The organism is Aggregatibacter aphrophilus ATCC 33389 (assembly GCF_900636915.1).
GTDB lineage: Bacteria > Pseudomonadota > Gammaproteobacteria > Enterobacterales > Pasteurellaceae > Aggregatibacter > Aggregatibacter aphrophilus.
In genome coordinates this window covers 115343-173013 of sequence record NZ_LR134327.1, presented here as the reverse complement: position 1 = coordinate 173013, position 57671 = coordinate 115343, and the positions used below count along the sequence as shown (strand labels likewise).

The window sequence follows — 57671 nt, the reverse complement described above, 5'->3', positions numbered from 1 at the left end:
TTGGCATGCCGACGACCACCAAAATTATCAATAACTTAACCCAACATGCCACCCGTCAACAATTACAAAATGCGGATGCTTTATATCAACAATTAAAACTGGAAATGGGTCAGATCCTAAAACCGGTGGCGCAACCGTTGAGCATCGATAGCAGCAAAAAGCCTTATGTGATTTTAATGGTAGGCGTGAACGGCGTGGGTAAAACCACCACCATTGGCAAGCTGGCGCGTAAATTCCAAATGGAGGGCAAATCTGTCATGTTGGCGGCAGGCGATACCTTCCGTGCGGCGGCAGTGGAGCAGTTGCAGGTCTGGGGCGAACGCAATCATATTCCGGTGGTGGCTCAAAGTAGTGGCTCCGATTCCGCGTCGGTGATTTTTGATGCCATGCAATCGGCAGCGGCTCGCAATATCGACATCCTCATCGCCGACACCGCAGGTCGTCTGCAAAATAAAAATAACTTGATGGATGAACTGAAAAAAATCGTACGCGTGATGAAAAAATATGATGAAAGCGCACCGCATGAAATTATGCTCACTTTAGACGCGGGCACCGGTCAAAATGCCATTAGCCAAGCCAAGTTATTTAATGAAGCCGTTGGGCTCACCGGCATTAGCCTAACCAAATTGGATGGCACCGCCAAAGGTGGTGTGATTTTCGCCATTGCCGACCAGTTTAATTTGCCGATCCGCTACATCGGCGTAGGCGAAAAAATTGAAGATTTACGCGAATTCAACGCAGAAGAATTTATCGAAGCTTTGTTTGCTCATGAAGAAGAATAAAGTGCGGTTAAAAATTAAAATGTTTTTAGAGATTAAATATGATTCGATTTGCAAATGTCAGTAAGGCATATTTAGGTGGAAAGCCTGCCTTACAAGGATTGAGCTTTCATTTACCGGTAGGCAGTATGACCTACCTTGTGGGGCATTCCGGCGCAGGGAAGAGTACCTTGCTGAAATTAATTATGGGTATGGAGCGCGCCAACGGCGGGCATATTTGGTTTAACGGGCATGAAATCACCCGCTTATCACGCCATGAAGTGCCGTTTTTGCGTCGCCAAATCGGTATGGTTCATCAAGATTATCGGTTGTTGTCCGATCGCTCCGTGGTGGATAACGTGGCGTTGCCATTAATTATTGCCGGACAGGCACCAAAAGATGCACAAAGTCGTGCATTAGCGGCATTGGATCGCGTTGGTCTGCGTGACCGCGCAAATCACGCGCCGGCGCATTTGTCGGGTGGTGAGCAACAACGGGTAGATATTGCCCGCGCTATCGTACATAAGCCGCAATTATTATTAGCCGATGAGCCGACAGGCAATTTGGATAGCGCGCTTTCCTTGGAAATTTTTAATCTATTTGAAGAATTTAACCGCTTAGGCATGACGGTGCTGATTGCCACCCATGACATCGGTATTATTCAACAAAAACCTAAGCCTTGCCTTGTGCTTGAGCAAGGTTATTTGTGTTAGGAGGTAACATGAGTTTTCGTCGTTTTAGTTTGCCTTTTGGCGCCCAAACCCTGTATTCCTTACGCGCGGTGTTTGCCGATTTATATCAACGCAAATTTGCCACGCTCATCACAGTGTTGGTAATCGCTGTATCGCTAACGATTCCTACCGTGAGCTATCTCTTGTGGAAAAATATTCATCATGCTACCACGCAATTTTATCCGGAAAGCGAACTGACTGTGTATTTGCATAAAAACCTTTCCGAAGAAGATGCTAACTTGGTGGTGGAAAAAATTCGTCAGCAAGAAGGCGTGGAATCGTTAAATTACATTTCCCGTCAAGAAAGTTTAAATGAATTCCGTCAATGGTCGGGTTTTAATGAAGAACTGAACATGTTGGATGATAATCCGCTTCCGGCTGTGGTGATGATTAAACCGACTAAAGCCTTTAACGAATCGCAAAAACGCAATGAGTTGCGTGCTACATTGGATAAAATCAAAGGCGTGCAGGAAGTGCGTTTGGATAATGATTGGTTAGAAAAATTGACCGCACTGACTTGGTTGGTCGCGCACGTTGCGATTTTCTGTACTATTCTTATGGCGTTAGCGGTGTTTTTGGTCATTGGCAACAGCATTCGCTCTGATGTTTACAGCAATCAGGCCAATATTGAAGTGATGAAACTGCTCGGCGCTACCGATCAATTTATCCTCCGTCCGTTTCTTTATACCGGCATGATTTACGCCCTGTTGGGAGGAATCTTGGCGACGATTTTCAGCAGTCTCGTTATCGGTTATTTCACCGGTGCCGTAAAATATGTGACTGACATCTTCACAGTGAGTTTTAACCTAAATGGTCTCGGTTTCGTAGAATTCCTTTTCTTGTTGATTGTCTGCACCATCATGGGCTACATCGGGGCATGGCTATCGGCAACGCGATATATTCGGTTGTTGGACAAGAAAGGTTAGATGCTAAAAATACAAGCGAAAAAGACCGCACTTTTTGTAAAGTGCGGTCTTTTGTTTATTCATTTTAATCGTTTCAATGCTTCCCGTACGCTCAGTGGTGCCATCTTTTCCCTGTGTTGTTGCACAAAATTTTTCACCCAATCCGGATGGGTTTTGCCATATTCGCGCAATGCCCAACCGATAGCTTTGTTAATGAAAAATTCTGACTGACCAAAATTATTTTGGATGACTTCGCTAAGTAATGCCTTATCTGTTTGTTGCTTCAGTGATAATTGACAATCAATAGCGACTCGCCGCAACCAGATGTTGTCGTGTTGGCTCCAATGAATCAACTGCGGTCGAATTTCAGGAAAGCTTAAAAAGATACCACCGATAACTTTGTCTAACGCATCAATGGTGTCCCACCAGGATTTACGGGTGATTAATAGCTCAATTCGAGATAAATCCTGCGGTGTAAGTTGCTCAACCAACGCATTTAAGTAATCTGTCGCAACATATTGCATTTCACGATACGGACTTTCCCAACAGGATTCTACAAAGTCCCAATCGAGTGTCTTTGGCTTCATCTCTTTAAATAACGGCTTGCAAAGTTTACGGCGCAACGGCGTGGGAATACCAAGAAAATCAAACTGGTTTTTCATATAGACTGCCATTTCTACAGCCTTGTCGGGATTTGCCTCATTTTGTAGTAATGTTAAAACCTGTTGTACCTTTGACATATCAAGCTTCTTGTTTCGTGTCTTGTAAAGTGCGGTCGTTTTTTAACGTGTTTTTAGTCGAATTTTACGCCCAACGCTATTAAATCCTGTTTCAGCTTTTGCGCGTCGGTGAATTGTAAGGCGTGTAAGCCGACGTTACGGGCACCTTCTACATTGTGCAGGCTGTCGTCAATGAATATGGTGCGCTGAGGTGTGAGGTGATAGCGTTCGATAAGTAGGTTGAAAATACGCGGATCAGGTTTGGCTAGGCGTTCATAACCTGACACTAAAATACCTTCAAATTGGGTTAAGAAAGGAAATTGTTCTTCGGCGAAATGGAAGGTTTCGTTAGACCAGTTAGTCAGTGCCAGTAGGCGAATGCCGCTACGCTTGAGTGCTTCCAACAGGGAGACGGTGTCGTCGATAGCGCCATTTAGGGTTTCCGGCCAGCGTTCATGATAGGCACGAATTTCCGCTTCATAGTGTGGATGTTGTTTGATGGCCTCGGCAACGCCTTCCGTCCAAGGTCGCCCTGCATCTTGTTGTTCGTTCCATTCGCTATTGCATACCTCCGTTAAAAATCGTTCCATTTCCACTTCGTCGTTGAAAATTTTGCGGTATAAATGGCGTGGGTTCCAATCTATTAGTACGCCGCCTAAGTCAAAGACGATAGTGTCGATGTGTTGTGTATCGTTCATATTTGTCTCCTTTTGAGTGCTTAGGCTGTATAGCCCAATATAGAACAAGGCACGCATTGGGAAAGGCGCGCCATCAATATTGCAAAAATGTGGTTGTTTTTTTATAACGTTTCTAATTAAACAACATGAATCCCCATGTCACCACCACGATAACCAAGGCAACAAATACTGCGGCAGAACCTTGATCTTTGGCACGACCGGAGAGTTCGTGGCGTTCGGTACCAATGCGATCAACGACGGCTTCGATGGCGCTGTTGAGCAATTCCACAACCAACACTAATAAGACAGAACCAATCATTAGTGCTTTTTCAATGGCATCGTCGCCAAGCCATAGGGCAAGTGGAATCATGAAAATGCAACAGAAAAGCTCATGACGAAAAGCGGTTTCATATTTGACCGCACTTTTTAAGCCTTTCATGGAATATTGGGTCGATTTGATTAAATGGGTTAGGCCCGTAGTTTTATCCATTAGGTTTTCCTTATGATAGTTTTATTGGTTAAAGGCGTTTGGCTTCAATCACGTCATCCAGTTTTTCCAAACGGGAGAGGATTTTACTTAAAATTTCTACATTGTTAAGCTCAATTTGCATATCAATATTGGCTAATTGACGCTTGGTGTCGGTACGTGTGGAAACGCCGAGTACGCTGATTTTATCATTTGCCAGTACAGTGGTGATGTCGCGTAATAATCCGTTGCGATCCGATGCGACAATGCGAATGTTAAGATGAAAACCGCTGGAATAGTTATCGCCCCAGCGGGATTCCACCACGCGTTCCGGGTGGACGGTTTGCAACTCGAGGAATTGCTCGCAATCACAACGGTGAATGGAAATGCCGCGTCCCATCGTGATGTAGCCCACGATGCTATCGCCCGGAATCGGTTGGCAGCAGCGTGCAATGTGGTGCATAAGGTTGCCTACGCCTTCTACGATAACGCAGTCTTTGCGTTCGGTTTTTTGTTGGGCGTTAGCAGCACTTTTGGTGCTGACGTGGCGTAAAATTTCCTCATCCACTTCCTGCGCGGAGATTTTGATGAATTTGCTTTGTAGGAAATTAAGCAAGGGTCCGATACGAATATCACCACCACCGATGCCTGCATATAAATCGTCCAGATTTTTTAGGTTATAACGTGGTAATGCCTGTTGTTCCACTTGTTTTAAGCTGATGCCTAAGCGGTTGAGTTCGCTTTCTAACAATTCTTTACCGGCCGGAATGTTTTTATCGCGATCCTGTTTTTTGAACCAGGCATGAATTTTGGCACGGGCTTTTGCTGTGTGGGTAAAACCGAGGTTTGGATTTAGCCAGTCGCGGCTTGGGTTTGGGTTTTTCTGAGTGATGATGTCCACCTGATCGCCCATTTGCAACTGATAAGTGAACGGCACAATGCGCCCGCCTACTTTTGCGCCGATGCAGCGGTGTCCGATTTCACTGTGAATGGCATAGGCGAAATCCAAAGGCGTGGAGCCTGTCGGCAAATCTACCACTTCGCCTTTTGGCGTAAAGACATACACGCGATCGTCGAACACTTGGCTACGTAATTCCGCCATGACTTCGCCAGAGTCGGTAATATCGTCTTGCCACGCCAACAGTTTGCGTAACCACGCGATTTTTTCTTCGTAACCGGAGCGGCCGGCAGTGGCACCTTCTTTGTATTTCCAATGTGCCGCTACGCCAAGTTCGGCGTCATCGTGCATTTGTTGGGTGCGAATTTGTACTTCAATCGGTTTGCCGCCTTTGCCAAGCACAACGGTGTGAATGGATTGGTAGCCGTTCGGTTTCGGGTTGGCGACGTAATCGTCGAATTCTTTTGGCAGATGTTTGAAATGGGTGTGCACAATGCCCAGTGCGGTGTAACAGTCTTGTAATTTTTGTACGATAATACGTACTGCACGAACATCATATAAGCCACTGAATTCCAAATTCTTTTTCTGCATTTTTCGCCAAATGCTATAAATATGTTTCGGGCGACCGTACACTTCTACCTGTTGGATGTTTTCTTGTAAATAACCGGAAAGTTCGGAGACAAAATCGGCGATATATTGTTCGCGGTCAAGACGACGTTCTTTTAATAACTTGGCGATAGCGCGATATTGTTCAGGGTGTAGATAACGGAAACAGTAATCTTCCAGTTCCCATTTGAGCTGTCCGATGCCTAAACGGTTGGCAAGCGGGGCGTAAATATTGGCACATTCTTTGGCGGCGAGAACGCGTTCTTCTTCCGTGTAATTTTTTTCTGCATCACGCAAGAAGGCAATACGTTCCGCCAATTTGATAATCACACAACGGAAATCATCTACCATAGCGAGCAACATTCGACGCACGTTATCCACTTGTAAGTTACTGGCAGAGTGCGTGATATTAAGCTGGCGGATGTTATCCATTTCAATGACTCCGCGCACCAGCTTACTGATATTGGCGCCAAAATCTTCTTCGATCTGGGCTAAATCTACTAGTTGGTCGCGTACGATAGGGAAGAGCATAGCGGTGAATAAGCTGCCAGCATCCATGTTCAAGCTGTTGAGAATTTCCACCATTTCTACGCCGAAAGTAAGCAAGTGGGCTTCTTCCTGCTGATGTTCGGTGCGCAATGCAATTTTCTGTTGCGAATAACGCCAAGCTGCAATCAAGTTGGCTTTGACATTCTCCGCGACATTCAAGTTAGCGCACCATTTTTCAATCTCAAAATCCTTAGGATTTAATAAATGAGACCCTCTCACAGCGACCATAACGAATCCTTATTTTTTCTGATATAAACTTATCGACTCTAGATGCCCGGTATGTGGAAACATATCGATCATGGCGACTTTGTCCAACTGATAACCTGCATTGAGCAAGATTTCCGTATCTCGCACTAAGGTGGCAGGATTGCATGAAACATAAAGTATTTTTTCTGCTGCTAATTGACATAGCGCTTGCAGCGCAAATGCGGCGCCCGTGCGTGGTGGGTCGAGCAAAATTTTATTGAACGGTTGCTGTGCCCACGGTTGACTGATAAACGGTTGATCCAAATCCGCCTGATAAAATTGGACATTGGCACAGCGGTTTCGTTCGGCGTTAGCGCGTGCTTTTTCCACCATGGCGGAAACGCCCTCGATTCCCACCGCACTTTTCACTTTGCGACTCAGCGACAGAGTAAAATTGCCCATGCCACAGAATAAATCCAACACATGATCTTGTTCATTCAGTGACAACCAATCCAATGCTGTGGTGATCATTTGACGGTTCAGATCGGCGTTGATTTGAATGAAATCCCGAATATCAAATTGCAGTTGCGAACCATCATCCAAGCCGTAATAAGGTCGCGTGCCCCGCCAATGCTCGATGACATCATGTTCCTGCACAAAAAGCATGAGCTGATGTTGTTCGGCGAAATTCAGCAATAAAGTGCGGTCGTTTTTGGCAATGTTTTTTATATGGCGTAACAACATGGCAACGCCGTTGTCCGCCGAGACCAGTTCAATATGCCCCAGCTGCTGTGGCATCGACCACTGAGCAAAAAGTGCGGTCAATTTGGGCAGTAAATTATTTAACGGTTGTGCCAACACCAAACAGCGCTCAATCGGAATGATTTGCTGAGAATTTTTACGGCGCAAACCGATTTGTAACTTGCGGGTCTTGCCGTCAAATCCGATGCTTAAACGCACACGACGCCGATAACCCCATTCATCGCCTTGTAGTAACGGCATAAACTGAATAGGTGTACTTTGTAAACGACTCAGCCGTTGCATCAAGGCCTTTTGTTTGGCGGAACGTTGTAGCTCGATAGGAATATGTTGATTTTGACAGCCGCCGCATTGGCTAAAATAATGACATTGTGGTTGTTGGCGTAACGGGCTTGGATGCAGAATTCGTGTCGCTGTACCTAAGCCGTATTGGCGTTTTTCCTCAAGCACACGGACATCCACCTTTTCTTGCGGCAAGGCATTTTCAATAAACCAGGTTTTGCCGTTAATTTTTGCTACGCCAAGGCCTTGATAGTCTAATTCTAGAATATCGGCGGTAAATGGTTGCGTGACTTTTTTAGGTTTGCCTTGGGTGTAAAGTAATGCCATGTTATTTTGAATATAAACTGTATTGTGTAAATAATTCTCGGCTTTTTAGTGGTTTATCGCCTAAATAAGGTTTTAATGCAATGCGTGTAAAACGCTTGGCCGCCAATAAGATTGTTGGCTCCTCAAAGCGGGTTTGCTCAAAGGCGAGTAGCTCGCGACCATAAAAAGTTAAGTTATCTCTAATTAATGAGGCGATAAAGCCTTTCTCTTCGCGGTAACGATAGGTCATGTCCGCTTCCACCGCTTTACCGGAACCCGCGCAGTGGGTGAAATCAATGCCGTAGCCTAGCGTACGCAACAGTTGAAATTCAAAGGTGCGTAATGCGGGTTCCACATCTTGATTGGCGGCTAAGCGGGTTAAACAATGCAAATATTGCTGAAATAATTGCGGATAGGCGGTTTCAGGCTCCAGTACACGACAGATAAGCTCGTTTAAATAAAAGCCACTGTATAACGCCACATGTTGCAAAGGTAATGCAATGGCAGCCGGTTCTGCTTTGGTCAGGACTTTTAAATCGCCACGTCCGCTCCAACGTAGTAATAAGGGGGTAAAGGGCTGTAACACGCCTTTCAGCATGGAACGCTTTGCCCGTGCGCCTTTCGCCAAAACGCTGAGGCGACCAAAGTCCTCTGTGAATAAATCCACTAATAAGCTGGTTTCGCTGTAAGATTTGCGATGTAGAACGAAACCCCGTTGCCAATTTTCGATGAGCCGATCCTCTATTCCGCGTTAACCAAAAATTACGCTTATTTTAGCAGATTTCCCACCGTACTTTGTGGGATTTTATGGGAGATTTTAGAATAAAAGGGAATGGGGTATAACGGAATTGTCATTTAGGACGACAGACAATAAAAAAGCAGGTTTTTACACCTGCTTTTTTGCTTAACTTATTGATTAAGCTTTAGACATTGCAGCTACTTCTGCAGCGAAGTCGGTTTCCACTTTCTCGATACCTTCGCCCACTTCTAAGCGGATGAAGTTAGAGATTTCAGCACCTTTTTCTTTTAATAGATCGCCAACAGATTTAGATGGATCCATAACGAACGGTTGACCAGTTAAAGAGACTTCGCCGGTGAATTTCTTCATGCGGCCTTCAACCATTTTTTCTGCGATTTCGCGTGGTTTACCGGATTGCATTGCGATATCCACTTGGATGTTGCGCTCATGTTCAACCACTGCGGCAGGAACATCACTTGGGTTAACGTAGTCCGGACGGCTTGCTGCAACGTGCATTGCGATGTGTTTTAACAATTCATCGTCAGCACCTTTACCGGCAACCAATACACCGATTTTCGCGCCGTGTAAGTAAGAACCTACAACATCGCCTTCGATGTAAGCAACACGACGGATTGTCATGTTTTCGCCGATTTTCGCTACTAATGCAGCACGTTTTTCTTCAAATTGCGCTTGAAGTTGTTCAATAGTTGCGCCTTTGTTGGCAGCAGCGTAGTCTGCCACTTCGTTGGCTAAACCTAAGAAGCCGGCGTCTTTTGCTACGAAGTCGGTTTCACAGTTCATTTCAACTAATACGCCGAAACCATTTTGTACACGAGCAAGGATAACACCTTCAGCTGCAACACGGCCTGCTTTTTTCGCCGCTTTTGCTTGACCAGATTTACGCATGTTGTCGATGGCTAATTCGATATCGCCGTTTGCTTCAACTAATGCTTTTTTACATTCCATCATGCCTGCGCCGGTACGTTCGCGCAGTTCTTTTACTAATGATGCTGTGATTTCAGCCATTTTAGAATCCTCTGTCGGTTAAAGTGCGATGGAAAAATAATTTATTTTTGTGATCGCACTTTTAGCTATAAAAATACAGGGAGCTATTTAGCCCCCTGTTCATTAATTAATCGTCTGATTAATAAGGGCTTACGCCTTATCGCAATCGCCTAAATTATTCTGCGGCTTGCGCTAATTCTTCAGCAACCGCTGCTTCGTTACCACGACCTTTTTTGATCGCTGCAACAGCAGAAGAAAGATAAAGTTGAATTGCACGTGCTGCGTCATCGTTACCTGGGATAACGAAATCAATGCCATCCGGGCTAGAGTTAGTATCAACGATAGCAAATACTGGGATACCCAAGTTGTTTGCTTCTTTAACAGCGATGTGTTCGTGGTCTGCACCGATAACGAATAATGCATCCGGAAGACCGCCCATCTCTTTGATACCGCCAAGGCTTAATTCAAGTTTTTCCATCTCACGGCCACGCATTAACGCTTCTTTTTTGGTTAATTTGTCGAAAGTGCCGTCTTGAGATTGGGTTTCTAAATCTTTTAAACGTTTGATGGATTGACGAACTGTTTTCCAGTTAGTCAACATACCACCTAACCAACGGTGATTGACGTAATATTGTTGACATTCTAACGCTGCTGCTTGCACTGCATCGGTCGCCGCACGTTTGGTACCAACGAACAACACTTTACCGTTATTGCTTGCAATGCGGGTTAACTCAGCTAATGCTTCGTTAAACATTGGAACGGTTTTTTCAAGGTTGATGATATGAACGCCGTTGCGTGGTCCGAAAATAAATGGTTTCATTTTTGGGTTCCAGTAACGAGTTTGGTGACCGAAGTGAACGCCGGCTTGTAGCATGTCGCGCATAGAAACTTGTGCCATGATAATTTTCCTTTTTGTTTGGGGTTTAGCCTCCACATATCCAGCCAATCGACCGTTTGGCACCCCGATTTAGCCTGATTGATATGTGTGTGTTTTAGTAAATTGATTAAAAATTAAACGTTATTTTAAACAGCAAAATAACGGCGTGCTTTATACCATAAAGTGCGGTCAGTTTCCAGCGGATTTTATATGAATGGACTACATAATACGAATTATAGATAAAATTTGTTATGTGGTTTCACCTAACCAACGGTGATTGACGTAATATTGTTGACATTCTAACGCTGCTGCTTGCACTGCATCGGTCGCCGCACGTTTGGTACCAACGAACAACACTTTACCGTTATTGCTTGCAATGCGGGTTAACTCAGCTAATGCTTCGTTAAACATTGGAACGGTTTTTTCAAGGTTGATGATATGAACGCCGTTGCGTGGTCCGAAAATAAATGGTTTCATTTTTGGGTTCCAGTAACGAGTTTGGTGACCGAAGTGAACGCCGGCTTGTAGCATGTCGCGCATAGAAACTTGTGCCATGATAATTTTCCTTTTTGTTTGGGGTTTAGCCTCCACATATCCAGCCAATCGACCGTTTGGCACCCCGATTTAGCCTGATTGATATGTGTGTGTTTTAGTAAATTGATTAAAAATTAAACGTTATTTTAAACAGCAAAATAACGGCGTGCTTTATACCATAAAGTGCGGTCAGTTTCCAGCGGATTTTATATGAATGGACTACATAATACGAATTATAGATAAAATTTGTTATGTGGTTTTCGGATATTTGATGCGTTGTTCATTAGAAAGGGTGAGATTATTTTTTAAGAGGTCAGTCCTGTACATATAAACATATGTATATTGATTCAGATCAATTTTTTATTTTTTTGTCCCTATATGATGCGTCTTGCATCATATATAGATGCAATAACTTAACATTTAAGAGGAAAATGGCATGAAAAAATGGATTAGTGCGGTGGCAATGACCACATTACTTACAGCATGTACTCAGTCCAAATCGCCTGATGCAGCATCAACAATGCAATGTAAGGCAGTTACTGAACAAGAAATTGCACAGTTGTTTGATCGTTGGAATGATTCGCTTAAAACAGGCGATGCTAAGAAGGTCGTAGCTAATTATGCGGCGGATTCGGTTTTATTACCGACTGTCTCCAATAAAATTCGTCTGACAGCAGCTGAAAAAGAAGATTATTTTAATCACTTTTTAGCAAATGCTCCTGTAGGAACCATCGATCAAAGCCATATCCAAATTGGCTGTAACACAGCTTCTGACGTTGGTTTATATTCCTTCGTTTACAAGAAGACCGGTAAAAAAGCCAGCGGACGTTATAGTTTTAACTATCAATGGAATGGCAAAGAGTGGTTAATTGCTCACCATCACTCTTCTTTAATGCCGGAAGGTAAGAAAAAGGTAGGTTAAATATCCAATGGATAACCTTATAACTTAAGTTATAAATGACGGTAAGGGTTGAGCGATATGTTGTAAAGTAATGCTCAATCCTTTTAGATTTTCCATTTTAAATTACCTAATACCATATAATTTTTCTCTATTTGCTAGTAATGTTCGCTGTAAAAGACAACCGCACTTTATGTACTAAAGTGCGGTTGTCTTTGGAGACGTTTTTTAGCCCGCCAAATACGCTTTTAAATCTTTCATGACATATTGCGCATCGCTTACGCCCAAATCATACATAGCTTGAATTTTGTGTACATCTTTTTCGATGCGTCGAATTGGTAACGTGATGGATGGTCGGATGACGAAAATCTTGCCCTGTTCGTTAAGACGAATGATGTCTTCCACCGTGCGGTTATAGTCGGCATAGCGGTTGGTCAGGCGTTCGACCAGTTTTGGGTAACGGCGATAAAAAGCGTTGAACAGTAGCGGATTGGTCGGCGTTTTGCGGTAATCCAATGGGCGGGTGAGCACGACGATGATTTTGTCGTAGCCTAACTGTTGACAGAAACGCAACGGAATACTGTCTGCAATGCCGCCGTCTAAATATTTTTTGCCGTTGATTTCCACCATTTTCGACACGAAAGGCATGGCGGAGGTGGCACGCAATGTTTCCATTTGCTCAAAGGCATCGTGGATTTTCACATATTCCGCTTCGCCGCTTTCTACGTTGGTTAACACCGTGTATAAGTCGATGCCGGAGCGGGCAAATGCTTCTTGATCGAATACATCCAATTCAACAGGGAGCTGATAAAAGGCGAACTCTTTGTTAACGATATTGCCCGTGGTGAACAGGCTGTGCCAACCCATGTAGCGTTTGTCATTGAGGTATTTTTTGTTGTAACGCAACACGCGGCCACGTTGTTTGGAAGGCAAATTTACGCCGAATAAGGCTCCGGCAGACACACTAACGATGCCGTCAATGTGAATCTGTTCATCCAAGAAGACATCCAACACGCCGGCGGTGAACATCCCGCGCATGGCGCCGCCTTCTAATACCAATCCGACTTTCATCAGCTTAACTCATAAGGCAAGGGTTGCATATCGAGCAAGGTTTGGCAGTTCGGCAAGCGGAACGCCTGACCTTCTTCCAACGGCGTATTTAACACGGCCTGCAACCACAAAACACCGTGAAAATTGACCGCACTTGTGATGGTTCCTGTGGCTCGCCAGTTGTTGCCGAGTGCCATTTCTAGGGCGGAACCGATTTCCGGCAGACTTTGCGTTCGTGCCACGAAAATAAAGAGGGCACGTTTATTGGCACCACGATATTTGGCGCGTGCCACGGTTTCCTGCCCGATGTAACACCCTTTGTGGAAGGAAATCGCCTGTTCGACACTTTGCAGGTTTAACGCTTGCGGAATAAATTCTAATTGGGTGGCTGCCGCCAAACTGGGCACACCATCTTGAATATCCAATAAATCCCAAACTTGTGCTTCAACGGTGGGTTCGAGGGCTAAGCAGGTCGGGTTGAGTAAAATTACCCGCGGTTGTTGCGCATTCACATCAATGCGAATTTGTGCAGAAAATTGACCGCACTTTTCAATGCCTTTTGTGCCGGCGGCGCCGATAATTTGCCAATCTAACGGGGTGAATGTGACTTTGGAAAACACCGCATATTTCTTCAGTTGATCCAATGCCGACGGCAATAATTCACTTTTCAGCAACATATAAAACGTCTGTTCGTCTTGCCGAATCAGGCGGAATAGCGCGCTCATTTTGCCTTTCGGATCGCAATGGGCGGTGAGGGTGGATTCGCCTGCCGCAAGTTTTGTCACATCGCAGGTGAGTTGCCCCTGCAAATATTTTTCCGCATCCATACCCGCCATTTCAATGAGGGTGTAATGGCTGAGCGGGCAGATGATGTCGTCCTGTTGTGCCGTTAAAAGTGCATATGCCATCGTACTTTCCTTAAAAATATCAATAAATTATTCAAGATTTTGAATTTGCTCACGCATTTGCTCGATTAACACTTTAAGCTCAATGGCGGAATTGGTGACGTCCACATTAATGGATTTGGACGCCAGTGTGTTGGATTCGCGGTTCAGCTCCTGCATCATAAAATCCAGCTTACGTCCCACCGCGCCGCCTTTGCGCAGAATATTTTGGGTTTCTTTCACGTGTAACTGTAACCGATCCAGTTCTTCCGCCACATCAATGCGTTGCGCCAGCATAATCAGTTCTTGCTCCAAACGTTGTGGATCGGGTTGCAGTTGAATTTCCTCGAAGCGTTGCAGCATCCGCTCACGCTGCCATTGTAAAATCTCTGGCATTTTTGACCGCACTTTTTGCTGTTCGACGTTGATGGCGTCAAGGCGCTGTTCCAGTAAAGTATGAATTTTTTCCCCTTCACGCTGACGCATAGCGATGAATTCGCCGACCACTTGTTCAAACGCCGCTAATAAATCCCGGCTGATTAAATCCACGTCCTGTTCCGGCACTTCCACCACGCCCGGATAACGCAACACATCGGTTAAATTAAACTCGCCCTCGCCCGCTTGTTGTTTCAGCCATTGCAAGGATTGCAGCACTTGATTTGCAAATTCTTGATTAATATGTAATTCGGCGGCGGTTTGTTTTTTATTATCGATACGCAATGTGCATTCGATTTTGCCACGGGTGAGCTTTTGGCGTAGGCTTTCGCGCAGGGTGTTTTCTAAGCTGCGGAACTGTTCCGGCAGGCGGAAAAAGGTTTCCAGATAACGTTGATTCACCGAGCGAATTTCCCACACCGCATTGCCCCAATTTTTTTTGATTTCCAAACTGGCGAATGCCGTCATGCTATAAATCATAATAATTCCTTCATTTCTGTGCCGTAAAATTTGCATTCTATTGTACTGCCAAATTTCGTTTCTGTCAGTTTGCGTGCTAAAATAGCACGATTTTTTATTGCTTAATGAGGAATTTTTCATGCGCCCGAATCAACGTGCCAATCATCAACCCCGCCCGATTCAGATCACCCGCCATTATACTAAACACGCGGAAGGTTCCGTGCTGGTGGAGTTCGGCGACACCAAAGTGTTGTGTACCGCCACGGTGGAAGAGGGCGTACCGCGCTTTTTGAAAGGGTTAGGACAAGGTTGGGTTACCGCAGAATACGGCATGTTGCCACGTTCTACCCACAGCCGTATGCAACGTGAAGCGGCAAAAGGCAAGCAAGGCGGCCGTACCTTAGAAATTCAACGTTTAATCGCTCGTTCACTGCGTGCCATGGTAGATTTGGAAGCGCTCGGTGAGCGTTGCATCACATTGGACTGCGATGTCATCCAAGCGGACGGCGGCACTCGCACCGCCTCCATTACCGGCGCTTGCGTGGCGTTATGTGATGCATTGAATGGTTTGGTGGCAAACGGCACATTGAGCAAAAATCCGTTGAAAGGATTGGTCGCGGCAATTTCTGTCGGCATTGTGGATGGTGAAGCAGTATGTGATTTGGAATATGTGGAAGATTCTGCTGCGGAAACAGACATGAACGTGGTGATGATGGAAGATGGTCGCATGATTGAAGTACAAGGTACCGCGGAAGGCGAACCGTTCAGCCATGAGGAATTATTAACCTTATTAGATCTTGCCAAACAAGGTTGCGATATCATTTTCCAAACCCAACGTGCGGCACTGGCTGACTAGGGACACGAAATATGGATGTCTACAAACAACAGTTTATTGAATTCGCCCTTGCCCGTCAGGTATTAAAATTCGGCGAATTCACCTTGAAATCCGGCCGTGTCAGTCCTTATTTTTTTAACGCGGGATTATTCAACACCGGTGCGGACTTGGCCCGTTTAGGCGGATTTTATGCCGCTGCCTTGCAAGCTGCCGGATTGCAATACGATGTGATTTTTGGCCCGGCGTACAAAGGCATTCCTATCGCCACTGCTGTTTCAGTTGCGTTGTTTAATCAATTTAATGTGGATAAACCGGTATGTTTTAACCGTAAAGAAGCCAAAGATCACGGCGAAGGCGGCAATTTAATCGGCAGCCCGTTACGCGGCAAGGTGTTGTTGGTGGACGATGTGATCACCGCCGGTACGGCAATTCGCGAATCCATGCAATTGATTCAGGCAAATGAAGCGCAATTAAGCGCCGTGTTAATTGCTTTAAATCGTCAAGAGCGCGGTAACGGCGAGCTTTCTGCCATTCAAGAAGTAGAACGCGATTACCAATGCAACGTACTGTCCATTATTGATTTTGCCGATTTAATGGCGTTTATTGAAACAAGGGCGGAATACCAACAATATTTGCTGGCCATGCGCGCTTATCGTGAGCAGTACGGTATTTAACTAATCTAAAGTGCGGTTGTTTTTAGCGGCGTTTTTGAAATTTACTCAGAAAATCCACCGCACTTTTTTAACCTTAACGGAGTGACAATGAATTTTATTGGAAAATTTTTAGGTGCCATTATCGGCTTTCGGTTGGGCGGTTTTTTCGGCATGTTGGCAGGGATTTTTCTTGGCCACCTCGCCGATAAAAAATTGTATGAATTGGGCACGGTAAGCTCCACTTTTTTCAAAAATAAAACTACCCGTCAGTTACTCTTTATGCAAACCACCTTTGCGGTGCTTGGGCATTTAAGCAAAGCCAAAGGACGTGTGACGGAAGAAGACATTCAACTGGCGAACCATTTAATGAGTCATATGCAATTGGACGATGCCGGTCGCCGTTTAGCGCAAGACGCATTTAATCGTGGCAAACAGACAGATTTCCCGATTCGTCAGGTGATTCGTGAATTTCGTCTCGGTTGTGGTCAACGTGGCGATTTATTGCGTGCGTTTTTATCGGTTCAACTCCAAGCAGCCTTTTCTGACGGACAATTGCATGATAATGAAAAAAGTGTGCTGTTTGTGGTGGCGGAAGAACTCGGCTTATCCCGCGTCCAATTTGAGCAAATGTTGGCAATGGAAATGGCGGCGCGTCAATTTACCCGCGGCGGTTTTTACCAACAAGGCGGTTATTATCAACAGCAACATTCAGGCTATCAAGGCGGTTATCAACACCAATCCCAACAATCGTCTTCCGGTCCGACATTAGATGATGCTTATAAAGTCCTCGGCGTCACGGCAGCGGACGATCAACCTACGGTAAAACGCGCTTATCGTCGTTTAATGAATGAAAATCATCCGGACAAATTGGTGGCGAAAGGTTTGCCGCCGGAAATGATGGAAATGGCGAAAGAAAAAGCGCAGCAAATTCAAGCGGCGTACGATTTAATTTGCAAAGCCAAAGGCTGGAAATAACCTTTGCGCGTCATTTTAGCCCCAATGCAGGGCGTACTTGATCCGCTGGTGCGGCAATTATTAACGGAAGTGAACGACTATGATTTGTGCATTTCCGAATTTGTGCGCGTAATGGATCAACGTCTGCCACCGAAAGTGTTTTATCGCCTTTGCCCCGAATTACACCACCAAGGCTTTACCCCAAGCGGTACCCCGGTGCGCGTGCAACTGCTCGGACAACATCCTCAATGGTTGGCGGAAAACGCTGAACTCGCCATTCAATTAGGTTCCCACGGCGTTGATTTAAACTGTGGCTGCCCGTCGAAAACCGTGAACGGTAGCAACGGTGGCGCTTCTTTGTTAAAACAACCGGAACTTATCTACCAAGCCACTAAAGCCATCCGTCAAGCCGTACCGCAAGAACAGGCAGTCAGCGTTAAAGTGCGCTTGGGCTGGGATTCCACGGACTTCGCTTATGACATTGCCGATGCGGTGCAACAAGGCGGCGCGACCGAAATTGCTATTCATGGACGCACCAAAACGGATGGCTATCGCGCTGATCGCATCAACTGGCAAAAGATCGGTGAAATCCGCCAAAAACTCAATATTCCTGTCATCGCCAACGGTGAAATTTGGCGCTGGGAAGACGGACAACGATGCCTCGCAATGACCGACTGCGATGATCTGATGGTCGGTCGCGGTGCGCTAAATATACCTAATTTAAGTCGCGTACTAAAACATAACGATGCCCCGTTAAACTGGTCTGAGATCATGCCAATTCTGTGCAAATATGCCGCACTGGAAAATTGCCATGATAGCGGTTTTTACCATGTAGCGCGTATTAAGCAATGGTTGCAGTATTTAAAATGTGAGTATGAAGAGGCAACGAGTTTATTTGAAGTCGTCAAGCGGTGCCATGATGGGGAAGAGTTAAGGGGGTTGTTGGAGGCTTATTTAGGATAGTGTTGCTCCTAAAAAAATAAATTAAAAATTCACTGCACTTTTCAAGTAATGTTCTGATGGGATACTCAAATTGAAATAATCCCTTAGAGAAAACACTTACTCCCCATAAAACAACCCTGTTCCATACAAATAAACGTCAGCCTTATCTCCTACACACAACTCAATTCCATGATGTTCTTCTAATTCAATTTCGAAGCCATTTATTTCAATTCGAATCGCCGTTATTTTGCCTTTGAATTCCACGTGGCGGACGATGGCGTTAAAAAGTGCGGTGGAATTTTGCGGTGTTTTTGACAAGCAGAATTGTTCCGGGCGGAGGAGTAGCGTGCCTGTCTGTTGTCCTTGGCTTTTGTCTATCACGGCGATGTCGCCCAATTGACAGTGCGCTGTTGAAGGTGAATTTAAGGTTGCCGGCAACACAATGCTCTCTCCGATAAAGGTCGCCGTGCAGAGGTGTTGTGGCGACCAATAAAGCGTGCGCGGATCGGCGATTTGTAGGATTTCTCCATTTTGCAGCACCGCGATTTTATCGGCATAACGCAAGGCTTCGTCGCGATCGTGGGTGACGAAAACGGCAGAGGTGCCACTTTGGCGGAGTGCTTGCAACATATCATGGCGAATTTGTTGGCGCAGGTGCTCGTCTAAGGCACTGAACGGTTCGTCCAGTAAGATCAGTTCGGGATTAGGGGCGATAGCGCGCGCTAAAGCGACGCGTTGTTGTTGTCCGCCGGAAAGTTGGTGCGGGAAACGGTCGGCAAGTGCAGTAATACCGGTGAGCGCCATCACTTCTTCGATGCGTTGTCGCTCTTCCGCGGAGCGACCTTTGCCATCGCCCAAGCCGTAAGCAATGTTGCGATATACATTCATATGTGGAAATAACACGCCTTCCTGCACCACATAGCCCAAATGACGTTGTTGCGTCGGCACGTTGCAATTTGCGCCGAAAATCAACCGCTCTTTTAACCAAATTTCGCCATGGTCAGCCTGCTCAAAGCCTGCGATGGTGCGCAATAAGGTGGTTTTGCCACAGCCTGATGCACCTAATAAAAATAAGATCTCGTCGCTGTTTAGCTGCAAGGAAATATCACGCAGAACATGAAGTTGGTTGAAATATTTATTGATGTGATGAAGTCGTAATAAAGGTTGATTTATTTGCATAGGGCTTAACTCTATTATTTAAATGCATATTTTTTCAATAAAAACACCGGAATGCCGGAAAATAGCACTAACATCACGGCATAAGGCGTAGCGGCGGCATATTGGGCATCACTGGTGTATTCCCAAACGGCGATGGATAAGGTTTTGATGTCGTTTGGGGTGAGTAATAAGGTGGCGGTGAGTTCTTTCATCAGGTTTAGAAACACCAACGCAAACGCGGCGGCAATGCCCGGTAACATGGCGGGAATGGTGAGCGTGCGGAAAATATAAAAATGACTGCGCCCAAGGCTTTGCCCCACTTTTTCTACATTGTCGGATATTTGTTCCAAGGAGCTACGCAATGTGGTTTGCGCCATTGGCAAATACAACATGAAATAGGCGACCACCACCATGAGGAACGTTTGGTAGAAAGAATAAGCGTAGTTAATGGTGAAATACACCAACGACAAGGCGATAACCAAACCCGGTACGGCGTGTAATAAATAAGGCAGGCGGTCAATCCACACGGTGAGGCGGTTGCGATAACGCACGGCGCTCCAAACGAGCGGCAGGGCGCAAAGCACGGTGAGCCCCGCGCCTAAACCAGAAACCATCAAAGAATTGCTGAAGGCTTCGAAAAAGGCAGAAAAATCCACCGCACTTTCAATGGACGTGCCTACGATCATCCAGTGAATCAACATGGTGAGCGGTACGCCGATGCTGAGGACAAAAATTGTGAGGAAAAAAATGACAGCCAAGAGTTGCTTACCGGCCATTAAATTTTTCACCGGATAAGGGCGGGTAACGCCTTTGCCACTGTTGTACAGGGTTTGTTGTCCACGAAAGAAAATTTCGCCGAACACGATCAAGGCACAAATCACCATCAACACCGCTGACAGTAACGCTGCCGTATTGTTATTAAAGGCCATTTCATACTCTTGGAAAATGGCGGTGGTGAAGGTTTGATAATTCAAAATCGACACGGCACCGAATTCCACCAACATATGTAACGCGATTAATAAAACACTGCTGCCGATGGCGGGTTTTAACTGTGGAAATATGGCGTGCCAAAAGGTGTAACGGCGGTTTTTGCCAAGGGAAAGACTGACTTCCTCCAATGAGCGATCCAACCGTTTTAAGGTGGCGGCAACAGGCAAATAGGCAAGCGGAAAGGAGCTTAAGGTCATAATGCCAATCGTGCCCCAAAAGCCCTCAACGCTAAAAGTGAGGCTAATCCACGTGAAACAACTGACGAACGCAGGAATACAAAGCGGCAATGTCATCGCTACCTGAAAAAAGGGCTTACCCCAAAAGCGATAGCGTTCTAACAAAAAGGCGCAAACCGTGCCGAGAATGATGGAAAATGTCGTCACACACACCATCAACAATAACGTATTGCTCAACAGCTCCCACATACGCGGCCGCCAAAGCAGTTCAATACTGCGCACCCAACCCACATCAACAGCTCTAACTACCACATAGAGAAAGGGCAAAATCAACGGCAAACTGATAAGAATAATCAAGACAGTTAGCCAAAACGGAGGATTACGGTTCAAGGGGTTGTCCTTTTTAGTATTGGGTTAAAATAACGGCTCTCGCTAGATAGCTGTATGCCAAGTGCTGTCAGTTACCGGTATCGCCTGAAAGCTATTGTTGGCACAAATTAACTATACAAAATTTCTTCATTTTGTGTTCAATGCGTCATTATATCTTCCTTTCCGAAATTAAAATAACTAAAATTCTCATTAAGTGATTTTAGGATGAATTATATAAGTAAATTTAATGGATTGTGTCTTTTTATTACTAACGAAATTTGATTTCCGTTAAGGCATTTTCATAAGGAACAAAACAATGAGTGTTAATGATTTAATTGCAGAAGGTAAGCGTTTATTCAATAACAAGAATATTGATGAAGCAATTACAAAACTCAATCTCGCTTTGAACGAGATTGAAGATAAAAACTCTCAACTTGAGGAACAAAGTGATATTCAATGTTGGCTTGGTCATTGTTATTTAGAGCAGGCTTTATTAAACAATAAAGATGTTGATGAAGCGAAGGAACTTTTTGAACAAGCAGCCATACATTACAAATGGCTATTTAAGCTTGCGCAAAAGTTGACGAGTAAGCAAGCAAGACTTCAAAAACAAGAACATGCTCAATTTGGGCTTGGTCGTTGTTGTCTAGAGTCGGCGATTAAAACCAAAGATACAACTGAAGCAAAGGGGTGGTTTAAAAAAGCGATTGAACATTATCAACAGCAGTTAAAATTTGCTAAACAACTAGCAGATAATAAAACAAATTTTGGAAAACATAACAATGTCCTAGTCTGGCTTAGTTATTGTTATTTTGCGCAAGCAAAGAAAATAAAAGGAGTAGTAGAAGTCAAGAAATTGTTTGAAAAGGCAATTAACTATCTCCAGCAGAATTTAGAACTTGCCAAACAGCAAGAAGACTTGCAAGAACAACAAGATAATCAGATGGCGCTTGGGCGTTGCTATTTTGAGCAGGCGGTTAGAATCAAAGACGTAGTAGAAGTAAAGCATTTATTTGAGCAAGCGGTTGTGCATTATCAGCAACAATTAAATCTTACTCAACAACTGCAAGATGAGCAAGAACAAAACAATTCGCTATTTTGGCTTGGACGTTGTTACTTTGAACAGGCGATTAGGACTAAAAACGTAGTAGAATTAAAGCGTTTATTTGACCAAGCAGTTGCACGTTATCAGCAACAATTCAACCTTGCTCAACAACTGCAAGATGAGCAAGAACAGAACAATGCATTATCTTGGCTTGGTCGTTGTTACTTTGAGCAGGCGATAAAAACCAAAGATGTAGCTGAAGCAAAGAAATTGTTTAAGCAAGCTATTGAATATTATAAACAGCAATTAGAACTTTCTGAGCTATTGAAAAGTGAGAAAGAAACAGAAATAAAAAAATAGCTTGTCGTTATTTAAGAAATATTTGCTTTCTTACACAGAAGTGGGTTCCTTATTTTAATAAGAAAAAGCAAGAGATATACGAAACTTTATTTTCAAATGAAGATAACGATTTTAATAAAATATTAAAGGACTCTATTTCTACTATTTTAGCCGTTTTACATATTCCTCCGATTGAATTGGGTTCAACGCCGCTTGCGCATTACACATCTTCCACAGTGTGTAACAAGCTATTTGGTGTTGTTAATGAGGATGATTCTAGCCCAATGAGAATAGGCAGTTCTTCCTATATGAATGATCCTTCTGAGGGAGAAGGGTTACTGGAACTGTTGAAGTTACAAGATTTGGAATTGGAAAATAAAACGGATTGTTCACCTCACAATGCTTTCTTTGCTTGTTTTTCTAGTCGGGTGAACGATTTGAATCAATTCCGTCTTTATGGCAAAGAAGATGGGGTTGAAGCTTCGGGCTGTTGTCTAGTATTTAATAAAAACGGAGATTGGCTAAAAGTACCTGACATTTCAGCACCTTTCCGTAGTATTACTAAAAATCAGGACGAAAATTCAGCTAAATTTAAGGAGACTGATATTTCCAATGTGGAATATGAAAAACTACCACTTTATCAAGTTGCTTATATTGCATATAAAGATGAATACATTGCGAAAGAAAAATGTGAAATATGGCTTGATGATTTTAAATTTGGCATTTGTTTGAAGCCGATAGGTGAAAATAATGAGTGGCATAATTTTCGTATCGAAAAACTTGAAGAGGCGTTACAACAACTCATAGATTTTTTCAAAGTAAAGGATAATGTTAATGATCAAAACAAAAACGTTTTGGAATATATTCGTTATCTGTTCAAAGACTTTGCTTTCCGTGATGAAGAAGAATTCCGTGTGCTAAAAATGGCAGAAATCGGCTCAGAAGAAATTAAATATTGTGAAAGGACCCAATCTATTTATTTACCTTATGCCGATATCAGCAATGTGGTGGATGAAGTGATTTTGGGCACCAATTATGAGAAAACCAATAGCAGACACAAAGCAGAAGTATTCCTACACGAGATGAGACAAAAATGTCCGGATGTTAAGGTTTCTCGTTCATCATTGCCGATTTATGCCAATCCTCCAATTAAGAAAGACTAGATCCAAAAAGTTTCCATCTTATTGGAAACTTTTTCTTGTTTAGGCATTTTTCCACCATAAAAAAACCACCCGAAAAACGCGTTGAAAAACGACCGCACTTTCAGGTGGCTTTTTATATTTTTAACCGTATCCACGGTATTTCACTTTGAGAGATACCGTGGTGATACGATTATTTCAATCCAGCCTGTTCAATTAATTTGTTAGCTTTTTCTTTATCTTCTGCAGTTGGCGCAGAGACTTCAGGGGCTTCTAATTTCGCGTAAGGTTCCATGTTGAATGGGGAAACCACATCAGGACGCAATGGATATTCTGCGCGGGCAGCAACGAGGGCTTCTTGGCCTTTTTTACTGGCTAAGAAATCCACGAATTTTTTCGCTTCTTCTTTATTTTTAGAGCCTTTCAATACCGCAGCACCGGAGTAGGTCACTAATGCGCCCGGGTCTTGGTTACGAATAAAGTATAAACGGGAGTTTAATTTGTCCTCGCCTTTTTCTTTTGCCAAGGCGTACCAGTAGTAGTTGTTAATTAATGCTGCCGGCACTTCACCATTTTCGACTGCTTGCAATGCCACGGTATTTTTAGCATAAAGTTTGCCATTCTCTTTCAAACCTTTCAGCCAGTCCAATGCTGCTTGCTCACCTTTCAATTTGGTGATTGCAACGACTTGTGATAAGAATGCGCCGGAGGTTGGAACATAACCGATTTTATCTTTCCATTTCGGTGTGGCGTAATCTAATACAGATTTTTCCATGTCTTTTTCGGAGAGTTTATTTTTGTCATAAACCACTACGCGAGAACGACCGCTTAAGGCGATCCAGTCTTTTTTCGGAGCAACAGGCACACCTTTATATTTGGTTTGTTTGATCGTTTCGGCAGAGAGCTGTTCGAGTAAACCTGCGTCAGACAATCCGGCAAATGTGGCGATTTGTTCGGTATAGAACACGTCTGCCGGGGTTTTTTCACCCTCTTCTTTTAACTGCCCCGCTAATTGTTCGCTTTTTGCGCTGTTTAATGTCACATTGATGCCTGTTTCTTTGGTAAAGGCTTCAGTAACAGCTTTGGCGGCTTCTTTGTGCTGACCGTTATACACAGTGATATCGGCAGCTGCAACACCGGAGAAAGCAATGGCTGCGGCGAGCGTGGCAAGTTGGAAATGATGAATCTTCATTAAAAACTCCTTTTACATTTTTTAGATAAATTGTTGGTTCTGCAAGAGGTAAAATTTGCGTGAACACTTTGTATTCTAGGGAGGACAAAAGTGAAATGCAAATAATTCTCTATTATGAATGGTCTGATGAGAATAAAAGTGTAGTCGATTTTAGTGGTAAATTTTAGAAAGCTGAAAGAACGGATCTTTCCACAACGAGGATTGGATAAAAAAACGGGCGGAGATTAATCCGCCCTTACATAGCCTATTTAAGACGGCTTACAGTTTTTCCACTAACTGCACCGCCGCACCAATATAGTCGGCAGGCGTGAGTTGTTGCAAGCGTGCTTTTTCTTTTGCCGGAATGTCTAATTTCTCAATGAAATCAAACATTGCTTTGGCATCTACGCGTTTGCCGCGGGTGAGTTCTTTCAGTTTTTCGTACGGTTTTTCAATGCCGTAACGACGCATCACGGTTTGAATCGGTTCGGCGAGCACTTCCCAGTTTTGATCCAATTCTTCACGCAAATGGGCTTTGTTTACTTCTAATTTGCTGATGCCTTTTTGGGTCGCGGCATAGGCGATTAAGCAGTAGCCTAAACCTACGCCAAGGTTGCGTAACACGGTGGAATCCGTTAAGTCACGTTGCCAGCGGGAAATTGGTAATTTGCTACCTAAGTGTGCCATCACGGCATTTGCTAAACCGAGGTTGCCTTCGGAGTTCTCGAAGTCGATCGGATTGACTTTGTGTGGCATAGTGGAGGAACCGATCTCTCCGGCTATGGTACGTTGTTTGAAATGATTTAATGCGATGTAACCCCATAGGTCGCGGTCGAAATCGATCACGATAGTGTTAAAACGCGCTACGCAATCGAACAATTCGGCGATGTAATCATGGGGTTCGATTTGGGTGGTGTACGGGTTCCATGTAATGCCCAAAGAAGTGACAAATTCTTCGCTGAAGGTATGCCAATCAATATTCGGGTAAGCGGATAAATGGGCGTTATAGTTGCCCACGGCGCCGTTGATTTTGCCAAGAATATCAATTTGTTGTAATTGTTTGTATTGGCGTCTTAAACGATACACCACGTTGGCCATTTCTTTGCCCACGGTGGTTGGCGATGCCGGTTGACCGTGCGTACGGGAAAGCAATGGAATGGTTTTATATTGCTCGGCAAGTGCGGTGATTTTTTCGATTAAATTTTGCCACTCCGGTAACAATACTTCTTCACGCACGGTTTTTAACATTAAGGCGTGGGAAAGATTATTGATGTCTTCGGAGGTGCAGGCAAAGTGGATAAATTCGCTGATTTTCGCTAATTCAGGCAATGCTGCGCTTTTTTCTTTAAGGAAATATTCCACCGCTTTGACATCGTGGTTGGTGGTTTTTTCGATTTCTTTAATGTGCTCTGCATCTTCAAGGGCAAAATTAGCGACAATTTGGTTGAGGTGATCGTTTGCTTCTTTTGACAAAGAAGGAACTTCGGCGATTTGTGCGGTCGCCGCCAATTTTTGTAACCAACGAACTTCTACCGTAACACGGAATTTTAATAGGCCGAATTCACTAAAAATGCCGCGTAAACGGGCGGTTTTGTCTTGATAACGACCATCAATAGGGGAAAGTGCAGTTAATGCGCTCAGTTGCATAAATTAAAGCTCCATATTAAAGGGAAGAGAGAATTTGTTGTGCCATGGCGGCGATTTTGCTACGGAAAAACAACACTTGCCATTTGGTGCCGCCCACTTGTTGCCACAAAACGGCGGAACGAATACTGGCCAGTAAGGCCGCACGAATGCGGTTTTGTGTGCTTAGCTGTTGTAAATATTGAGTGGCACCGGTGACTTGAATACGACGACCTAACGGGCTGATGACATCCACATAAATGCCGGCAAAATTAGACAGCATTTGTTCGTCCAGCAGCTGGTAATGTTCCAACTGCGTTGGCAAATATTGAATGCGACGGGCCAGTTCCTGCTTGGCTTGTGGCGTTTTATTCAATTTCCCCGCTAATGCTAAAAGGCTTAACCAATAACGGCTCAGTTCCGGTTCGCTGCCGTTGAGTTGTTCGCAAAGTGTGGTTAAGCCCAATTTCAGATGACGCACATCACCGCCAAAAACATCCAATGTGGTGTTCGGTGCGGTTTGGAGTAAGCTCTTCAGACTGGTTTCCAACGCCGCTTGATCAGCATCGCCGTTTAATGCAAGTTGTTGCACGAGTTTTGCTGCTTGGCATACACCGGCGAGCGCAAGGGTAATATCGTAGTAATTTGCCATTGAGGTTTTACGAGAATTGAATAATAAAGAATACGAAAAAGTGGGCGGTAATATAGCATTTTTCTGCTATATTTTAAAGGCAATCGGCAATGCCGACGAAATCAATAAAAGCGAAAAGGAGAAAACGATGCAACGCATTTGTAAAACGTTATTTTTTATGACCGCACTTTTGCCCTTTGGTGTGATGGCGAAAGTCAGTGTGACGAATCCAACTATTATTGCGACCCAGCAGGCGGGTGAACCGAGCGCGATTTTTATGGAGCTTCATAACAGCGACAACCAAGCGGTTAATCTTGCGATGGTGCATAGTAGCCAGCCGGCGAATTTGGTATTGCACGGCACGCAAAACGGCAAAATGATCACAACCACCGGCATTGAAATTCCCGCCAAAGGTAAGGTGCAATTAAAACCGGGCGGTTTGCATATTATGGTGTTTGACTCCGCCAAGGCTTTGCGCGCGGGGGAACGTTTTCCGTTAACATTGATGTTTGATAACGGCGAAAAAGTAGCGGTTGACGCGGCTATTGTTGGTCATTAGTTATAAAAGTGCGGTGTGTTTTTTAGGTGTTTTTTATCGCAGAAATCCACCGCACTTTCATTTATCGGCTTGAATAACCTTCCATCAAGTGCTGCCAATGCTGCCCGTCAAATTGAATGTGCATACGTTCCACTTCTTTGTTAAAGGAACGCTGTAATCGTTGCAAATTGCCTTCCTTCCAAAAACTGGCCGATTTTTCACCGCACTTATCAAAATCAATGAGCCAAAATTTCGTCTCGCCTTCCAGTTGTTGGCACAAAATGTTGTGCGCGTTGAGATCGGTGTGGCAAATTTGTAAATCGTGTAATTGACGGATCAATCCGCCGATTTGTCGCCATTGGTCGGCGGTAAGACGTTGTGTCTGCAAAAGTGCGGTCAGATCTTGGGCATTTTCGATTTTTTCGCTCAGCAAATCTGCTTGATAACAGAATCCCAAATTGCCTTTGCGAACTCGTGCACCAATGGGTTTGGGTACCGGTAATCCGGCCTGATGTAATTGATTTAACAGGTTAAATTCGGCAATGCTACGGGTGTTTTGTAGCTGCTGAAAACGGTAACGATCTTTGTTGAATTTGCCCCATAAGCCACCACGGTAATAATGACGCAGCGCGGTGTTTACACCGAAGAGATCCGACGTGTGTAAAAACCATGTAGTGCCGCGCCCTTGCGCCGATCCTAAAATGCGGTTTTGTCGGCGCCAAAAATCGGCGTTAAAAAAGTCTTCCTGATGGGGTTCCGGGTATTCAAAATTAAAGAGGAAAAAGTCGTTTTTAAGTTGATATTCAAGCATTTTGCGACCTTGAAAATGAGATAGCGGATGGGCGCATTCTACTTTAAAATAACGCAATTCCCAAATTCAACATCAACGAGAGATCTATGCCGCTTTTCACCCAACCTCCGCAATCCCTTTGTATTTTACGTTTGTCCGCCATTGGCGATGTTTGCCATGCGTTGGCGGCGGTGCAACAGATTCAGCGTTATTGGCCAAGCACCCAAATAACATGGGTTATCGGAAAGACGGAAGCGCAGCTGTTTCGTCATGTGTCGGGGGTGGAGTTTGTGGTGTATGACAAAAAAAGCGGCTGGCGTGGGCTGTGTCAGTTGTGGCGACAGTTGAAAGATCGTCGATTTGATGCGTTATTAAATATGCAAACGGCATTTCGTGCGTCAATTTTATCCCTGGGTATTAAGGCGAAATATCGTATCGGTTTCGGTAAACAGCGGGCGCGCGAAGGTCAGTGGTTGTTTACGCATTGCAAGATTCAAGACCCGAGCAATCCTCATGTGTTAGACGGCTTTATGGCGTTTGTGGACTATTTGGGTGTGCCTTGCACGGAACCGCAATGGGATTTGCCGGTCGCGGAAGATGATTTGATCACGGCGCGCCAATATATTGATCCAACCCGTAAGAATTTGCTGATTTCCCCTTGTTCCAGTAAGCCTGAAAAAGACTGGTTAGTAGAACGTTATGCGGAAGTGGCTAATATTGCCCACCAACATAATGTCAACGTGATTTTGTGCAGTTCACCCGCCCCTCGTGAACTGACGATGCTTGAGCAAATTCAGGGCTTATGTAACTTTGCTCCAACCAATGCCGCAGGCAAGTTAACGCTTCCACAGCTTGCGGCATTAATCCGACAGGTGGATTTGGTGCTTTCACCGGATTCCGGCCCTGCACATATTGCAACGACGCAAGGTACACCGGTTATCGGTTTATATGCTTACCACAACCCGTTGCGTACCGGCCCTTATCGCAACCTTGCCAATGTGGTGTCGGTGTATGAAAAAAATGTGCAAAAAGAATTTGGCAAACCGTCTGCGCAGTTGCCTTGGGCAACGAAGTTAAAGGGAAAACATTTGATGGCGCAAATTGAGGTTGCGCAGGTGGTGGAACAGATGAAGGCGTTGAATCTGTTCTCTTAAATCTTCCGGAAAAGTGCGGTGGGTTTTGGCGGTGTTTTTTCCAAAAAAATCGGCATCAGGAAGATGCCGATTATGTTTTCTAGTCCTAACTAAAGTTAGGCGTATTATTTTTGCTCGTTATAGGCTTCTAACGCGCGAAGGGAATAAGTATAAGCTGCGCCTGCGTTTAACGCGATAGACATAGCTAATGCGGCAGCTACTTCTTCTTCAGTTGCACCGGCTTTTACTGCATCTGCAGCATGCACGCCGATACAGCTTTCACAACGGGTAGTCACAGCCACAGCAAGCGCGATTAATTCACGGGTTTTGGCATCTAACACGTTGCCTTCTGCAGCGGCCGCGCCTAGTGCGCCGTAAGCCTGTAACATTTTCGGATATTTTTTACCCAATTCGCCGAAAGATTTCTTTACGTGGGCAACATCATTTTTCCAATCTGCAAACATGATTTTTCTCCTTAATAAGTTGGGGGGATAGGTTTAAATTTCGAGACAAATTATAAACAAATTCTTGTATCATACTTGCCAATTCGTCTTAACTTTTATGCGTAAAATCTCATTATGGACTGTTTAGATAAACTCATTCAGCTGGCGCAGGTAAGCGGTGAAGTGAACATTCGCTGCCTGTTTCAAGGGCAGTGGCAAATTCAACCGAATATCACCGAAAACCAATATGTGGGCGCATTTCACTTGATTGAACAAGGAGAATGCTGGCTCACGTTAGGTGAACGGCAAATTCATTTGCAGGCGGGGGATATATTTTTTCTTCCGCAAAATCGACCGCACTTAATTGCCGGGCAGGCTCAAAATTTGTCGGAAAATAATGTACCGCAACAACAAGACAACGATTCTACGTTGTTTAAAGTGTATAGCATCGGACAGAATTCGGCGGATTTGAAAATGTTCTGTGGTTTGTTTTATTACAGCAAACCTTCCTTGCTAATTGATGCCTTGCCGGAATATTTGCATTTGTCGCTTAACGGCACGCCTGTGCAATCGGTCGTTCAATTAATGCAACAGGAAGCCGATAACCATCAACAGGGAGCAAAATCGCTGATTGATGCTTTGGTTACTGTGTTGTTTATTTATATTTTACGCCATGGATTGCAGGAAAATTTACTTCATTGCGGATTATTGGCGGCTTTTCAAGATAAGCGCTTGGGCAAGGTGTTACAACAGTTATTTAATGCGCCGCAGCAAGCGTGGAATATGGACGCATTGGCAGAACTGGCAGCGATGTCGCGGGCGAATTTTATGCGGGTATTTCAACAAAAAATCGGCATGGCGCCGGGCAAATTTTTAACCCAGTTACGCTTGCAAGAAGCCGCGTTATTATTAAATAAAACACAAAAAAGCGTGTTGTCGGTGGCGTTGGATGTCGGCTATCAATCGGAGGCGCATTTCAGCAAAACCTTTAAAGCACTATACGGCGTTAGTCCAAGCCAATATCGAAAAGCCGAACAGGTTTAGGCGATGTTGAGGTTTTACGCTATAATGCGTCCATTTAGGGCAACAGCTAAGTTGCCTTTTGTTTTTAAGGAAAGACGTGATGTTAAATAAAATTTTTAGTTGGTTTGAGAATCGCTTGAACCCCTATCCCGATCAATCGCCGAAAACGCTGGAAAACGGTTTGTTCCGCTTTATTTGGTCGAGCATCGAGGGCATGAAAGGTTGGATTTTGCTGTTAGCGGTACTGACGATTGGAAACGGCGTGATGGAAGCCATGTTGTTCCAATTTATGGGCTTGTTGGTGGATTGGTTGGGGGCTTATACACCGACAACCTTATGGCAGGAAAAAGGCCATTTACTCATGGGAATGGGGGGCTTGTTAGTCTTCAGCATTATTTGGTTGTTTTTAGCCTCCTCCGTGCGTCTGCAAACCTTACAAGGTGTGTTCCCAATGCGCCTGCGTTGGAATTTCCATCGTCTGATGTTGGGACAAAGTTTAAGTTTTTACCAAGACGAATTTGCCGGACGCGTTTCCGCGAAAGTGATGCAAACCGCTCTTGCGGTGCGCGATACCGTGCTCACTATCGCCGATATGTTGGTTTATGTGGTGGTGTATTTTGTGACCTCGGGCTTGGTGTTGGCATCATTGGATAGTTGGTTTCTCGTGCCTTTCTTCGTTTGGATTGTGCTGTTTATCACCATTTTGCGTTTCTTGATTCCGCGACTTTCCAAAACGGCCCAGCGTCAGGCTGATGCCCGTTCATTAATGACGGGGCGAATCACCGATGCCTATTCCAATATTGCTACCGTAAAATTGTTTTCTCACGGTGCTCGTGAAGCGGGTTACGCCAAACGTTCTATGGAAGAATTTATGGTTACAGTGCACGCCCAAATGCGTTTGGCAACCTCGCTAGACAGCTTGACTTATATTAACAACGTCGTGCTGATTCTAAGTACTGCAATCATTGGTGTACTTCTATGGCAACAAGGGTTGGTCGGCGTCGGTGCCATTGCCACATCCACCGCGATGGCGTTGCGCGTTCATGGCTTGTCCCGTTGGATTATGTGGGAATCGGCACGCTTGTTTGAAAATATCGGTACGGTAAATGACGGTATGAATACGCTGACCAAGCCGCAAACTATTTTGGATAAACCAAATTGCCCACCGTTAAATGTTACGCGTGGCGAGATTAAATTTAACGACCTGAGCTTTGCCTATGATCCGGCAAAACCTTTGTTGAGCCATTTTAATTTAACCATTAAACCGGGTGAAAAAGTGGGATTGATTGGGCGTTCCGGCGCGGGTAAATCCACGATTGTGAATTTGCTTTTACGCTTTTATGAAGCGCAACAAGGCACTATCACCATTGACGGGCAAAATATCATGGACGTGCAACAGGAAAGCCTGCGCAGTCAAATCGGCTTGGTGACGCAAGATACGTCGTTATTGCACCGTTCCGTGCGTGATAACATCGTGTACGGCAGACCAAGTGCCACCGAGCAGGAAATGTTTGATGCCGCTGAACGTGCCGAAGCGGCGGATTTTATTCCGTTTTTAAGCGATGCGCAGGGACGCAAAGGGTATGATGCCCATGTTGGCGAACGTGGCGTGAAACTCTCCGGCGGACAACGCCAGCGTATTGCCATCGCCCGCGTGATGTTAAAAGATGCGCCGATTTTGTTATTGGACGAAGCCACCAGCGCGCTGGATTCTGAAGTGGAAGCGGCGATTCAGGAAAGTTTGGATAAAATGATGGAAAACAAAACCGTTATCGCCATCGCTCACCGTTTATCTACGATTGCCGCGATGGATCGTCTGATTGTGTTGGATCACGGACAAATCGTGGAACAAGGTACTCATGCTGAATTACTCGAACAAAACGGTCTCTATGCCAAATTATGGCAACACCAAAGCGGTGGTTTCTTAAGCGGGCATGTGGATTAAAAAAAGACCGCACTTTGATCTGAAAAGCATAAAGTGCGGTCTTTTTTAGCAATGTTTTTTAAGGGCGTATAATCACATACGCCCTTTTTTTACAACATATTGAAAAGCATCTTTGAATTATGCTCCGGCCGGGTATTCCCACCAAATATCAAATAATTCGCTGATTTCAATTTGTTGCAAGCCATTTTGGGTTAACCAATTTTTCACCAATTCTTGATGGTTGGCATCACATTTGCCGATTTTTTCTAAGCAAACCAAGCCTTCCCAGTGTAAATAGCCGCTACCTTCGTAGGCCAATCCGTTAGGTTTAATAACTTCGGCGATGAAGCGGTCAACGGTATTGTCGATTTGTTCAACGGATGTGCCTTCGGCGAATTGCCATTTCACTAAAAAGCCTAATTCTTGGAATTCGGCAAGGTGCATTTTTTTGCGTTGTCTTTGGTTACGTTTGATAGCCATGATGAGTTTCCTTTTGTTAAGGTTTGATGAAATATAAATCCCACACGCCGTGTCCTAGGCGATGACCGCGTTGTTCAAACTTGGTTAACGGACGAAAATCAGGACGTGGAATATAGTCGTTGTTGGCAGACGTGTTACGCAACTGCGGATATTGCTGTAACACTTCCAACATATGTTCGGCGTAATCTTGCCAATCGGTCGCCATGTGAATGAAAGCTCCCGCGTGTAATTTGTTCAATAGACTGTCAATAAAGTGCGGTTGCACAATACGACGTTTGTGGTGTCTGGCTTTGTGCCACGGATCCGGAAAGAATAGTTGCAAACCGCCAAGGCTTTGGTCGGCAATGCTGTCACGTAGAATTTCGGTGGCATCGTGACAAATCACACGCAGGTTCGTCACGCCTTTTTCCACCGCGTAAGCAATACAGGCACCGACGCCCGGCGTATGTACTTCAATACCTAGGTAATTTTTGTCGGGATTTTGTGCCGCCATCTCCACAAGGGAACTGCCCATACCGAAGCCGATTTCCAAAATAACGGGATTATCGTTTCCATAAATACTTTTGAAATCAAATGGGTGTGGTTGGTAATCCAAACCTAATGTTGCCCAGTTTTGGTTCATAGCGTTTTTTTGATGATCGCTTAAACGGCCTGTACGTAGCACAAAACTGCGTACTTTTCTTTTATAACGACCATCGGCGGTGAATTCGGCAGATTCGACAGTTTTACGTTTTTGATCGGCAAAGGTCGTTGGAATCTGTTCTTGAGATTGTTTTTCTAACATGAAATTTTGTGATTTATGGGATAACGGAAAATAGAATGTACTAAAAAGTAGCGGCTGATTATAGGCTGTTTCCGTACCCTTGGCAATTTTGCCGGCAAGGAATCAACAAGACGTTGCCTTTGTGTTAAACTTTGACGATTTTGATTTGGCGGGGTTTTGGAAAAAACGTAACAAAAATCGACCGCACTTTTATTGAATTATTAGGAAGTTATGCTGGCACAATCAACTCCAAATGCGCCTTTTGCGCAGGCTGTACTGACTTGGTATGACAAGTTTGGGCGTAAGCATTTACCTTGGCAACAAAATAAAACTTTATATGGCGTTTGGTTGTCGGAAGTTATGTTGCAGCAAACGCAAGTGGCGACGGTAATTCCTTATTTTGAGCGATTTGTGAAAACGTTCCCGAATTTGACCGCACTTGCCGATGCGCCGTTAGACGAAGTGTTGCATTTATGGACGGGCTTAGGTTATTACGCACGGGCGCGCAATTTACATAAAGCGGCACAAGTGATGCGTGATCAATACTGTGGCAAATTTCCGACAGAATTTGAACAGGTGTTGGCCTTACCCGGCGTGGGGCGCAGCACGGCAGGTGCAATTTTGTCCTCTTGTTTAAATGCACCTTATGCCATTTTAGACGGCAACGTGAAGCGGGTGTTGTCCCGTTATTTTGCGGTGAACGGTTGGCCGGGGGAGAAGAAAACGGAAGATCGCCTATGGCAGCTGACGGGCGAGGTGACGCCGAATACTCAGGTGGCGGATTTTAATCAGGCAATGATGGATCTTGGCGCGATGGTGTGCACCCGTTCCAAACCGAAGTGTGGTCTTTGTCCATTGCAGTCAAATTGCCGAGCGAATGCCGAACAAAATTGGCAGGCGTATCCGGGGAAAAAACCGAAGAAAGCGTTGCCGGAGCGGGACAGTTATTTTTTGCTATTGGAAAAAGACGGTAAAGTCGCGTTGGAACAGCGGGAAAATGCCGGTTTGTGGGGCGGGTTATATTGTTTTCCGCAATTTGCCGATAAAGAGGAATTATTGGCGTATCTGGCATCAAACGGAATTCAGCAATATCAAGAGTGGGCGGCATTTCGCCATACATTCAGTCATTTTCATTTGGATATTTATCCGATTTATGCCCGATTTGACGATCAAACAAATCCCGAGGATGTGGATCGTTCCGATTGGAAAAAAGTGGCTGAAAAGCAAAATCAATATCAATCCGCGCTATTAAGTGCGGTCAAATATTGGTATGATCCGCAAAATCCCGATCCCATCGGCCTCGCCACGCCGGTGAAGAATTTGTTAACTCAGTATGTAAGGAATCGTTATGGCAAGAATGGTGTTTTGTGAACGTTTAAAACAAGAAGCGGAAGGCTTGGATTTTCAATTATATCCGGGCGAATTGGGTAAACGTATTTTCGATTCCATTAGTAAACAAGCGTGGGGCGAATGGATGAAAAAACAAACCATGTTGGTTAACGAGAAAAAATTAAACATGATGAACGTAGAGCATCGTAAATTGTTAGAGCAAGAAATGGTGAGTTTCCTGTTTGAAGGCAAAGATGTTCATATTGAAGGTTATACCCCACCTGAAGCGAAGTAAGATGAAGAAGTATTTAATTCTGGCGTTAATTCCGTTTTTGTATGCTTGTGGTGGCGGAAGTTCTCATCACAAGGGATTAGATTATGACGAGGCCTTTGCGAAAGATACGCGCGGCTTGGATATTTTAACCGGGCAATTTGCGAATAATATTGACCGCATTTGGGGGGTAAACGAATTATTGGTAGCAAGTCGTAAAGACTATGTGAAATATACCGATCAATATTACACCCGTAGCCATGTGAGTTTTGACGAAGGTTTGATTACCATTGAAACGCAAGCGGATTTGAATCGATTGCATAATTCCATCGTGCACACATTGTTAATGGGTTCTGATGCTAACGGGATCGATTTATTTGCTTCCGGTGATGTGCCGATTAGTAATCGTCCGTTCTTGGTTGGGCAGGTCATTGATAATTTAGGCGGTTCAATTGCCAATCAATTTACAGCTAGCAATTTTGCGACTTATTTAATTCAGAATAAATTGCAAACCCGTCGTTTAGCGAACGGTAATCAAGTGCAATTTGTGGTGATCCCAATGATTGCCAACCATGTGGAAGTGCGTGCACAAAAATATATTCCGATTGTACGTAAAGTGGCTCGTCGTTATGGCTTGGATGAGAGTTTGATCCTCGGGATTATGCAAACGGAATCGAGTTTTAACCCGTATGCGATTAGTTATGCTAACGCCATGGGCTTAATGCAAGTGGTGCCGCATACCGCAGGACGTGATATTTTCCAAATGAAAGGGTTAAGTGGTCAGCCGAGCAAGAGTTATTTATTTGATCCGGAGAAAAATATTGATGCCGGGGCAGCTTATTTATGGTTGTTACAAAATAAATATTTAGATGGTATCAGCAATCCGACATCAAAACGCTTTGCGATGATTTCAGCTTATAACAGTGGTGCAGGTGCCGTGTTGCGGGTATTCAATGACGATAAAGATGCAGCGATTATGCAAATTAATCAACTGTATCCTGAGCAGGTTTATCGCATATTGACTACCAGCCATCCGTCTGCGCAGGCTCGTAATTATCTGGTGAAAGTGGATAAGGCACAAAAGAGTTACCGCGTAAGACGTTAATCCAGATCTTTCGTGAGATTAATTGCCCGCTTAACGGATGTTGAGCGGGCTTCGTGTTTTATATAAGAAATAAAAAATTCTCGATAAATGTAGCATTTATATACGTTTCGCTTGTTAAATGTGCAAACAAGTTAATTATTTCGGATTTTTTAAAAATAGATGTTGACTTGAAATCGAAAAAAACGTTTAATACGCACCACTGATGAGTTGCCTCGATAGCTCAGTCGGTAGAGCAGGGGATTGAAAATCCCCGTGTCGGTGGTTCGATTCCGCCTCGAGGCACCACTATTCCTCCTTAGTTCAGTCGGTAGAACGGTGGACTGTTAATCCATATGTCGCTGGTTCAAGTCCAGCAGGAGGAGCCAAATTCTAGAGAGCCGCTAAGTAATTAGCGGCTTTTGTCTTTCTAATGTCTGGTTTAATTAGTGATAAGGTAAATAAAAAATCACGCATAAATCTTGGTGAGGATTTATGCGTGATTTTTATTTGTTAAGCCAATTAATTAGAAATGCTCAATACTTTCACCACACTTTTTACATTGGTAAAGTGCGGTCATTTTTAGCAGTGTTTTTTAATTTGCATATTGATTAATTGCATTGGTGATTTCTTGGTCCATGTAAATGGATTGGACCACTTCGTTAAAGGTTTCACCCAATACTTTTTGGATTTCGGCATTTCTTGCAGAGAAGGCGCCGGAGTGGCTTCGGGTGGCATTGATATTTTTGGTAAATTGACCACGGCGCCCCTGAACATGAATTGCCAATTGAATTTTGCTATCAATGTCGTAACGTAAATTGCCTTGATTAACTTTGGCAATGAATTCTTGTACATCTACAGTCACTGCCGCGTTAGAGTTATTTGCCATGCCAATACGGAAGCCTTTGCTGATAAGGTTTTGTTGTTCAACCTGTTGGAATAATTCGGTTACGCTTGGTGAAGCAGATAATTTGACCACTTTGCCGTCGGCTACATAGCTGGAAATCTCAGGTGTTTGACGCATATCACGGGTGCTGACAAAAACGACAGCCGATTGGTTGACATTCATAGTGGCTTGCGGTGTTGCCGGTGTAAAACTAAGTGTATTCGGTTCGCTTTGACAGCCGGTTAATAATACGCCGGAAAGCAAAATAGAGCCGATAGCCAGAGTCTTAACATTAAATTTCATAGTATCCTCGATGAGTTTGAACAGAATGGGACTATTCTTACAAACTTATAGTGGATTGTATAGTATTTGCTGCTTAATAATTGATTTTAGGAGTGATTAATATGTCAAAACAGCAGGAGTTGGAAACGCGATTATCATTGGAATTTCGACCGCACTTTATGGCTATTGAGAACGAAAGCCATATGCATAGTTCGGGGCGCGGCGACAGCTCACACTTTAAAGTGGTGATTGTCAGTGATGTGTTTGAGGGGATAAGTAAAGTTGCGCGTCATCGCAAAATCTATCAATTTTTAGCGCAAGATTTGCAAAACGGTATTCACGCGTTGGCATTGCACCTATACACCAAAGAAGAATGGTTGGCGTTAGGGCAGAGTTTTCCTAAATCACCAAATTGTCTTGGTGTTGGTCAGTGATTACCTCTTTGTGATTAGTTGTGAAAAAATCAAAAATTGATTTTTTGCAAAGAATCTGTGGTTTTTCACGAAAAATAAGCAAACAAGCCGTTTTCAAAGTGGCGTGAAGGTTATTATTTGGTTAAAATAGGGCGTTTATTTTAGCAATATTTTAACCTTTTTTTATGGGCGTTAGATTTTCTTTGATTTCGCTCTAAAAAAGTAAAAAAACAGAATTTGAGTTTTATTTTAATTGGTTGGAGAGTGATTATTTGGTGCATTTGTGGTTTCTGCCTTAGTTCCTCTTAGTCATTTCAACAACCATCACTCAAGACGAGGTAATAGCCATTGGGTTATTGCTGTATTTTTAATCTAACAAAAGTAGTGCAAACAGTATGATTACGATTAAAAAAGGCTTGGATCTTCCTATTGCAGGAAAACCGGAGCAGGTAATCCGTGACGGAAACACCGTTACCGAAGTTGCTTTGCTTGGTGAAGAGTATGTGGGAATGCGCCCTTCTATGAAGGTTCGCGAAGGGGATGTGGTGAAAAAAGGTCAGGTGCTTTTTGAAGATAAAAAGAACCCTGGTGTTATCTTTACCGCACCTGCGAGTGGCACTATCACGGCAATTCACCGCGGGGAGAAGCGAGTATTGCAATCGGTGGTAATTCGTATTGAAGGAGATGAATCCATTTCTTTCACTAAGTATGCTGCCAACGAGTTAAGCTCTTTAACATCAGAGCAGGTTCGTAAAAATTTACAAGAGTCCGGTTTATGGACGGCATTTCGTACCCGTCCGTTCAGCAAGGTTCCCGCTGTAGACGGCGTACCTTCTTCCATTTTTGTAAATGCCATGGATACCAATCCATTGGCGGCGGATCCTGCGGTGATTATTTCCGAATATGAGAAAGATTTCGTCAATGGTTTAACCATATTAAGTCGTTTACATGAAGGAAATATTCATTTGTGTAAGGCGCCTGAAAATAAGATCCCGGCATCTCATGCGAGTAATGTGGTGATTAATGAATTTTCAGGTCCTCATCCGGCAGGATTAAGCGGGACCCATATTCACTTTATCGATCCTGTAGGGATTGGCAAAACCGTTTGGTATGTTAATTATCAGGATGTGATTGCTATCGGCAAATTATTCACCACAGGTGAACTTTACACCGAACGTGTGGTTTCTCTTGCCGGTCCGCAAGTGAAAGAACCACGTTTGGTACGTACCGTGATCGGTGCAAATCTTTCTCAATTAACCAAAGACGAGATAAGTGCGGGTGAAAATCGTGTGATTTCAGGCTCTGTACTTTGTGGTAATACCGCGAAAGGTGCACATGATTATTTAGGTCGTTATGCCTTGCAGGTGTCTGTAATTGCAGAAGGTAATGAAAAAGAACTGCTTGGCTGGATTACACCTCAACCAAATAAATATTCCATTACCCGGACCGTATTGGGTCATTTTAGTAAAAAATTATTCAACTTTACCACTGCAGAAAATGGTGGTGAGCGTGCAATGGTACCAATCGGTAGCTATGAGCGTGTGATGCCGTTGGATATTTTACCGACATTATTATTACGTGATTTAATCGTGGGCGATACCGATGGCGCACAAGCGTTAGGTTGTCTTGAATTAGACGAAGAAGACTTGGCGTTATGTTCTTTTGTTTGCCCAGGCAAATATGAATACGGTTCAATCTTGCGTCACGTTTTAGATAAGATTGAGAAGGAAGGTTAAAAATGGGTTTGAAAAATCTTTTTGAAAAAATGGAACCCGCGTTTTTACCGGGCGGTAAATACAGCAAGCTTTATCCGATCTTTGAATCGATTTATACCTTGCTTTATACACCGGGTACGGTAACCCACAAAAACACGCATGTTCGTGATGCGTTAGACTCAAAACGTATGATGATCACTGTTTTCCTTGCATTGTTCCCTGCAATTTTTTATGGCATGTACAATGTGGGTAGCCAAGCAATTCCTGCGTTAAATCAATTAGGTAATTTAGATCAGCTGATTTCAAGCAATTGGCATTATGCGTTGGCAAATGGTTTAGGGTTAGATTTAACTTTAAATGCAGGCTGGGGTAGTAAAATGGCACTTGGTGCAATTTTCTTCTTACCAATTTACTTAGTGGTATTTACCGTATGTACGATGTGGGAACTATTATTCTCGGTTGTGCGTGGTCACGAAGTGAATGAAGGGATGTTCGTTTCTACGATTTTATTTGCCTTAATCGTTCCACCAACATTGCCATTATGGCAAGCGGCACTTGGTATCAGCTTTGGTATCGTTGTTGCAAAAGAAATCTTTGGTGGTGTAGGCCGTAACTTTATGAACCCTGCGCTTGCTGGCCGTGCATTTTTATTCTTTGCTTATCCGGCACAAATTTCCGGTGACTTAGTATGGACTGCAGCAGATGGTTTCTCCGGAGCAACTGCACTTTCACAATGGTCACAAGGCGGCCAAGACGCATTGCAGCATACTGTAACCGGTCAATCAATTTCTTGGATGGATGCCTTCATTGGTAATATTCCGGGTTCAATGGGGGAAGTGTCAACCTTAGCAATTTTAATTGGTGGTGCGATTATTGTGTTCACCCGTATTGCGGCATGGCGCATTATCGCGGGTGTTATGATCGGTATGATTGCAACTTCAACATTGTTTAATTTAATCGGTTCAGAAACTAACCATATGTTTTCAATGCCTTGGTATTGGCACCTTGTATTAGGTGGTTTTGCATTAGGTATGGTGTTTATGGCAACAGATCCTGTTTCAGCCTCATTCACTAACACCGGTAAATGGTGGTATGGTGCATTGATCGGTGTCATGGCGGTGTTAATTCGTACCATCAACCCGGCTTATCCTGAAGGGATGATGTTAGCGATTTTATTTGCAAACTTATTTGCACCGATTTTCGATTACATCGTGGTTCAGGCAAATATCAAACGTCGGAGAGCAAGAACAAATGGCTAAATTTAATAAAGATAGCGTAAATGGCACCGTAACCGTTGTTGTGTTATTGAGTCTGGTTTGTTCTATTGTGGTTTCAGGTGCCGCCGTTGCCCTTAAATCAAAACAGGATGAACAAAAAGCCCTTGACGTTCAACGCAATATTTTAACTGTTGCCGGTTTAATGAAAGAAGATAACGCTTCCGTTATCAAAGAGACTTACAACAAATTTATCGAGCCTCGTTTGGTGGATTTACAAAGCGGTGATTTCGTTCAGGCAACAAAAGAAGAAGCCGAAAAGTTTGATCCGAAAGCGGCGATAAAAGACACCGCTCTTAGTCAGCCGATTCCTGCTGACCAGGATAAAGCAGGCTTAAAAGTGCGGGCGAAACAGGCCGTGGTTTATTTGGTAAAAGATGAGCAAGGTACGGTAAACCAAGTAGTATTGCCGATGTATGGTCGCGGCTTATGGTCCACCATGTATGGTTTTGTTTCCGTCGCGCCAGATGCCAATACCATTAAAGGTATTACCTATTATGACCAAGGTGAAACCGCCGGTCTTGGCGGTGAAATTGCCAATCCGCGCTGGCAGGCATTTTTCGTTGATAAAAAACTGTTTGATGACAATCAAAATGTGGCGATTCGTATTGCCAAAAACGCCTCTTCCGACAAAGAACATGGCATTGACGCGTTATCCGGTGCAACTTTGACTTCAAACGGCGTACAAGGCTCATTTGATTATTGGTTTAGTCAAAACGGTTTTGGTCCATTCTTAGCAAAATTTAAAGCGGGGGCAAGATAATGGCTGATGCAAAAAGCAATTTAAGAGCACTTTTGCTTGATCCAATTGCGAAAAACAACCCGATTGCACTACAAATCTTAGGAATTTGTTCCGCATTAGCGGTGACCACCCAATTACAAACGGCGTTAGTCATGGCAATGGCGGTATGTTTGGTAACCGGTTTTTCCAGCATGTTCATTGCAATGATTCGTAACTATATTCCGAATAGTATTCGTATCATTGTGCAATTGGCGATTATCGCGTCGTTGGTAATTTTGGTTGACCAAGTGTTAAAAGCCTTTGCTTACGGTTTATCCAAACAATTATCGGTATTCGTCGGTTTGATTATCACCAACTGTATCGTCATGGGGCGTGCAGAAGCTTTCGCTATGAAATCCCGTCCATTAGAGAGTTTTGTTGACGGTATCGGTAACGGTTTAGGTTACGGCGCTATTCTCTTAATTGTGGCGACTTTGCGTGAGTTAATCGGCTCAGGTCGTTTGTTCGGTTTCCCGATATTACAAACGATTCAGGATGGTGGTTGGTATCAACCGAACGGTTTATTCCTTCTTGCACCGAGTGCGTTCTTTATCATTGGCTTCGTGATCTGGGGCGTAAGAACGTGGAAACCTGAGCAACAGGAGAAATAATCAGTGGAACATTATATTAGCCTATTTGTGAAGGCGATCTTCATTGAAAACATGGCACTTTCCTTCTTTTTGGGAATGTGCACTTTCCTTGCTGTATCTAAGAAGGTGTCAACAGCGTTTGGCTTGGGCATTGCTGTCGTTGTTGTGCTTGGCATTGCGGTTCCTGCAAACCAATTCGTATACGAGCATGTCCTAAAAGAAAGTGCTTTAGTTGAAGGGGTGGATTTATCCTTCTTAAACTTCATCACGTTTATTGGGATTATCGCCGGTCTGGTTCAATTACTTGAAATGACCTTAGATAAATTCTTTCCGGCATTATATAACGCACTGGGGATCTTCTTACCGCTTATCGCCGTAAACTGTGCGATCTTCGGTGGCGTATCCTTTGCCATCCAGCGTGAATATACTTTCGCCGAATCTGCCGTATATGGTATCGGTGCAGGGTTAGGTTGGATGTTGGCGATTGTTGCATTAGCGGGCTTAACTGAGAAAATGAAATATTCTGATGTACCGGCAGGTTTACGCGGTTTAGGGATTACATTCATCTCCGCAGGCTTAATGGCGCTCGGCTTTATGTCATTCTCAGGTATTCAGTTATAAGGAGTGCATAAATGAGCGAAACTACAATTCTTTTACTTGGTGTTGCAGCCTTTACAGCTATTGTTTTAGTGCTTGTTGCAATCATCTTGTTTGCGAAATCCAAATTGGTGGACTCCGGCGACATTACCATTAAGATTAATGATGACCCGAGCAAAGCTATCACTTTGCCGGCCGGCGGTAAGTTACTCGGCGCACTTGCCGGCAAGGGTATCTTCGTATCTTCCGCTTGTGGCGGCGGTGGTTCCTGCGGTCAATGTGTAGTACGGGTAAAAAGCGGTGGCGGCGAAATTTTACCGACCGAGCTTTCCCACATCACCAAACGTGAAGCCAAAGAAGGCTATCGTCTTTCTTGCCAAGTGAACGTGAAAGGCAATATGGATATTGAATTGCCGGAAGAAATCTTCGGTGTGAAAAAATGGGAATGCACCGTCATTTCCAACGATAACAAAGCGACTTTCATTAAAGAGCTTAAATTGGCGATTCCGGAAGGAGAAGAAGTGCCGTTCCGTGCCGGTGGTTATATCCAAATTGAAGCAGAACCACACACGGTTTACTATAAAGACTTCGATATTCCGCAAGAGTATCACGAAGACTGGAATAAATATGATCTGTGGCGTTATGTATCAAAAGTGGACGAGCATATTATCCGCGCTTATTCCATGGCGTCTTATCCGGAAGAAAAAGGCATTATCATGCTGAACGTGCGTATTGCAACGCCTCCTCCACGTCAACCTGATGCGCCTCCGGGACAAATGTCCTCTTATATTTGGTCTTTAAAACCAGGTGATAAAGTGATTATTTCCGGTCCGTTCGGTGAATTCTTCGCGAAAGAAACCGATGCCGAAATGGTCTTTATCGGTGGTGGTGCAGGTATGGCACCAATGCGTTCACACATCTTCGACCAATTAAAACGTTTACACTCTAAACGTAAAATGTCCTTCTGGTACGGTGCCCGTTCTAAGCGTGAAATGTTCTATGTAGAAGATTTTGATACATTGCAAGCGGAAAATCCGAATTTCCAATGGCATGTGGCATTATCCGATCCATTGCCGGAAGACAACTGGACAGGCTACACCGGCTTTATTCACAATGTGCTTTATGAAAACTATCTGAAAAATCACGAAGCACCGGAAGATTGTGAATACTATATGTGCGGACCTCCGGTGATGAACGCTGCGGTAATCAAAATGTTGAAAGACCTTGGTGTTGAAGATGAAAACATCTTGTTAGATGACTTCGGCGGCTAACGCCTTGCAGTTTAAAAACACCGTAAAAAATGACCGCACTTTGTATGGAGTGCGGTCGAAATTTACAGCGTTTTTCATATTGATTCATCACACGCAAACCAATTTAAACCGTTGGTTTGCGTGTGATCCATCTAATATCAGGAAAGTATTATGAACATAAAACAACCTCTCGTTCGCGGATTCGCACTTGCTGCCATGGCATTGGCACTGATGGCCTGCGATAAACCGAATCCGTCACAACAAGCGGACACACAACAAGCCACGGCAGCAAAAAATGAAATTGTTTCCCTCACCGGTAAAACCATGGGGACAACCTACCACGTCAAATATTCAAACAACGGCGAAGTCTCAATGGCGTCGCAACAGGCACATGAACAAATCGAACTGATCTTGAAGGATGTGAATGCGAAAATGTCCACTTACATCAAAGATTCCGAGCTCAGCCGTTTTAATCAAAATACGCAAATTAACACACCTATTGAAATTTCGGCGGATCTTGCCAAAGTGGTTAAAGAAGCCATTCGGTTAAATCAGGTGACGCAGGGTGCCTTGGATATTACAGTCGGGCCGGTAGTGAATCTTTGGGGGTTCGGTCCGGAAAAGCGGGTGGATAAACGGCCGACATCAGCACAAATTGCCGAACGTCAGGCATGGGTGGGCATTGATAAGTTGTCACTTACTGAAGAGGGCGGTAAGTTTTTCCTGGCAAAAGCCGTACCGCAACTTTATGTGGATCTTTCTTCTATCGCCAAAGGTTTTGGGGTGGATCAAGTGGCCGATTATTTAGAAAGTATTCATGTGAAAAACTACATGGTAGAAATCGGCGGTGAGATTCGTACTAAGGGAAAAAATGCCGAAAATAAACTGTGGCAAATCGCTATTGAACGTCCGACTTTTGACGGCCAGCAAGCCGCTCAACAGATCATTGGTTTAAATAATGTGGCAATGGCAACCTCAGGCGATTATCGTAATTATTTTGAACAAGACGGCGTGCGTTTTTCCCATGAAATTGATCCGAATACGGGCTATCCGATTCAGCACGCATTGGCATCGATTACCGTGTTAGCGCCAAGCTCTATGACTGCTGACGGGCTTTCCACCGGTTTATTTGTATTAGGCGAGCAGAAAGCTTTAGCGGTGGCTGAGCAGGAAAAATTGCCGATCTTTATGATTATTAAGGACAGCAAGGGCTATCGTACAGAAATGTCTACTGAGTTTAAAAAACTATTGGAACAATAAACACCAGAAAAAACAACCGCACTTTAATCGAGTTTTTAGCCATAAAGTGCGGTGAAATTTTTCACTATTTATGGAGTGATTATGAAATTATTTTTAGTAACTTTCGGAGTTTTTATTCTGATTATCTTAGCCATGGCATTGGGGTACATTGTTAAGCGTCAAGCCCTCAAAGGCAGTTGCGGAGGTTTATCTTCCCTAGGCATTGCAAAGGCCTGCGACTGTGACAAGCCTTGCGATACGCTCCAAGAAAAATTGGATGCAGGCGATGAAAATGCGAAGGCGGAATATGAACAGAAGTTCGCCAATAAAGCGCAGAGCCAATTTTACGAAGTGAAATAATTCACTAAAAACCAACCGCACTTTGTGCAACTATCTTAATTTATGGGGCGGAAGCTATTCCGCCATTTTTCAATCATTATCACCAATGTGCTTCGCCTTAACCGAAGTTACGGGAGACTTATGTTAATTTCAAATACTTATAATCAACACTTTGCAAAATTAAGTGCTGAACAACTTGCCCAAAATGCCACTAAAAAAGTGATTTGTGGCATGTCCGGCGGGGTAGATTCCTCCGTGTCTGCTTTTATTCTTCAACAACAAGGCTACCAAGTGGAAGGCTTGTTTATGAAGAATTGGGAAGAGGATGACGACACCGATTATTGTACAGCCGCCGCGGATTTAGCGGACGCGCAGGCCGTGTGCGACAAGCTCGGGATTAAGTTGCATAAAATCAATTTTGCGGCAGAGTATTGGGATAATGTGTTTGAGCATTTCCTTAACGAATATAAGGCCGGGCGTACTCCGAATCCGGATATTCTGTGTAACAAAGAAATTAAATTTAAAGCCTTTTTAGAATACGCAGCGGAAGATTTAGGCGCGAACTATATCGCTACCGGGCATTATGTTCGTCGCCACGGCGCAGATGACAACGCACAATTATTGCGTGGTTTGGATACCAACAAAGATCAAAGCTATTTTTTATACACATTGAGCAGTAAGCAGGTGGGACAAAGTCTGTTTCCAGTGGGCGATATTGAAAAACCGATTGTACGCGCCATTGCCGAGGATTTAGGCTTGGTAACGGCGAAGAAGAAGGATTCTACCGGTATTTGTTTTATCGGCGAACGCAAGTTTAAGGATTTCTTAGCGCGCTATTTGCCGGCGCAACCGGGCAACATTCGCACAGTAGATGGTGATATTATCGGTCGCCATGATGGTTTGATGTATCACACGTTGGGGCAACGTAAAGGCTTGGGCATCGGCGGTGTAAAAGGCGCAAGCGAAGACGCTTGGTATGTGGTGGAAAAAGATCTGGTGAATAATGAATTGATTGTAGCGCAAGGCCATGATCATTCGGCTTTACTTTCTACCGGCTTAATCGCACAACAATTGCATTGGGTCGATCGTCAACCGATTCGTGAACCGTTGCGTTGTACGGTGAAAACCCGTTATCGCCAAACGGATGTGCCTTGCGTCATTGAACCCATTGACGATGAAAGTATCAAAGTCATTTTTGATGAACCGCAAATTGCGGTCACGCCGGGACAATCTGCCGTGTTCTATTTGAATGAAGTTTGTCTTGGCGGCGGCATTATTGAACAGCAATTAAAATAACAAGATTGGAATTAAAGTGCGGTCAGAAAAACATTTGTTTTTTCCACCGCACTTTTTGCAACAAAAAGCCACCCGGAAAGGTGGCTTTATTTTTTTGTGGAAATCTTATTTTTTGACAAACTCGCTAAATGTCAGCTCGTATTCATCGCCGTCACGATTATAGGAAATAAAACGTGGGAATTTTTCTCCTTCATGTTTTTTCACCACAATGTCTTTATTGCCAGTTTTAAACTGATAGGTAATTTCGGTAACGTCCTGTTTGTTATATTTAATCTGCTTTTTGGTTGTGTTTAGCGCAACATTCTCCATTGGATAGAGTTTTTTGCCATTGGTGATTTGGAAGCTGTTCGGCAGTTTGTCGTAATAACTGAGTTGGAACGCGACAGTAAATAAATCGTAGGTTGGCAAGGTGAGAGGTTCGGTTTTTAAGCCATCTTTCACTTTGCCGTATTCAATTTGGCGATTGGCAATTTTTGCTTCTGCATAAGGTTTGTCATTGCGCATGTCTTTATAACTTAACATATTGAAAAAATTGCTACTTTGTGCGCCTCTGGAGGTGAACTGAATGTTGTATAACGGCACATTAATGTTAGCTTTAATCGTATACTCAAAGCCATCTGACTGAAAATGAACATAGGCGGGCATTAAATAATTAGAGCTGTATTTGATATTTAAGTCTGCCGGATCGGCAGCCCAAACACCGGGAATGTAAAATAAGACGGCCAATAAAATGGCTTTTATTGATTTCATGTTGTTCCTTTTGGGTTGGTATAGTGAGTTGTGTTACTTAGAACGGGTCAAAAATGATAAGTTCCCGTGGAAAGTGCGGTCATAATTTACCTTAAAATGCAAAAAAAAATAAAGTAATGTTCAAATATTTGATCAAGATAACAGTTTTTAGGTAGAAGTTTTTATAGAATGGGAACAGTCTTTGTTTTTAACACTAAAGAGGTGATCTATGACTGACTTAAGTAAAGTTATTAAAGAGCTTGAAGCACTTGGTATTCACGATGTTAAAGAAGTTGTTTATAACCCAAGTTATGAACAATTATTTGAAGAAGAAACCAAACCTGGCTTAGAAGGTTTTGAAAAAGGTACTTTGACCACAACCGGCGCCGTCGCTGTTGATACCGGCATCTTTACTGGTCGTTCACCGAAAGATAAGTATATTGTGTTAGATGATACTACCAAAAATACTGTTTGGTGGACTTCCGATGCAGCGAAAAACGATAATAAACCAATGACCCAAGAAACTTGGGCTAGCTTGAAAGGTCTTGTAACTAAACAACTTTCCAACAAACGTCTATTCGTAATTGATGGTTTCTGTGGCGCCAGTGAAAAAGACCGTATTGCCGTGCGTATCGTAACTGAAGTAGCGTGGCAAGCGCATTTTGTGAAAAATATGTTTATTCGTCCAATCGAAGCTGAATTAAAAGATTTCAAACCAAGCTTCGTGGTAATGAATGGGTCTAAATGCACCAACCCGAATTGGAAAGAACAAGGTTTGAACTCTGAAAACTTTGTGGCATTCAACTTAACCGAACGTGTTCAGTTAATCGGTGGTACTTGGTATGGCGGCGAAATGAAGAAAGGTATGTTCTCTATGATGAACTACTTCCTACCGTTAAAAGGCGTAGGTGCAATGCACTGTTCTGCTAACGTAGGTAAAGATGGCGATGTTGCAGTATTCTTTGGTTTGTCCGGTACTGGTAAAACCACGCTTTCTACCGATCCGAAACGTCAATTAATCGGTGACGATGAACACGGTTGGGATGATGTAGGTATCTTCAACTTTGAAGGTGGTTGCTACGCGAAAACCATTCACCTTTCTGAAGAAAATGAACCGGATATTTATCGCGCAATCCGTCGTGATGCATTATTAGAAAACGTAGTTGTTCGTGCAGACGGTTCTGTTGATTTCGATGACGGTTCAAAAACTGAAAACACCCGTGTGTCCTATCCGATTTATCATATTGATAACATCGTAAAACCGGTTTCCCGTGCAGGTCACGCAACTAAAGTGATTTTCTTAACTGCAGATGCATTTGGCGTATTGCCACCGGTTTCTAAATTAACACCGGAACAAACTAAGTACTACTTCTTATCAGGCTTTACTGCAAAATTAGCGGGTACAGAACGTGGTATCACCGAACCAACACCAACTTTCTCAGCTTGTTTTGGTGCAGCATTCTTAACTTTACACCCAACTCAATATGCAGAAGTGTTGGTTAAACGTATGCAAGCGGCAGGTGCAGAAGCTTACTTGGTGAACACCGGTTGGAACGGTACGGGTAAACGTATCTCTATTAAAGATACCCGTGGTATTATCGACGCGATCTTAGACGGTTCTATCGAAAAAGCTGAAATGGGCGAGTTACCAATCTTTGATTTAGCGATTCCAAAAGCTTTACCGGGCGTAGACCCTGCGATTTTAGATCCTCGTGACACCTACGCAGACAAAGCGCAATGGGAAGCTAAAGCGAAAGATCTTGCAGGTCGTTTCGTGAAGAACTTCGAAAAATATGCAACAAATGCAGAAGGTAAAGCATTAATTGCGGCTGGTCCTAAAGCGTAATTAGCAACGTTAAAAACACATAATAAATAGACCGCACTTTAATAAAGTGCGGTCATTTTTTTAATGTTTTACAGTGCGGATAAACTCAGATCCAACGTTTGTAAGAAGCGATTTTCAAACGCCAATTCGTTTTTGATTAACGGATTATGTTGCAAATAATTTTCCGTAAATTGTAACGTCCAATGGTGCAAAGTGCGGTCGATTTTTAAGGTGATTTTCTCCGTCTTTTCTGTAGCCTGGCGGGAGCGGTTGAGGATAATAGCCAAGCGTAAAATCCGAATTAGCGCCAACACATCTTGTTCCTGATAACGGGAGAATTTGAACATCTCCGGCAATTTAAAATTCCCCATGTGATAACGTACTAACGTGGAGAGAAGGCGATGTTGTTCGTTGTCGTAACCCGGTAACTCCGTATTATATAAAATATAAGCGGAGTGTTTTTGCAGATTTTTGTGGTTGATGACAATGCCCACTTCATGCAAACGTGCTGCCCAAAAGAGGACGTCTTGCATTTCATCGATGAGCTCTGGACTTTGCCAGTGGTGATATTGCCCAAATAATAAAGCAGCTGTTTTATATACTCGTTCTGCCTGCGCCTGGTCGATATTAAATTGTTCTGCCAATCCTAATGCGGTACGCTCGCGAATGTTATTCACCTGAAAATTCTTTTCCAAGCTATACATGACGCCTTCACGCAGTGCACCATCAGAATAACGCATTTTTTCGATTTGAAAATTTTCAAATATAGCTCTTAAAATCGCTAAGCCGGGAACAAACACATCGGCACGATCATGGTTTAAACCGCTAAATTTCAATTGATCAAAATGAGAAAACAGTAAAGTTTGTTGAATGAGTTGATCCAGTCGAGCAGCTGTAATGATACCGTTAGGATCAATATTTTCACAGATGACTTGATGTACGGTTTTGATAGTTCCTGATGAGCCAAGTACCGACTGCCAGCCTAAGTTGCGATATTCCCATGCCAGATCTTCGATTTTATTAAGTGCACTTTGTTTGGCTAGATGGAAATTTTCTTCGGAAATCTCTCCGTTAGGGAAGAATTTCTTAGCAAAACTCACACAGCCTATGTGGCGACTTTCATAAATTAAAGGGGTGAAATTATCACCGATAATCATCTCAGAGGATCCGCCGCCAATATCAATGACAAATTTCCTTCCCATCTCTGGCTGAGTATGACAAACGCCGGCATAAATGGTTTTGGCTTCGGTTTTGCCGCTAATGATATTAATAGGATAGGGAAAAACATTGGCGGCTTGACGTAAAAATTCCTCGTTATTAATGGCGCGACGTAGCGTGTAAGTCCCAACTACGCTGACATTAGCCGCCGGGAAACCTTGTAAACGTTCGGCAAACAATGCCAAGCAATTTACCCCACGCTCAATGGCCGCTTGGCTTAACACTTGATGCTCATCCAATCCTTCCGCCAATTGTACTTTTTGCTTAAGTCGTGATAGCACTTGTAGCGTGCCGTTAACGATGCGAGCAACAATCATGTGAAAGCTGTTGGAACCAAGATCAATCGCGGCAATTTCGCGTACCTCGCCCCGTCGGGCGTGCAGTTCGTTGGCTTTGCTAAGTAATTTTTCGTTATTCATAATTCGGAAATTTTTATTTGCTAAAATTCAAACTGATAGAGTAAGTCAAAAGCCTGATTAACACCTGAGACGGATTGTACATAAAGTTGTGGCAACAAGCGATAACGCAATGTTACTTCGGCTAAGCCGTCAAATAGCCCAACGCCGTATTTCACTTGCAAACGTGGAGTAATACTGCCGCTCACCACTACTTTTGAGCTATCGCCAACCCCTTGTGTACCGAGGTTAAGGTCTTTGATACCGAATGCTTTGCCAATGCCACCGACGACATTACCTGTTTTTGCCAATCCCATACCTAATAGCGCGGCACCTACGGAACCACTAGAAGTTGAATCACTGCTGTTTTCTAAGGAACGACCGGTTAAAATGTAGGAAAGTGCCTGATCTTGTGGCATTCCAGGTTCGGAGAAAATAGTCACACTTGGTGCTGTGGCAATGCCGGTCACTTTTATTCCAGCGGTAATGCTACTGTCTTCCATAGCTTCCGGATTACGAATGGCTTCAATGTTTAAAGATGGTTGTGATGGTTGTCCTACAAAACTGATTAATCCTTTGCGAATTAATAAATCTTGACCAAAAGAAGCATAGTGACCATTTTTCAAATTAACTTCACCATATAACCCTAAATTGCCCTTTTCTTGCTGAACGGATAATAAACCGTGCAGATGGGTTTTTAAGCCGTAAGCGTTCAGGCTCACATCATCGCCAATCTTGATTTTTAGATCCGATCTGATTTCCATGCCGCCCTTCGTTTCTGAAGGGATGGTTTGAGGCAATTTTCTTGGCGTATTGCCGTCTAAAATAACCTCATCGGAACTCACTGCTACTGCGCTGTCAGGTAAGGCTTCAATCGCAATTCGAGCCCATGGAATATCCACGTTACCGGATAATTCTAATAATTTCGGTGAGGCGCTGATTTCCACATCCGGACTGATTTTTAATCTCGCCATGGACGGAATATTCACCTTAAATTGATCCGCTTGGGCGTGCAGGCGGGTGTACCAATCATTGATATTTTTCCAGTTGGCATCGCCACTAAGATTGAGTCGGCTATCTTCCGTTTGTAAGTAACCTTTTAAGGTAGAGCTGGTGCCGGCAAAGTGTAATGCCAGTTCGCTGTCTTTAATATCAAACGGCAGGGAATGAATTTGGGCTGTGAGTTTATTTAAATTGATGCTTCCATTTAAGGTTGGTGCATTCAGGTTACCGCCTAATGTCAGGTTGGTTTTGAGTTCGCCGTTGACTTTTTCATCATTGGCCAGCAATTGATTGGCGAGGCTTAAATCTAGGTTGTGAATATGAAAGGAACCACCTAATTTACGTCCATTGGGGATATCTTGTAATGTTAAATCAGTGCTGATTTTGCCTTGGTTTTGAACGTTCACTTCTGATTTGAGAGCCAAGTTATTATTGGTTAAATTTCCGTTAAGGCTTATTTGCGGAAAATCTAATTTGATTGTGCGACGATCCAGTTTTTGAGTAAGGGAGAGATGATTCCCCTTCAGTTGTAATTCCGCCGACAGCGGCTTATTGCTAAACCAAGCCACGCGTCCTTTGCCGGTCAAATTCCCTGTGAGTAGCTCCTGCACCAAGATTTTATTCACTAACGCGAAGTCAAAACGTTTGATTTCAAATGGTACATCGCCGTTGACGCCCACTTTGAAGGCGTGCGGGAAACAGACATCCGTGTTGCTGTGAATCCAGCAGTGGGCGGAGATTGCCGTTTCCGTTGTTTTATTATCAAAGGTTACCGCAACATTATGATTTGTTTGGAAATTGCCAAATTCCGATTTAATCATGAATTGGCTTAAGGTGCCTTGCCAACGCTGTAAAGTGCGGTCAAAATTTCCGGTTAAATTGAGGTTTGCGGCTAGCGGATCTCCATCGGAAATCAGTTGTAGTGAATGTTTTTGCTCATCCCCTGTGGCAGAAAGTTTGACTTGGTTGACATTAATATCGTTATAGTTAAAACCATTTAGGTGAATATCCAACTGACCTTTAATGCGCTCCGCACCGTTGATTTGTCCTTTTACTACGGCTTGATTCAAATGCATGTGCTGAAAAGCAATCTGATTGCCGATGAGATCTACATAAATCAAAGGGTGAGTGATATCGCCGTTTAATTTTATTTTACCGCTGAATCCTGCAGATAAATCCGCCCACAACCCGCGTAAATTCGGGGCGTTAATATTCAAAGTGAAATCTGATTGTTTACCGATAGCCCCTTGCGCATTAATCTTATTTTCACCATAAGTTAATGATAACTTAGGGATATTTAAACCTTGTTGGTCATCGGCGGTTAAGTCTCCTCGCAAGGTGAGTGGACGTTGTGCAAGCGTGCCTTGAATGTCTAATTGCGGTACGGCCACCTGCCAACCGCGTTGATTGGCTTTGCCTTGTGAGCTTAATTGGCCGGATAGCACTGCCGGGAAGGCCGATAAATAAGTGCCGAGATTCATTTTGGCTAATTGTAGGTGACTGTCCCACTCCACCCCATCGCGCCAATTGACATCGCCTTTAAGTTCGGCTGAACCATCTAACGCGTTGAGTTTCAAATGATTTATTTCAATGTTGGATAAATGGCCGACAGCCTGTAAATCAAGACTGTTGACAGGAATACCCATGCCACTGACAGCGCCGTTTAACTGAATTTGAGAGGCTAATAGATCGCCGTTTATGGCTAAATTAACGCCTTTTATTTTTAACGGATCTTTTCCTTCAAACGGATATTGCCCACGAGCAATGGCTAATTTCAAGTTTAACGGCGTTTTTGGGGTGGCAAGTTGGGTCTCTACATGGAGTTCAGCATCTAACACGCCTTGAGTTTGAAACAAAAGTGCGGTCTGTTTTTTTAGCATTCCTGACAGTTCTAAATTCACTTTCGTTGCCGTCAACAACACCGCATTATTCTGTTTTAAGGTTTGCAAATCGGCGTTGAGCTTCAGTTGTAGCGGAAAGTCTTCTTGAAGCTGTAGTTGCCCGTTTGCCTGTACATCGCCGAGCGAACTTTTCACATCAAATGTCTGCAATTGCACCTTATCGTCGGTAGCATCCGCCAAGAGTTCTGCGGAGGTGACTTGAATCTCTAATTCACTTTCGCCTTTTGTGTTAAGGGCTTGGTATTGCCAATTTTTGCCGTGAATACCTTGAATATGCATATCAAAAGGCAACTCGATTTGTCCTAAATCGGTAAGAAGCGGTTGGCTAAGGGTTTGTTCTAAGCTTACCCAATCAATGGGTTTGTTTGATCTCGCTTGGGGTTGCGGCTTGGTTTCGTTTTCTGTGTTATCACCGGTTGCGCTGATAAAAGCAAAATCGTGAATGTTTGTCGGTGCCAACGTTAAACCGGTTTCATTATTCAGAGACGCAGCTGTTTGAAAGGTACCCAAGGTCATTTTATGCTTATCAATGATTAGGCTCAGATCGTGAATAGCAAGCTGATGAATGGCTATGCCGATAGGCAGTTGAATCCGCTTCATCGGTGCATTTTCAGTGTTCAGCTTGTCTTCCGAGGGGGGCAATGAAGCTGTGTCAATTTGAATGGTAGGTTGTTGTAAGGTGACATCGTCAATACAAAGATCCAAATGCCATAAACAGCTTAGTTGCATTTGTAGGCGGGCTGCTGTCACTTGTGTGTTCATACCGGCCGTATGGAAACGGAGATTCTTTAGCACCAACCCTTCGCTCAAATTCCCCTCTATCTGTTCAATAGAAAGTTCATCAAACAGGGCATCGGTCCATTGGATGAGTTTATGTTGTCCGCTTTGCGTAGCGAGCAGACCAAGTAGCGTAAAAACGGGCAAAAAAATGACCGCACTTATGATGCATATAACACGACGCCAAAGGGATTTTTTCTTTGTTTTTGGTTTTTCGGTTTGAGATGCTTGTTCCGTATGTTCTGTCATTGAGGTTATCCGTTTGCCTGTTTATATTTCGGCGCCAAGCCCGATATAAAATTGAATATTTTTACTGTTGTCTTTATCGTGCACTGGCGTGGCAATATCAAATTTAATTGCTCCGACAGGCGATGCCCAACGCACACCAACACCGGTGCCATAACGTAATTCGTTCGGATTAAAAGAATTAGCCGCCAACCCGCTATCTACAAATGTGGCCAGCCACCAATCTTGATAAACCTGATATTGATATTCGACGGAGCCGGTAAGTAAGCGTGAACCACCGATGAGCTTGCCGTTGCGATCTTTCGGTGAGATTTTTTTGTATCCGTAGCCGCGCACACTACGATCGCCGCCAGCAAAGAAACGCAAGGCGGGTGGAATGCGGTGGATATTGGCGGTGTTCAGTATGCCGACCTCTAAACGGGTCAGAAAACGGTGGTTTTGCGCGTAGGTTCGAATCCAGGCAGTAGAACCTTGAATTTTGAAAAAATCCACGTCCGATAACCAAAGTTTACGCCCTAAATCTACAGTAATCCGTTGCGAGTCTCCCCAGTCAGGAAACGCGCCGCCGCGTAAACGAGTACGGGTTAAAGATGCCGTTGGGTAGAGCAGTAAAGTTTTGTCGGAAATATCCGCTTGCGTAAAGGAATCATGACGCACCCGTAAACCGAGAGAATATTGCCAGCCGGTAGGGTGGTTCCAATAACGCAGGGCCGCGAAAGTCGAGGCTGTGGTTTTGGTGTCATTTTTATTTTCATTTTCGAAACCTGCTGAATATTCATAATAATAATTCAACGGGTTTTTTAACAACGGTTGTTTGTAAGTTAATTCAATGGTTTGTTTCGGTGAAGAAAGATAAATATTGCTTCTAACGCTATGCCCGCGATCGTTAATCCAAGGTTTTGTCCAACTCCATTGTAGGCGAGGGCCAACATCAGTGGAGTAGCCTATCCCGACACTCATAATATTTTTTTTGCGCGGATACAGTAGCACGTCTAAATCAACTGTTTTGGTTTCCTCTTTGAGGTGGGGTTGCAATAACACAGAACTAAACCAGTTTGTGGAAGAATAGTTGTTGTTGAGTGTAGAAAGATCATTCAATAAATAATCTTCACCGGGTTTAATATTCAACATATTGCGCAAATATTCTTCACGAATTTGCGCGTGCAGGAAGTTAATTTGACCGTAATGATAACGTTTGTGGCTATCAAAATTGAGTTTCCACCATGCTTGATAAATGGAAGGCATGACTTCTAATCGCGAATTGATAAATTCCGCATCGAAATAACCTCGGGTTAAGGCTAATTGCTGGAGCTTACTTTTATAATCGTCGTAGGTTTCGTGATTAAGAATGGTGCCGGCTTTTGGGACTTGTGTTTCTAATTTGGTAAATTCGGGATCACCTTTGGCGTCACCTTCAATAACGACATCGGTGGCAGCAATTCGGACGGGTTTGCCGACATTCACATGGGCAATCAGTTGTGGTTTATTGGGCTTAGTACGATTTTTTAATGTAAAGCTGACAGTGTTTTCATAATAACCAAAGGCACGTAAGCCTTTATTCACTGCCTGACGAACTAACTCTTGATAGTGTTCTGAACCGTCTCTTTCTTCTTTTTCAATGGCATCTACATAAATACGTACATTTTCATCGAGTTTTTTGTCTTTGATGCCGTTAATTTGCAAATCTACACCATGCTCGGCCCATGCCAACGGTTGCCAAAAGAGACAACAGAATAAAATTGTACGAACTAACCAATCTGTTATTTTATTGCCTGATTGCTTCATATTTACCCCAAAATTAAACGTTTGTAGTGTACCTTTTAGGCTAAGGCCCTGCAATGTAAAGTGCGGTGGATTTTCAAAAAATTTCTTGAGGTCGGTCAAGGTGTATCTTCAAAAAAATAGCCGGCAGAAAACCGGCTATTTTTCGATGGAAAAGGGCGTTACCCGTTTTTATGTTCAAAATACAACACAGTGGCAGCCACGCGGGAATGTACGTTGAGTTTGCGTAATAGATTGCGGATATGTACTTTTACGGTTTCTTCCGAAATGAATAATTGACCGGCGATTTGTTTATTGGATAGACCAGTAGCGATTAAACGTAGCACATCCATTTCACGATCCGTTAAGGAATAAATCGGCTCTTGGGAAGATTGACGTTCAATCAGTAAGTTTTTAATGGAGTCGCTTAAAATCACTTCGCCTTGTGCGATGCGTTTAAGCTGGGAAAGCAAAGTGTCGGGTTCGGTGTCTTTTAATAAATAACCGTCGGCACCGGCATCAATTAAGGTGAAAATGTCACTTTTAGCGTCAGATACGGTTAAGATCACAATTCGCGCATCCACGCCTTCGGCTCTTAGGGCTTTTAGCGTGTCTAAGCCGGACAACCCTTT

Annotated in this window: 54 protein-coding genes, 2 tRNA genes and 1 pseudogene (2 of these 57 running past the window's edge); 30 read left to right on the top strand and 27 right to left on the bottom strand. The window is 43.7% G+C overall.

Annotated elements, in window-relative coordinates; all coding sequences use genetic code 11:
* The 3 genes in view from ftsY to ftsX are tightly spaced (at most 38 nt apart) and all read left to right on the top strand, a layout consistent with a single transcriptional unit that may run on beyond the window.
* A protein-coding gene (gene ftsY / locus EL144_RS00895) for a signal recognition particle-docking protein FtsY (protein ID WP_032994761.1) crosses the window boundary here: on the top strand, nucleotides 1-782 show its 3' portion. Its footprint begins 643 nt before the window's first position; only the last 782 of its 1425 coding nucleotides appear in the window; its start codon lies beyond the left edge, outside the window; the stop codon is at nucleotides 780-782.
* 38 nt (nucleotides 783-820) lie between these two features.
* Nucleotides 821-1471, top strand: coding sequence for a cell division ATP-binding protein FtsE (gene ftsE, locus EL144_RS00890; RefSeq protein WP_005702886.1), 651 nt, complete (start codon nucleotides 821-823; stop codon nucleotides 1469-1471).
* 8 nt (nucleotides 1472-1479) lie between these two features.
* Nucleotides 1480-2415, top strand: a complete 936-nt coding sequence (gene ftsX, locus EL144_RS00885) for a permease-like cell division protein FtsX (RefSeq protein ID WP_005702884.1) — start codon at nucleotides 1480-1482, stop codon at nucleotides 2413-2415.
* A gap of 59 nt (nucleotides 2416-2474) precedes the next feature.
* Here ftsX and EL144_RS00880 read toward each other — a convergent pair whose 3' ends face one another.
* The 9 genes and pseudogenes from EL144_RS00880 to rpsB (EL144_RS00835) all read right to left on the bottom strand — a co-directional run.
* Complete coding sequence (locus EL144_RS00880; RefSeq protein WP_005702883.1) at nucleotides 2475-3134, bottom strand: DNA alkylation repair protein; 660 nt, start codon at nucleotides 3132-3134, stop codon at nucleotides 2475-2477.
* Nucleotides 3135-3187: 53 nt separating this feature from the next.
* The gene (locus EL144_RS00875) at nucleotides 3188-3811 is read right to left on the bottom strand and encodes an HAD family hydrolase (protein WP_005702882.1); all 624 of its coding nucleotides are present in this window, start codon (nucleotides 3809-3811) and stop codon (nucleotides 3188-3190) included.
* Between the two features lie 112 nt (nucleotides 3812-3923).
* Nucleotides 3924-4280 (bottom strand): diacylglycerol kinase, encoded by a 357-nt coding sequence (locus tag EL144_RS00870; protein ID WP_032994736.1) that lies wholly within the window; start codon nucleotides 4278-4280, stop codon nucleotides 3924-3926.
* 28 nt (nucleotides 4281-4308) lie between these two features.
* Nucleotides 4309-6537, bottom strand: coding sequence for a GTP diphosphokinase (relA, locus tag EL144_RS00865; RefSeq protein WP_050332630.1), 2229 nt, complete (start codon nucleotides 6535-6537; stop codon nucleotides 4309-4311).
* Nucleotides 6538-6546: 9 nt separating this feature from the next.
* Entirely contained in the window at nucleotides 6547-7863 is a 1317-nt protein-coding gene (gene rlmD, locus EL144_RS00860) for a 23S rRNA (uracil(1939)-C(5))-methyltransferase RlmD (RefSeq protein ID WP_005702878.1), read from the bottom strand.
* A 1-nt stretch (nucleotide 7864) separates the two neighbouring features.
* Nucleotides 7865-8572, bottom strand: coding sequence for a DNA repair protein RecO (gene recO / locus EL144_RS00855; protein WP_032994733.1), 708 nt, complete (start codon nucleotides 8570-8572; stop codon nucleotides 7865-7867).
* Between the two features lie 186 nt (nucleotides 8573-8758).
* Nucleotides 8759-9607 (bottom strand): translation elongation factor Ts, encoded by an 849-nt coding sequence (tsf, locus tag EL144_RS00850; protein WP_005702875.1) that lies wholly within the window; start codon nucleotides 9605-9607, stop codon nucleotides 8759-8761.
* Nucleotides 9608-9761: 154 nt separating this feature from the next.
* The gene (rpsB, locus tag EL144_RS00845; RefSeq protein ID WP_050332626.1) at nucleotides 9762-10484 is read right to left on the bottom strand and encodes a 30S ribosomal protein S2; all 723 of its coding nucleotides are present in this window, start codon (nucleotides 10482-10484) and stop codon (nucleotides 9762-9764) included.
* A 240-nt stretch (nucleotides 10485-10724) separates the two neighbouring features.
* Nucleotides 10725-11018, bottom strand: a pseudogene (gene rpsB / locus EL144_RS00835) (30S ribosomal protein S2); the annotation flags it as partial.
* Between the two features lie 415 nt (nucleotides 11019-11433).
* On the opposite strand from rpsB (EL144_RS00835), the gene EL144_RS00825 reads away from it, so the two are divergent.
* Nucleotides 11434-11919 (top strand): SgcJ/EcaC family oxidoreductase, encoded by a 486-nt coding sequence (locus tag EL144_RS00825; RefSeq protein ID WP_005702872.1) that lies wholly within the window; start codon nucleotides 11434-11436, stop codon nucleotides 11917-11919.
* Between the two features lie 204 nt (nucleotides 11920-12123).
* Here EL144_RS00825 and EL144_RS00820 read toward each other — a convergent pair whose 3' ends face one another.
* The 3 genes from EL144_RS00820 to EL144_RS00810 are packed head-to-tail and all read right to left on the bottom strand — an operon-like array spanning nucleotide 12124 to nucleotide 14744.
* Entirely contained in the window at nucleotides 12124-12966 is an 843-nt protein-coding gene (locus tag EL144_RS00820; RefSeq protein ID WP_005702871.1) for a patatin-like phospholipase family protein, read from the bottom strand.
* Nucleotides 12966-13853: a CAF17-like 4Fe-4S cluster assembly/insertion protein YgfZ gene (gene ygfZ, locus EL144_RS00815; RefSeq protein WP_005702870.1), complete on the bottom strand. Its 888-nt coding sequence runs from the start codon at nucleotides 13851-13853 to the stop codon at nucleotides 12966-12968. Before ygfZ ends, EL144_RS00820 begins: the two co-directional genes overlap by 1 nt.
* Before the next feature lie 27 nt (nucleotides 13854-13880).
* On the bottom strand, nucleotides 13881-14744 hold the full coding sequence (locus EL144_RS00810; RefSeq protein WP_032994727.1) for a YicC/YloC family endoribonuclease: 864 nt from the start codon (nucleotides 14742-14744) through the stop codon (nucleotides 13881-13883).
* A gap of 118 nt (nucleotides 14745-14862) precedes the next feature.
* Between EL144_RS00810 and rph the strand changes: the two genes are divergently transcribed.
* The 4 genes from rph to dusC all read left to right on the top strand — a co-directional run bounded on the left by rph (nucleotide 14863) and on the right by dusC (nucleotide 18128).
* Nucleotides 14863-15579, top strand: a complete 717-nt coding sequence (rph, locus tag EL144_RS00805) for a ribonuclease PH (RefSeq protein ID WP_005702868.1) — start codon at nucleotides 14863-14865, stop codon at nucleotides 15577-15579.
* A gap of 11 nt (nucleotides 15580-15590) precedes the next feature.
* The gene (gene pyrE, locus EL144_RS00800; protein ID WP_005702867.1) at nucleotides 15591-16232 is read left to right on the top strand and encodes an orotate phosphoribosyltransferase; all 642 of its coding nucleotides are present in this window, start codon (nucleotides 15591-15593) and stop codon (nucleotides 16230-16232) included.
* Nucleotides 16233-16319: 87 nt separating this feature from the next.
* Nucleotides 16320-17186: a co-chaperone DjlA gene (djlA, locus tag EL144_RS00795; RefSeq protein ID WP_005702866.1), complete on the top strand. Its 867-nt coding sequence runs from the start codon at nucleotides 16320-16322 to the stop codon at nucleotides 17184-17186.
* A gap of 3 nt (nucleotides 17187-17189) precedes the next feature.
* Entirely contained in the window at nucleotides 17190-18128 is a 939-nt protein-coding gene (gene dusC, locus EL144_RS00790; protein ID WP_005702865.1) for a tRNA dihydrouridine(16) synthase DusC, read from the top strand.
* Between the two features lie 96 nt (nucleotides 18129-18224).
* Here the strand turns inward: dusC and EL144_RS00785 are convergent, their stop codons facing one another.
* On the bottom strand, nucleotides 18225-19286 hold the full coding sequence (locus EL144_RS00785; RefSeq protein WP_005702864.1) for an ABC transporter ATP-binding protein: 1062 nt from the start codon (nucleotides 19284-19286) through the stop codon (nucleotides 18225-18227).
* Between the two features lie 14 nt (nucleotides 19287-19300).
* The gene (locus EL144_RS00780) at nucleotides 19301-20821 is read right to left on the bottom strand and encodes an ABC transporter permease (protein WP_032994723.1); all 1521 of its coding nucleotides are present in this window, start codon (nucleotides 20819-20821) and stop codon (nucleotides 19301-19303) included.
* A 295-nt stretch (nucleotides 20822-21116) separates the two neighbouring features.
* On the opposite strand from EL144_RS00780, the gene EL144_RS11375 reads away from it, so the two are divergent.
* On the top strand, nucleotides 21117-22205 hold the full coding sequence (locus tag EL144_RS11375; RefSeq protein ID WP_005702862.1) for a tetratricopeptide repeat protein: 1089 nt from the start codon (nucleotides 21117-21119) through the stop codon (nucleotides 22203-22205).
* 287 nt (nucleotides 22206-22492) lie between these two features.
* The gene (locus EL144_RS11370; protein ID WP_005702861.1) at nucleotides 22493-23347 is read left to right on the top strand and encodes a hypothetical protein; all 855 of its coding nucleotides are present in this window, start codon (nucleotides 22493-22495) and stop codon (nucleotides 23345-23347) included.
* A 169-nt stretch (nucleotides 23348-23516) separates the two neighbouring features.
* Here EL144_RS11370 and EL144_RS00770 read toward each other — a convergent pair whose 3' ends face one another.
* From EL144_RS00770 to hflD, 3 genes are all read right to left on the bottom strand, one after another.
* On the bottom strand, nucleotides 23517-24515 hold the full coding sequence (locus EL144_RS00770) for an iron ABC transporter substrate-binding protein (RefSeq protein WP_005702857.1): 999 nt from the start codon (nucleotides 24513-24515) through the stop codon (nucleotides 23517-23519).
* Between the two features lie 258 nt (nucleotides 24516-24773).
* Nucleotides 24774-26141, bottom strand: coding sequence for an adenylosuccinate lyase (gene purB, locus EL144_RS00765; protein ID WP_005702856.1), 1368 nt, complete (start codon nucleotides 26139-26141; stop codon nucleotides 24774-24776).
* A 16-nt stretch (nucleotides 26142-26157) separates the two neighbouring features.
* Nucleotides 26158-26769: a high frequency lysogenization protein HflD gene (gene hflD, locus EL144_RS00760; protein WP_005702855.1), complete on the bottom strand. Its 612-nt coding sequence runs from the start codon at nucleotides 26767-26769 to the stop codon at nucleotides 26158-26160.
* A gap of 127 nt (nucleotides 26770-26896) precedes the next feature.
* Between hflD and EL144_RS00755 the strand changes: the two genes are divergently transcribed.
* A complete protein-coding gene (locus tag EL144_RS00755) occupies nucleotides 26897-27307 on the top strand; it encodes a copper chaperone PCu(A)C (RefSeq protein WP_050332646.1) in 411 nt (136 codons plus the stop codon).
* 61 nt (nucleotides 27308-27368) lie between these two features.
* Here EL144_RS00755 and EL144_RS00750 read toward each other — a convergent pair whose 3' ends face one another.
* A complete protein-coding gene (locus EL144_RS00750; RefSeq protein ID WP_032994720.1) occupies nucleotides 27369-28097 on the bottom strand; it encodes a 3-deoxy-D-manno-octulosonic acid kinase in 729 nt (242 codons plus the stop codon).
* Nucleotides 28098-28183: 86 nt separating this feature from the next.
* Between EL144_RS00750 and EL144_RS00745 the strand changes: the two genes are divergently transcribed.
* Nucleotides 28184-29230 carry a glycosyltransferase family 9 protein gene (locus EL144_RS00745; RefSeq protein WP_005702852.1) on the top strand — a complete coding sequence of 349 codons (1047 nt, stop codon included), beginning with the start codon at nucleotides 28184-28186 and terminating at the stop codon, nucleotides 29228-29230.
* A gap of 104 nt (nucleotides 29231-29334) precedes the next feature.
* Here the strand turns inward: EL144_RS00745 and EL144_RS00740 are convergent, their stop codons facing one another.
* Nucleotides 29335-29673, bottom strand: a complete 339-nt coding sequence (locus EL144_RS00740) for a carboxymuconolactone decarboxylase family protein (RefSeq protein ID WP_005702240.1) — start codon at nucleotides 29671-29673, stop codon at nucleotides 29335-29337.
* Nucleotides 29674-29787: 114 nt separating this feature from the next.
* Between EL144_RS00740 and EL144_RS00735 the strand changes: the two genes are divergently transcribed.
* Together EL144_RS00735 and EL144_RS00730 are read left to right on the top strand one after the other, a co-directional pair.
* A complete protein-coding gene (locus EL144_RS00735; protein WP_005702851.1) occupies nucleotides 29788-30696 on the top strand; it encodes a cupin domain-containing protein in 909 nt (302 codons plus the stop codon).
* A 79-nt stretch (nucleotides 30697-30775) separates the two neighbouring features.
* A complete protein-coding gene (locus EL144_RS00730) occupies nucleotides 30776-32620 on the top strand; it encodes an ABC transporter ATP-binding protein (protein ID WP_005702850.1) in 1845 nt (614 codons plus the stop codon).
* A 117-nt stretch (nucleotides 32621-32737) separates the two neighbouring features.
* Here EL144_RS00730 and EL144_RS00725 read toward each other — a convergent pair whose 3' ends face one another.
* Entirely contained in the window at nucleotides 32738-33079 is a 342-nt protein-coding gene (locus EL144_RS00725; protein WP_005702849.1) for a YggL family protein, read from the bottom strand.
* Between the two features lie 16 nt (nucleotides 33080-33095).
* A complete protein-coding gene (gene trmB / locus EL144_RS00720) occupies nucleotides 33096-33863 on the bottom strand; it encodes a tRNA (guanosine(46)-N7)-methyltransferase TrmB (RefSeq protein ID WP_005702847.1) in 768 nt (255 codons plus the stop codon).
* A gap of 210 nt (nucleotides 33864-34073) precedes the next feature.
* Between trmB and mutY the strand changes: the two genes are divergently transcribed.
* The 5 genes from mutY to EL144_RS00695 all read left to right on the top strand — a co-directional run bounded on the left by mutY (nucleotide 34074) and on the right by EL144_RS00695 (nucleotide 36912).
* On the top strand, nucleotides 34074-35213 hold the full coding sequence (gene mutY, locus EL144_RS00715) for an A/G-specific adenine glycosylase (protein WP_050332624.1): 1140 nt from the start codon (nucleotides 34074-34076) through the stop codon (nucleotides 35211-35213).
* On the top strand, nucleotides 35191-35466 hold the full coding sequence (locus EL144_RS00710) for an oxidative damage protection protein (protein ID WP_005702246.1): 276 nt from the start codon (nucleotides 35191-35193) through the stop codon (nucleotides 35464-35466). The genes mutY and EL144_RS00710 overlap by 23 nt, the downstream gene beginning before the upstream one ends.
* Nucleotide 35467: 1 nt before the next feature.
* A complete protein-coding gene (gene mltC / locus EL144_RS00705; RefSeq protein WP_005702841.1) occupies nucleotides 35468-36547 on the top strand; it encodes a membrane-bound lytic murein transglycosylase MltC in 1080 nt (359 codons plus the stop codon).
* A 209-nt stretch (nucleotides 36548-36756) separates the two neighbouring features.
* Nucleotides 36757-36832: transfer RNA gene (locus EL144_RS00700), tRNA-Phe, on the top strand.
* Nucleotides 36833-36836: 4 nt separating this feature from the next.
* Nucleotides 36837-36912, top strand: a tRNA-Asn gene (locus tag EL144_RS00695).
* 206 nt (nucleotides 36913-37118) lie between these two features.
* On the opposite strand, the gene EL144_RS00685 is transcribed toward EL144_RS00695, so the two are convergent.
* Nucleotides 37119-37712: a YajG family lipoprotein gene (locus tag EL144_RS00685; RefSeq protein ID WP_005702839.1), complete on the bottom strand. Its 594-nt coding sequence runs from the start codon at nucleotides 37710-37712 to the stop codon at nucleotides 37119-37121.
* A 101-nt stretch (nucleotides 37713-37813) separates the two neighbouring features.
* On the opposite strand from EL144_RS00685, the gene EL144_RS00680 reads away from it, so the two are divergent.
* The 10 genes from EL144_RS00680 (at nucleotide 37814) to mnmA (ending at nucleotide 47185) form a co-directional block, all read left to right on the top strand.
* Entirely contained in the window at nucleotides 37814-38125 is a 312-nt protein-coding gene (locus EL144_RS00680; protein WP_005702838.1) for a BolA family protein, read from the top strand.
* A gap of 374 nt (nucleotides 38126-38499) precedes the next feature.
* Nucleotides 38500-39840 carry a Na(+)-translocating NADH-quinone reductase subunit A gene (locus EL144_RS00675; RefSeq protein ID WP_005702837.1) on the top strand — a complete coding sequence of 447 codons (1341 nt, stop codon included), beginning with the start codon at nucleotides 38500-38502 and terminating at the stop codon, nucleotides 39838-39840.
* Between the two features lie 2 nt (nucleotides 39841-39842).
* Entirely contained in the window at nucleotides 39843-41078 is a 1236-nt protein-coding gene (locus EL144_RS00670; RefSeq protein ID WP_005702836.1) for an NADH:ubiquinone reductase (Na(+)-transporting) subunit B, read from the top strand.
* Complete coding sequence (locus EL144_RS00665) at nucleotides 41071-41856, top strand: Na(+)-translocating NADH-quinone reductase subunit C (RefSeq protein ID WP_005702835.1); 786 nt, start codon at nucleotides 41071-41073, stop codon at nucleotides 41854-41856. The genes EL144_RS00670 and EL144_RS00665 overlap by 8 nt, the downstream gene beginning before the upstream one ends.
* Nucleotides 41856-42485: an NADH:ubiquinone reductase (Na(+)-transporting) subunit D gene (locus EL144_RS00660; RefSeq protein ID WP_005702834.1), complete on the top strand. Its 630-nt coding sequence runs from the start codon at nucleotides 41856-41858 to the stop codon at nucleotides 42483-42485. The genes EL144_RS00665 and EL144_RS00660 overlap by 1 nt, the downstream gene beginning before the upstream one ends.
* 3 nt (nucleotides 42486-42488) lie before the next feature.
* Nucleotides 42489-43085, top strand: coding sequence for an NADH:ubiquinone reductase (Na(+)-transporting) subunit E (gene nqrE, locus EL144_RS00655; RefSeq protein ID WP_005542957.1), 597 nt, complete (start codon nucleotides 42489-42491; stop codon nucleotides 43083-43085).
* A gap of 11 nt (nucleotides 43086-43096) precedes the next feature.
* Entirely contained in the window at nucleotides 43097-44332 is a 1236-nt protein-coding gene (gene nqrF, locus EL144_RS00650) for an NADH:ubiquinone reductase (Na(+)-transporting) subunit F (protein ID WP_005702832.1), read from the top strand.
* A 150-nt stretch (nucleotides 44333-44482) separates the two neighbouring features.
* Nucleotides 44483-45571, top strand: coding sequence for an FAD:protein FMN transferase (locus EL144_RS00645; RefSeq protein WP_005702831.1), 1089 nt, complete (start codon nucleotides 44483-44485; stop codon nucleotides 45569-45571).
* Nucleotides 45572-45652: 81 nt separating this feature from the next.
* Nucleotides 45653-45910, top strand: a complete 258-nt coding sequence (gene nqrM / locus EL144_RS00640) for a (Na+)-NQR maturation NqrM (RefSeq protein WP_005702257.1) — start codon at nucleotides 45653-45655, stop codon at nucleotides 45908-45910.
* 120 nt (nucleotides 45911-46030) lie between these two features.
* Complete coding sequence (gene mnmA, locus EL144_RS00635; RefSeq protein ID WP_005702829.1) at nucleotides 46031-47185, top strand: tRNA 2-thiouridine(34) synthase MnmA; 1155 nt, start codon at nucleotides 46031-46033, stop codon at nucleotides 47183-47185.
* A gap of 105 nt (nucleotides 47186-47290) precedes the next feature.
* Here mnmA and EL144_RS00630 read toward each other — a convergent pair whose 3' ends face one another.
* A complete protein-coding gene (locus EL144_RS00630; protein WP_005702828.1) occupies nucleotides 47291-47935 on the bottom strand; it encodes a hypothetical protein in 645 nt (214 codons plus the stop codon).
* Nucleotides 47936-48143: 208 nt separating this feature from the next.
* Between EL144_RS00630 and pckA the strand changes: the two genes are divergently transcribed.
* A complete protein-coding gene (gene pckA / locus EL144_RS00625) occupies nucleotides 48144-49760 on the top strand; it encodes a phosphoenolpyruvate carboxykinase (ATP) (RefSeq protein WP_005702827.1) in 1617 nt (538 codons plus the stop codon).
* A gap of 68 nt (nucleotides 49761-49828) precedes the next feature.
* On the opposite strand, the gene EL144_RS00620 is transcribed toward pckA, so the two are convergent.
* The 4 genes in view from EL144_RS00620 to narL are tightly spaced (at most 59 nt apart) and all read right to left on the bottom strand, a layout consistent with a single transcriptional unit that may run on beyond the window.
* Entirely contained in the window at nucleotides 49829-51376 is a 1548-nt protein-coding gene (locus EL144_RS00620; RefSeq protein WP_005702826.1) for a Ppx/GppA phosphatase family protein, read from the bottom strand.
* A 20-nt stretch (nucleotides 51377-51396) separates the two neighbouring features.
* On the bottom strand, nucleotides 51397-55281 hold the full coding sequence (tamB, locus tag EL144_RS00615) for an autotransporter assembly complex protein TamB (RefSeq protein ID WP_050332622.1): 3885 nt from the start codon (nucleotides 55279-55281) through the stop codon (nucleotides 51397-51399).
* Nucleotides 55282-55302: 21 nt separating this feature from the next.
* Entirely contained in the window at nucleotides 55303-57162 is a 1860-nt protein-coding gene (gene tamA / locus EL144_RS00610; RefSeq protein WP_005702824.1) for an autotransporter assembly complex protein TamA, read from the bottom strand.
* A gap of 59 nt (nucleotides 57163-57221) precedes the next feature.
* Nucleotides 57222-57671: the 3' portion of a two-component system response regulator NarL gene (narL, locus tag EL144_RS00605; protein ID WP_005702823.1), read on the bottom strand. Its footprint extends 180 nt past the window's final position; the window shows 450 of its 630 coding nt (coding positions 181-630); the start codon falls outside the window, past its right edge; its stop codon occupies nucleotides 57222-57224.

Coding starts and splice junctions, on each gene's coding strand:
- EL144_RS00710 (WP_005702246.1), top strand. CDS start 35,191: ATGGCAAGAATGGTGTTTTGTGAACGTTTAAAACAAGAAGCGGAAGGC.
- EL144_RS11370 (WP_005702861.1), top strand. CDS start 22,493: ATGAATGATCCTTCTGAGGGAGAAGGGTTACTGGAACTGTTGAAGTTA.
- EL144_RS00670 (WP_005702836.1), top strand. CDS start 39,843: ATGGGTTTGAAAAATCTTTTTGAAAAAATGGAACCCGCGTTTTTACCG.
- nqrM (WP_005702257.1), top strand. CDS start 45,653: ATGAAATTATTTTTAGTAACTTTCGGAGTTTTTATTCTGATTATCTTA.
- EL144_RS00645 (WP_005702831.1), top strand. CDS start 44,483: ATGAACATAAAACAACCTCTCGTTCGCGGATTCGCACTTGCTGCCATG.
- EL144_RS00675 (WP_005702837.1), top strand. CDS start 38,500: ATGATTACGATTAAAAAAGGCTTGGATCTTCCTATTGCAGGAAAACCG.
- EL144_RS00735 (WP_005702851.1), top strand. CDS start 29,788: ATGGACTGTTTAGATAAACTCATTCAGCTGGCGCAGGTAAGCGGTGAA.
- EL144_RS00820 (WP_005702871.1), bottom strand. CDS start 12,966: ATGAAAGTCGGATTGGTATTAGAAGGCGGCGCCATGCGCGGGATGTTC.
- trmB (WP_005702847.1), bottom strand. CDS start 33,863: ATGTTAGAAAAACAATCTCAAGAACAGATTCCAACGACCTTTGCCGAT.
- EL144_RS00730 (WP_005702850.1), top strand. CDS start 30,776: ATGTTAAATAAAATTTTTAGTTGGTTTGAGAATCGCTTGAACCCCTAT.
- EL144_RS00620 (WP_005702826.1), bottom strand. CDS start 51,376: ATGAATAACGAAAAATTACTTAGCAAAGCCAACGAACTGCACGCCCGA.
- rlmD (WP_005702878.1), bottom strand. CDS start 7,863: ATGGCATTACTTTACACCCAAGGCAAACCTAAAAAAGTCACGCAACCA.
- ygfZ (WP_005702870.1), bottom strand. CDS start 13,853: ATGGCATATGCACTTTTAACGGCACAACAGGACGACATCATCTGCCCG.
- djlA (WP_005702866.1), top strand. CDS start 16,320: ATGAATTTTATTGGAAAATTTTTAGGTGCCATTATCGGCTTTCGGTTG.
- relA (WP_050332630.1), bottom strand. CDS start 6,537: ATGGTCGCTGTGAGAGGGTCTCATTTATTAAATCCTAAGGATTTTGAG.
- EL144_RS00880 (WP_005702883.1), bottom strand. CDS start 3,134: ATGTCAAAGGTACAACAGGTTTTAACATTACTACAAAATGAGGCAAAT.
- mutY (WP_050332624.1), top strand. CDS start 34,074: ATGCTGGCACAATCAACTCCAAATGCGCCTTTTGCGCAGGCTGTACTG.
- nqrF (WP_005702832.1), top strand. CDS start 43,097: ATGAGCGAAACTACAATTCTTTTACTTGGTGTTGCAGCCTTTACAGCT.
- EL144_RS00630 (WP_005702828.1), bottom strand. CDS start 47,935: ATGAAATCAATAAAAGCCATTTTATTGGCCGTCTTATTTTACATTCCC.
- EL144_RS00725 (WP_005702849.1), bottom strand. CDS start 33,079: ATGGCTATCAAACGTAACCAAAGACAACGCAAAAAAATGCACCTTGCC.
- EL144_RS11375 (WP_005702862.1), top strand. CDS start 21,117: ATGAGTGTTAATGATTTAATTGCAGAAGGTAAGCGTTTATTCAATAAC.
- EL144_RS00740 (WP_005702240.1), bottom strand. CDS start 29,673: ATGTTTGCAGATTGGAAAAATGATGTTGCCCACGTAAAGAAATCTTTC.
- pckA (WP_005702827.1), top strand. CDS start 48,144: ATGACTGACTTAAGTAAAGTTATTAAAGAGCTTGAAGCACTTGGTATT.
- hflD (WP_005702855.1), bottom strand. CDS start 26,769: ATGGCAAATTACTACGATATTACCCTTGCGCTCGCCGGTGTATGCCAA.
- EL144_RS00685 (WP_005702839.1), bottom strand. CDS start 37,712: ATGAAATTTAATGTTAAGACTCTGGCTATCGGCTCTATTTTGCTTTCC.
- EL144_RS00770 (WP_005702857.1), bottom strand. CDS start 24,515: ATGAAGATTCATCATTTCCAACTTGCCACGCTCGCCGCAGCCATTGCT.
- EL144_RS00825 (WP_005702872.1), top strand. CDS start 11,434: ATGAAAAAATGGATTAGTGCGGTGGCAATGACCACATTACTTACAGCA.
- tsf (WP_005702875.1), bottom strand. CDS start 9,607: ATGGCTGAAATCACAGCATCATTAGTAAAAGAACTGCGCGAACGTACC.
- EL144_RS00680 (WP_005702838.1), top strand. CDS start 37,814: ATGTCAAAACAGCAGGAGTTGGAAACGCGATTATCATTGGAATTTCGA.
- EL144_RS00745 (WP_005702852.1), top strand. CDS start 28,184: ATGCCGCTTTTCACCCAACCTCCGCAATCCCTTTGTATTTTACGTTTG.
- EL144_RS00810 (WP_032994727.1), bottom strand. CDS start 14,744: ATGATTTATAGCATGACGGCATTCGCCAGTTTGGAAATCAAAAAAAAT.
- mnmA (WP_005702829.1), top strand. CDS start 46,031: ATGTTAATTTCAAATACTTATAATCAACACTTTGCAAAATTAAGTGCT.
- EL144_RS00750 (WP_032994720.1), bottom strand. CDS start 28,097: ATGCTTGAATATCAACTTAAAAACGACTTTTTCCTCTTTAATTTTGAA.
- EL144_RS00665 (WP_005702835.1), top strand. CDS start 41,071: ATGGCTAAATTTAATAAAGATAGCGTAAATGGCACCGTAACCGTTGTT.
- EL144_RS00785 (WP_005702864.1), bottom strand. CDS start 19,286: ATGCAAATAAATCAACCTTTATTACGACTTCATCACATCAATAAATAT.
- mltC (WP_005702841.1), top strand. CDS start 35,468: ATGAAGAAGTATTTAATTCTGGCGTTAATTCCGTTTTTGTATGCTTGT.
- ftsX (WP_005702884.1), top strand. CDS start 1,480: ATGAGTTTTCGTCGTTTTAGTTTGCCTTTTGGCGCCCAAACCCTGTAT.
- EL144_RS00660 (WP_005702834.1), top strand. CDS start 41,856: ATGGCTGATGCAAAAAGCAATTTAAGAGCACTTTTGCTTGATCCAATT.
- EL144_RS00875 (WP_005702882.1), bottom strand. CDS start 3,811: ATGAACGATACACAACACATCGACACTATCGTCTTTGACTTAGGCGGC.
- rph (WP_005702868.1), top strand. CDS start 14,863: ATGCGCCCGAATCAACGTGCCAATCATCAACCCCGCCCGATTCAGATC.
- pyrE (WP_005702867.1), top strand. CDS start 15,591: ATGGATGTCTACAAACAACAGTTTATTGAATTCGCCCTTGCCCGTCAG.
- EL144_RS00755 (WP_050332646.1), top strand. CDS start 26,897: ATGCAACGCATTTGTAAAACGTTATTTTTTATGACCGCACTTTTGCCC.
- purB (WP_005702856.1), bottom strand. CDS start 26,141: ATGCAACTGAGCGCATTAACTGCACTTTCCCCTATTGATGGTCGTTAT.
- rpsB (WP_050332626.1), bottom strand. CDS start 10,484: ATGGCACAAGTTTCTATGCGCGACATGCTACAAGCCGGCGTTCACTTC.
- tamB (WP_050332622.1), bottom strand. CDS start 55,281: ATGACAGAACATACGGAACAAGCATCTCAAACCGAAAAACCAAAAACA.
- ftsE (WP_005702886.1), top strand. CDS start 821: ATGATTCGATTTGCAAATGTCAGTAAGGCATATTTAGGTGGAAAGCCT.
- EL144_RS00870 (WP_032994736.1), bottom strand. CDS start 4,280: ATGGATAAAACTACGGGCCTAACCCATTTAATCAAATCGACCCAATAT.